Below are 55,289 nucleotides of genomic sequence, written 5' to 3'. Positions count from 1 at the left end.
ATCTTCGTTCCTTCGTTTTTTTCAGCCCAACGCTTTGACCTGTCTGCTGATTTCCTAAGCTTATGTATTTCTTTTAGGTATTTTTCGTTTTCGGCTTTTGCATTCATATCAGCACGTTCCTTGTTTTCCCACCAACTGGAAAAATTCCCCGTCTGGACTTCTATACCAACACGCTTAAGCATCAGTACATGATCAATGCATGTGTTATTGCTTTCATTCTTGTAAATTACCATTCCTAATTCCTCCCATCGTTCGATCTTGTTCCATAAAACTGCTCGTAAAAATACTTCCGGTCAACTTTTCCTGCGATTGTCTGACATCCCATCGCCTGTAATTCCCTGTTCAGTCTCTTCATCAACTTATAAGCGTAGGATTCCGATACCTCCAGAACTTCCATGGCCTCTTTTACATTCATAAACATTTTACTCATTATAAAATTCCTTCTTTGTTTACGCTATACATTTCTGTATAGTTTACATGATGCTATACTTTTTTGTATGGTTTCTTCTTGTCTGTACTATACATATATGCTATACTCAATTTATCAATAGACAGACAGGAGAACGAATATGGCAATAGGAGAAAGAATTCATCATTTCCGACTTCTGCGTGGATTCACGCAGAAATATTTAGGTCAACAGTTAGGATTCAGCGAATCACAGGCTGATGTCCGTATTGCACAGTATGAAAAAGGTGCCCGCAGTCCGAAAGAAAACTATCTGAATGCGCTGGCTGATATTTTTGAGGTCTCTCCGCATGCACTGGCTGTCCCGGATATCGACAGCTATGTAGGACTTATGCATACCTTATTTACATTAGAAGACCTTTACGGACTTCATATTGATGAGATTGACGGAGAACTCTGCCTTCGGCTGGACAAATCCAAAGGAACCACCTACCTTTCTATGTTTGATATGTTCCATGCATGGCAGGAACAAGCTGAAAAATTGAAATCCGGAGAAATCACTCAGGAAGAATATGACCAGTGGCGGTATAATTATCCAAAAAACGACAAATAAAAAACCAACGAAAAAGGCCTTACCAAATTGATTTCACTCAATTCAGTAAGACCTTTTTGTTGGTTTCATACATATTACCTGATAACCACAAAATTCCGGATAAATAATGCCAAAATCTCTCGTGTTATCATTTTGTTATCAAATAGAACTTTATCTGCCCTGAAATGCCCTGTTTATAAGGGATTCCAGAAAATTTTTATTATTCAAACTCAATCGTTCCAGGCGGCTTACTTGTAAGATCATAGAATACGCGGTTTACGCCCTTAACTTCATTAATAATACGGTTCATCACCTTATTAAGTACTGCATAAGGAATCTCAGCAGACTCAGCAGTCATGAAGTCAATAGTCTTAACGGCGCGGAGCGCCACTGCATAATCGTATGTTCTAAAGTCTCCCATTACACCTACGCTTCGCATATTTGTAAGGGCTGCAAAGTACTGGTTCGGCATCCAGGACGGATCTTCTCCGTGTTCTTTTTTGTAGTCGGCGGCTGCATTGTCGACTTCTTCACGGTAGATGTAGTCTGCATCCTGTACGATGCGTACTTTTTCCTCGGTGACTTCACCGATGATACGGATTCCAAGTCCCGGGCCCGGGAATGGCTGACGGAATACCAGTCTTTCCGGAATTCCAAGTTCAAGGCCAGCTTTACGGACCTCATCTTTGAACAGATCACGAAGCGGCTCAATGATTTCTTTGAAATCAACGAAATCCGGAAGGCCTCCTACATTGTGGTGGGATTTGATCACTGCGGATTCTCCGCCGAGACCGCTCTCTACAACGTCCGGATAAATGGTTCCCTGTGCAAGGAAATCTACAGCACCGATCTTCTTGGCTTCTTCCTCGAAGATACGGATAAATTCCTCACCGATGATCTTACGCTTCGCTTCAGGCTCTGTAACACCGGCAAGCTTGTCGTAATATCTCTGCTGTGCGTTCACGCGGATAAAGTTCAGGTCAAACTGACCATTCGGTCCGAATACACCTTCAACCTCATCACCTTCATCCTTACGAAGAAGGCCATGATCTACAAATACACAGGTAAGCTGCTTGCCGATCGCTCTGGAAAGAAGTCCTGCTGCCACGGAGGAATCTACACCACCTGACAGGGCAAGGAGAACTTTTCCATCACCGACTTTCTCGCGGATCTCTTTGATCGTGTGTTCAACAAAGGCATCCATCTTCCAGTCTCCGGCACATTCGCAGACACCAAGTACGAAGTTGGACAGCATTGTCTTTCCTTCTACTGTGTGCAGTACTTCCGGATGGAACTGGATCGCATACAGTTTCTTCTCTTCATTCTGTGCAGTTGCTACCGGACAGTCTGCAGTATGTGCAGCGATCTCAAATCCCGGTGCAGTCTGGGAAATATAGTCTGTATGGCTCATCCAGCAGATTGTTTTGTCGGATACATTTTTGAAGATCCTGGAATCTTTCTTATCGATGAGAAGCTCTGTCTTACCGTATTCGCTGACATCTGCCTTCTCAACTTTTCCACCAAGGACATGCATCATAAGCTGTGCTCCATAGCAAAGTCCAAGTACCGGAATACCAAGCTCAAATAATTCCTTCTGGTAAGTCGGTGAATCTGCCTCATAGCAGCTGTTTGGTCCGCCGGTAAGGATGATTCCCTTAGGATTCATCGCTTTAATCTTCTCAAGATCTGTCTTGTAAGAATAAATTTCGCAATATACATTGCATTCTCTGACACGTCTTGCAACCAGCTGATTGTACTGACCGCCAAAATCAATGACAATAACTAATTCTCTTTTCAAGGCTTTCCTCCTGTTATTTATAACATCTTTAGAATCTGTTACTCATTATAAATGAGTACATGCACTTTTACAATGCTAATTTTATCTCCCGCCGGAATTTTTATTTTCCGGAAAAATTTTTCACTGCTTTTTTGCCTGCTCATCCCAGTAAGCGCAGTCATTTCTTCCAATTACCTCCGATGTAAACGGAGTACCGTCATTCTTCTTATAATGTCTGGTCGCCCGGAAAACATATTTCGCACCGACATAAACGATCGGTACGTTGAAAAATACGATCAGAATATTTCCAAGATCAGAAAATGCCCAGAGATTTCCAAGCTCCAGTCCTGCGATATTACAGAGGATACCAAATGCGGCAACAAAAAGACCGATACAGCGTACAAAATTAATACAGATCTTATCCTTGCGGATACGGTTTGCTGCGATTTCCGAAAAGCTGATCATTCCAAGCAGACAGGTAAATGCAAACAGGCAGAAACATAAGGTTACAAGAAATGTAACGATCCCGTTCATTGCAGTTCCCGGAGTCAGCACAGCAATGGACTCCGTATATTTTGGAAGTTTATCAAGAGCCTGCCAGCTTTCCGCATCTGCTCCCGTCCAGCAATGTGCCATAACTACCACAAATCCGGTAAGTGTACAGATCACAATGGTATCAAGAAAAACTCCCAGAGAAGCGATCACGCCCTGCTCACATGGATGCTTTGCGTCAGCTGCTGCCGCTGACATGGTGATCGTTCCCTGACCAGCCTCATTGGACATCAGGCCTCGTTTTACGCCCTGTGCAAGAACCGTTCCAAAAACACCTCCAAAAAATGCATCCGGCTTAAAGGCTCCTGCAAACACGCTTCCGAAGAAATACGGAATACGGGTAAAATTCAATATGATAAGAAGTAACACTACTACCATATAGAGCACCGCCATCACCGGCACCATCATATCTGTCCATCTGGATACTTTTTTGATTCCGCCAAATGCAATAGCTGCTGTGAGGATTACGATCAGCGTACCTACTATATAATAGAAGGCTGATCCGCTTGGAATGGTTTTTCCGGTTACGATCTCTGCCATGCGTCCTACTGATGAAACAACGTTAAAGCCCTGTGCCGGCAGACAGCAAAGCGCATACAGAATATACAATACCGAAAGAAAAACACCGATCCATACCTTATTTCCAAGAAGCTTTCTCCCATAAAAAGGAAGACCTCCTACAAACTCATCGTCCTTCTTCTCCTTGAAAATCTGAGCAAGGACACCCTCCATGTATGCAACTGCCATCCCGAAAAACGCAGATATCCACATCCAGAACAGGGCCCCCGGTCCACCCACTGCAATAGCACCTGTTACGCCCAGGATATTTCCCGGTCCTACACGCATAGCTGAACTCAGGAAAAACGATGCAAGCGGCGAAATTCCTGTTTCCACAACACGTTTCTCCGTCATGGTTCGGATTCCTTTTTTAAAGTAAGTCACCTGCATAAAACCGATCCTGAAACTGAAAAAAATCCCGGACCCAAGAAGTAGTATGATCGCAAAGGATATATTTCCCAGAATCGGGATACTGCTGTACCAGTCAAAATTCGTGGGGAACTCCCACAGAAAATCAGACAGTGGACCGATAAAGCTGAACACTCCATTGATCGCCTCAAACACTTTCTCCATAGCCATCTCCTCCCTTTTCATCTGAATACCTCAGAATTGAACCATCTTTCCGGATATCACATTTTCCGCTGGACATAAAATATAGATATATTCATTTATACCCCTCAGAAAAATTTCCGCACCTGTTCATATAACATGTGTACCACATCCATACTCGTTCATTTCCCCTCCGGATTTTTATGCTATGGTTTATTATACCGTATCGGCTTAAAAAAGTCTTATTTATTTTCACTATTTTTGTACAAATTTCAGAATTTTCTATTCTTACAAGCCCCACCGACTGCTATTGCTTTTCGCCCCCCGCAGGGGACTTACTTGATTCGAGTCAAGCGGATATTCGCAATCCGCTTCGCTATGCGGCTCTACACCAAATAACTGCTTCACAGTTTATCAGACTTTATAAGATATTTAGACTTTCCTCACAAATTTTTAAAACGCTTCTCACAGTTCCATCACATTTTGACGGTATATTAGTAAACAAATAAAGCACAAAGCTTTTTCATCTTATAGATCATTACTTATTTTTCTTTTCATACTCTGCCGGGTCCCTTCCAAGACCCGGCCCTCCTTTTTATCTTCTTACAAACTAGTATACCATCCTTTCTTTATTCAAAAGGATCTATACCTATAATCATGGTGTCTATATTAGACATTCTGATTCTATCTGATGATCGACATTTTCATCTCGGTCCATTTACTCCGCATCACTTCACGCCCAGATATCCTTATCCCCCCTGAAACCCGAATAAACACGACAAAAAAACACCGTCCCCGCAGCTCTATATCTGCAAAAACAGTGCCTTTAGTGCGTCTTCAGGGGTTCGAACCCTGGACACCCTGATTAAGAGTCAGGTGCTCTACCAACTGAGCTAAAGACGCTTATTTAATTATTTGTCTTTCGTTTTTTGTTTCGTTCGTTCCTCAAGACATGTTGTATTATACGTTATGATTTGAAGAAAGTCAACACCTTTTTTTAATTTTTTTTATTTTTTTCTTTTTTATTTTTTATATCTTCATTTGATGCAATTTTGTTCAGTGATTTTTCTATTTCTGACAGCGAATTTCTGATCTGAAATGCCTGGCTTTTGACGCCGCGTTTTACACTGTTGAGATTTCGCCGGAATGAGTTAGATTTTCTTTTTTTCAAACCTTATCTTCCCCTCTTTCTTTATACAGATCAGGCAGCTTCTCCTGCAGATTCATATATTCCTGCCTGACGCTCCCTCTTATTTATTATATGAAAACAGGCCGATCTGTTTACAGATCAGCCCGATAAAACAACCTTCTATATTAATGCAGCATATCCTAATACAGCATATCTATGCGCCAGATAAGCTTTGGTACCAGATACCTTCTGAAAACCACCTAACCTTACCTCTTCTATTTTTGTCTGATCACCATCTTACAGATCGGATTGCCCATGGAAGAAAACTTCTCCTCATACTCCGTCATCACATTTCCCTTCACCAGCTCCTCATCATGATGAAGATCAAACGTACAAACCTCCAGGTTCCAGTCAGACTCCTTCACCTCTTCCAGGGAAAATTCAAACAATCCACGGTTATCTGTTTTAAATTCCACAGTACCCTCTTTTTTCAGGACCTGCTCATACCTCTTTAAAAACTCTCTGGAAGTCAGTCTTCTCTTGGCATGACGGGCCTTCGGCCACGGATCGGAAAAATTCAGATAAATCCCGTCAACCTCATCCTTCTCAAAAATCTCCGGCAAAAGCCTTGCATCCACACGGATGAACACCAGATTTGAAAACTTCTCCCCGGCCTCCTCAAGCTCCTCCCTCTTCTGAAGTGCCCGAAGCAGCACACTGTCATACATCTCGATCCCAACATAATTCCTCTCAGGATGCAGCCTCGCCATATCCATCAGAAAACGCCCTTTTCCCATACCAACCTCAAGAAAAAGCGGTCTCTTCTCCCCAAAAACACTCGCCCATTCCCCTTTAAACTTCTCCGGTTCATCAATCACCCAGTCACACTCCAAAATCGCATCCTTCGCCCCGGGAATATTACGTAATCTCATAAATAACCTCCAAATTAATCTTCCTATAATATACAAATCAAATAACTACCTCTCGCAGCCAGCAAAAGCAGTATATAACAATTCCCCAAACCAATGAAACCACTATAATACATCCGCCACCAGCCACACAAACCAGAATACCTGCACAAATCCCAAAAATCATCATTCCTCTTCCAGAATATCCGATAAAACACCCTGTACAATGCATCCCAATATTCAACTATACATGTAACCCCCACCCCGCCGCAAGCAAAAAATAAAAAAAATCCTCAACCAGGCGACAGCAACGCGCTTCGCCATCCACATCCATATACACATCCCCTCAACCAGGCGACAACAACGCGCCTCGCCGTCCACCCACAACACCATCCGCATCCATATACACATCCTCTCAACCAGGCGACAGCAACGCGCCTCGCCGTCCGCATCCACACACATCGGCTCAACCTCACACATCCAACACCGCAGCATACATACACAAGTCAACAACCTTACACCACCACAACCAAGAACTCCTAAAAAAAGCCCGAGGGGTGTGCAGAGGGGCCATGGCTTTATGGCCCCTTTGCGGTTTTCCTCTTTTTCCACAAAAACCCCAAAAAATATCTTTTTACCCACATTTCCCTCAAAAGTTTGCATAAAAATTAACAAAATTTTAGTTGTTTTTACCATAAAAAAGGTGTATCATATAAAAATCAATTATAAACAATAAACAAAACAAGGAGGGCGCTATGGAACAAATCCTAAATAAGCTTTCGGAAATCGAAGCTACAGCCAATGCCATCATGCAGGACGCTGCGCGACAGAAACAGGCTCTCTCGGAAGAAGCAGAAAAACAGACGAAGGAATTCGACGCTTCACTTGAAAAAGAAACCAGCGACGAGATCCGGAAGATCCGTGAAGATCTGGCCCGCGAGAAAGACGCCCGGATCAATGAGCTTCGTGCAGAAACCGAAGACCAGCTATCCAGGCTGGATGCCTATTACGAAGCCCATCACGAAAGTCTTTGCAGTGAGCTGTTTCAGAAAATAACAGGCATCACCGAAACCTGAAGGGAAAGGAAGTGATTCAATGGGCTCTGTCCTCTCATACAGCGGACTCTCCACCAAGATCCGCGCCATGCAGAGCAGGCTTGTGACAGATGAGCAGCTGGAGGAAATCGTTCAGCTTCCCAATGTCCCCCAGGTAACAGCCTACCTGAAACGGACTCCCGAATATCAGAATATCTGGTCCGGTCTCGATGAAAATGATCTTCACCGCGGACAGATAGAAAAACTCCTGAAGAAATCCATCTTCCTGAATTTTTCAAGGCTTTACCACTTTGCAAATCAGGAACAGCGAACGTTCCTGTCGCTTTACTCGAAGCGTTATGAGATCCGCGTCCTGAAAGAGATCATGACGAATCTCTTTGATCACCGGGACACCGATCCCGTGGATATTTCTCCCTACCGCGATTTTTTCAGACATCATTCCAAGCTGGACATTGACAGGCTTGCCGCCTGCACCAATATGGATGAATTCATTGCGGCACTGAGGGGAAATGATTTTTTTATTCCGCTGTCTCAGGTCAACGAACGTGGAAATGCCACGCTTTTTGACTTCGGCATGGCACTTGACCTTTCGTATTTTTCACAGATCTGGAATGTGCGGAAGAAGCTTTTCAAAGGTAACGATCTGAAACAGATCACCAAGGCTTACGGTGAAAAATTCGATATGCTGAACCTGCAGTTCATCCAGCGCTCCAAACGCTGCTTTCAGATGGAACCGGCTGCTATTTACGCATTGCTGGTCCCCATGAACTACAAGCTCCGCAAAGAGGAGATCACCACCCTTGTGGAAGCCCCTACACCAGAAGAGTTCCGTCGTATCTTCAATGGAACTTATTATGGTAAGAAATACGAACAGCTGACCGTCGCCAGTCTGGAAGAATTTTATAACTATATTCTTCGCAGCATACTGGAACAGGAAGCACGCAAGGATCCCTATTCCGTAGCAGTCATCTATTCCTATTTATATCACAAAGAACATGAAGTCAACCGTCTGACCATTGCCCTTGAATGCGTGCGCTATGGCGTGGACCCAGAACAATCCCTGCGTTATATACGCAACGGTTAATAACCAGGAGGTAGCAACGTGATTGAAAAAATGAATTTTCTGAGCATCACCGGTCCCAAGGCAGATATCGACCGGGTTGTAAACACCTACCTGTGCAAGTACGAGATCCATCTGGAAAACGCTCTCTCAGAGCTGACCACAGTAGAAAGTCTGACGCCTTTCCTGGATGTCAACCCCTACAGAGATGCCTTAAATTCCATCAATACCATTTATGAGGAGCTGAAAACTCCTCCGTCCACTTCCAACAGAAGCCCGGGTATTGAAACAGCACTTTCCACAGTAAAGGAGATCCGCTCCCAGGCGGATCAGCTCCAGAAGGAACAGTCCGAACTGGAAGAAAAATGTTCCTCTCTGGAAGAATCACTGCGGATCATACGTCCCTTCCGAAATATTGATTATGATATTTCATCCATACTTCATCTGAAGTATATCCATTTTCATTTCGGACGTATCGAGAAACAGTATTATGAGAAATTCAAGAAATATATTTACGACAATCTGAACACGATCTTCCTTAAATGCGATGAAGATGACCAATACGTCTGGGGCGTTTACTTCGTACCGAAGCATGAAGCGCACAAAATTGATGCCGCCTACTCTTCTATGCACTTTGAGAAGATCTTTGTGCCGGATAATTATACCGGAACTGCCCAGCAGGCATTTTCAAGCGTAAGCAAACAATACGAGGATGCTCTGAAGCATCTGGAAGCACAGAAACAGAAATACCAGAGATTTCTTGCGGATCAGGCAGAAACCATCGTTACCGCCAGAAACACACTTCTTCAGTTTTCCAGAAATTTCGATGTCCGGAAAGCGGCAGCCTGCACCGGAAAGCATGAAAATTTCTATATTCTCTGCGGATGGATGACAGAAGCCGACACCAGAGCTTTTCAAGCCGAAATCTCATCCGACGAAAAAATCTTCTGCCTGGTAGACGGAGAAGATACCAATACGCCGGAACACGACCAGAACCATCAGCCGCCGACCAAGCTGAAAAATCCGAAGCTTTTCAAGCCCTTTGAAATGTATGTAAAAATGTACGGACTTCCCGCCTATGGCGAGATGGACCCTACCTGGTTTGTTGCCATCACCTACTCCTTTATTTTCGGAGCCATGTTCGGTGATGCAGGACAGGGACTCCTGCTCTTTATCGGAGGATTGCTCCTGTACAAGCTGAAGCATATCGATCTTGCCGGAATCATCAGCTGCGCCGGAGTCTTTTCCACATTTTTCGGTCTGATGTTCGGAAGTATCTTTGGATTTGAGGATGTCATACCTGCTCTGTGGCTGCGGCCTGTGGACAGTATGACGACCATACCTTTTATCGGAAAACTGAATACCGTATTTATCGTTGCCATCGGCTTCGGCATGGGAATCATCCTCTTGTGTATGGTTTTCAACATCATCAATTCCTTTAAAACGCATGATGTTGAAAAAACCTGGTTTGACACCAACGCTGTGGCAGGACTTGTATTTTATGGCTCCGCAGTTCTCTGCATCGGACTCTTTGTATCCGGGCATGCAGTTCCGGGTGGTGCAGTCCTTGCCATTATGTTTGGTTTACCGCTGCTTCTTATTTTCTTCAAGGAGCCTCTTACAAACCTGGTAGAAAAAAAGGCCGAGGTTATGCCAAAAGAAAAAGGCATGTTTATCGTACAGGGTATTTTTGAACTGTTCGAGGTTATCCTGAGCTACTTTTCCAATACACTCTCCTTCGTGCGTATCGGTGCTTTTGCAGTCAGCCACGCAGCTATGATGGAGGTTGTACTTATGCTTGCAGGCGCAGAAAACGGCAGTCCGAACTGGATCGTCATCATTCTCGGAAACCTGTTCGTATGTGCTATGGAGGGCCTGATCGTAGGTATCCAGGTACTCCGTCTGGAATATTACGAAATGTTCAGCCGTTTTTACAAGGGCAGCGGACGGAAATTCGAGCCGTTCTGCTCAAAAAACAAATAAAATGCCAGAGTCGGAACGCATTCTGATCCGGGCATTCAATTAAACGAATATTAAGGAGGTCATCATCATGACAGTCATTACACAGATCACAATCGCAGTTGCACTTGTACTCAGCATCATTCTTCCATTTGGTTATTATCTTCTCGGCGAAAAAAGCCGCGGCCGCTACAAAACAGCTCTTGGTGTCAACGCCTTTTTCTTCTTCGGGATCATGCTTGTTGCCATTGCAGTAACATTTGCAGGCGGAGCTTCCGTACAGGCTGCTACAGGCGCTGACGCAGGCCTTGCAACAGGTATGGGTTACATCGCAGCAGCACTTGTTACCGGACTTTCCTGTATCGGTGGTGGTATTGCCGTTGCCAGTGCGGCAAGCGCAGCACTTGGAGCGATCAGTGAGGATCAGAGCATCCTTGGTAAATCTCTTATTTTCGTAGGTCTTGCCGAAGGTGTTGCTCTTTATGGACTGATCATCTCCTTCATGATCCTGGGTAAACTTTGATATGAAAATGTATCTGATCAGTGACAATATTGATACTCTGACAGGAATGAGACTGGCCGGTGTAGAGGGTGTGATCGTTCATGAGCACGACGAGCTGAAGGAAGCTCTGGAGCGCACCATCGCAGACAAAGAGATCGGAATCATACTCCTGACCGAAAAATTCGGCCGGGAGTTTCCTGAGATCATTGATGATGTCAAGCTTCATCACAAAACACCTCTCATCATTGAAATTCCTGACAGACATGGTACCGGCCGCAGACCTGATTTCATTACATCTTATGTAAATGAGGCCATCGGATTAAAATTATAGGCAGGTGATATTATGACAATTGAAGAGAAGCTTAAACACTTCTATGACACCTCCGTGGACGAAGCACGCCGTCAGGCGGAAAAAGATGTCCGGGAACACAAGGAAGCCCTGGATGCCGCACTGGAGGAACATAAAAAAATGTCTCTGGGAAATGCTGCCAGTTCCCGCAAAGCCGAGATCGCAAACGCAAAGCGTGAGATCAACAAGGCACTTTCCGCAGAGCAGCTTCACATCCGGCGAAACTGGACTGCCAGACAGAGCCGCTTAAAAGAAAAACTTTTTGCAGATGTCCGGGTACAGATCCTGAAATTCATGGAATCTCCCCGCTATGAAGAATATCTTTGTACAAAGATCGAGGAAGCTGTCTGCTTCGCGGAACACGATGAGATCCAGATCTATCTTTCAAAAGAAGATGAACCCCGTCTGAAGTCTCTCACTGTAAAGACCGGTTTCCCGCTGAAGGTTTCCGATGAATCCTTTATCGGCGGGATCAAGGCGATAATCCCTGAAAAAAATATCCTCATCGACAATTCCTTTGAGGAAGGCTATCAGGCAGCTTACAGAGAATTCAAATTTGACGGAGGTCCAGCACATGAGTAAAACAGGTATTATCTACGGTGTTAACGGTCCTGTTATCTACCTCAAGGGCGACACCGGCTTCAAGATCTCCGAGATGGTCTATGTAGGCCCCGAAAAACTGGTTGGAGAAGTCATCGGTCTTAAGAAACATATGACGACCATACAGGTTTTTGAGGAAACTACAGGGCTGAAACCCGGAGAAACTGTTATCGGAACAGGAGACGCTATTTCCGTTCTCCTTGGTCCGGGAATCATCCACAATATTTTTGATGGTATCCAGAGACCTCTGGCAGAGATTGCCCAGGCCTCTGGAAAATATATTTCCCGTGGTGTCAGCGTTGACTCTCTTGACACAGAAAAAAAATGGGAAACCCACATTACCGTAAAGGAAGGTGACGTCATCGGTGCAGGCACGGTTATTGCCGAGACACAGGAAACCGCCTCCATCCTTCACAAATCCATGGTTCCGCCCACCATCACACACGGAACCGTTATCCATGCAGCTCCTGACGGTGCCTATACCGTTCTGGAGCCCATTGTTACCATCCGCCTTGATGACGGAACTGAAAAAGAACTGGCACTTGCCCAGAAATGGCCGATCCGTGTTCCACGGCCGACCTACAAGCGTTTCCCGGCCAGCGTTCCGCTCCTTACCGGTCAGCGAATCCTGGATACCCTTTTCCCTATTGCCAAGGGAGGCACTGCCGCAGTTCCCGGCGGATTCGGAACAGGAAAAACCATGACACAGCACCAGATCGCCAAGTGGTCTGACGCGGATATCATCATCTATATCGGCTGTGGTGAGCGTGGAAACGAGATGACACAGGTTCTTGAGGACTTCAGCAAGCTGATCGACCCGAAATCCGGAAACCTGATGATGGACCGTACCACACTGATCGCCAACACCTCCAACATGCCGGTTGCAGCCCGTGAGGCTTCCATCTACACAGGTGTTACACTTGCGGAATATTACCGTGATATGGGTTATGATGTAGCGATCATGGCAGACTCCACATCCCGATGGGCCGAGGCTCTCCGTGAGCTTTCCGGACGTCTGGAGGAGATGCCTGCAGAGGAAGGCTTCCCTGCATATCTGGCAAGTAAGCTTTCCGCCTTCTATGAGCGCGCGGGAATGATGCAGAACCTGAACGGAACAGAGGGTTCCGTATCCATTATCGGTGCAGTTTCCCCTCAGGGTGGTGATTTCTCCGAGCCGGTCACACAGAATACCAAACGTTTTGTCCGCTGTTTCTGGGGACTGGACAAGGCTCTTGCCTATGCCCGTCACTTCCCTGCCATCCAGTGGCTGACCAGCTACAGCGAATATCTGGAGGACCTGACTCCCTGGTACAGAGAGCATGTCTCCCCGAAATTCGTTTATGACAGAAACCAGATCATGGCTATCCTCAACCAGGAAAGCTCTCTTATGGAGATCGTCAAGCTGATCGGAAGCGATGTTCTTCCGGATGATCAGAAGCTGACGCTGGAGATCGCCAGGGTTATCCGTCTGGGCTTCCTGCAGCAGAACGCTTTTCACCAGGAGGACACCAGTGTTCCTATGGAAAAGCAGTTCCTGATGATGGAAACCATCCTCTATCTCTACGAAAAGTGCCGTGCCCTTGTAAACCGTGGCATGCCGGTTTCCGTGCTGAAGGAGGATAAGATCTTTGAACGTATCATCGCCATCAAATACGAGGTTCCAAATAAAGAGCCGGAGCGTTTTGATGAATATCATAAAGATATCGACCGCTTCTACGACAATGTACTGGAAAGAAACGGTTAAAGGAGGGATCAGTTTATGGCAATCGAATATCTTGGCCTGAGTGAAATAAACGGCCCTCTTGTTGTCCTTGAGGGTGTAAAAAACGCATCTTACGAGGAGATCGTGGAATTCCACATGGAAGACGGCACTCAAAAGATCGGCCGTATCGTGGAAATCTATGAGGACAAGGCCGTTATCCAGGTTTTTGAGGGAACTGACAATATGTCCCTCGGCAATACACACACACGTCTTACCGGACATCCTATGGAGATCGGGCTTTCTCCTGAGATCCTGGGACGTACCTTTAACGGTATCGGCCAGCCCATTGACGGGCTTGGCGAGATCACACCGGAGGTCAGCCTGAACATTAACGGGCTTCCGCTGAATCCGGTAACACGTGAATATCCACGAAACTATATCAACACCGGTATCTCCGCTATTGACGGACTGACCACACTGATCCGCGGCCAGAAGCTGCCGATCTTTTCCGGTAACGGTCTTCCACATGATAAGCTGGCTGCACAGATCGTTCAGCAGGCTTCCCTGGGAGCAGACTCCGATGAGAAATTCGCCATTGTTTTTGCAGCAATGGGTGTGAAATACGACGTAGCGGAATTCTTCCGCAGGACCTTCGAAGAAAGCGGTGCGTCCGACCACGTTGTGATGTTTTTGAACCTTGCAAACGATCCGGTTGTAGAGCGTCTTCTGACACCGAAGATCGCCCTCACTGCCGCTGAGTATCTTGCTTTTGAAAAAGGCATGCATATCCTGGTAATCCTGACTGATATCACCTCCTTCTGTGAGGCCATGCGAGAGGTTTCCTCCTCCAAGGGTGAGATTCCTTCCCGAAAGGGTTATCCCGGATATCTGTACAGTGAGCTTGCAACCCTTTACGAGCGTGCGGGAATCGTCCGTGGCGGCACCGGGTCTGTAACCCAGATTCCAATCCTGACCATGCCAAACGACGACATCACACACCCGATCCCCGACCTTACCGGATATATCACAGAAGGCCAGATCGTACTGGACCGCCAGCTTCACGGTCAGGCGATCTATCCGCCGATCAATGTTCTGCCATCCCTGTCCCGTCTGATGAAGGACGGTATCGGTGAAGGCTTCACACGTGCCGATCATCAGGATGTTGCCAACCAGCTCTTCTCCTGCTACGCAAAGGTAGGCGATGCAAGAGCTCTGGCATCCGTTATCGGTGAGGATGAGCTTTCTCCGCTGGATAAGCAGTACCTTGTATTCGGAAAAGCCTTCGAGGCAGAGTTTGTAGGACAGTCAGAAACAGAGAATCGAAGCATCATCGAAACTCTGGATAAGGGCTGGGAGCTTCTTGGCCTTCTTCCAAGAGAAGAGCTCGACCGTATCGATACCAAAGTTCTGGATCAGTATTACAGAGAAACCGTCCGTTAGTGAGGTGATTTTATGGATCCGAATACCTTTCCCACCAAGGGAAATCTCATACTTGCAAAAAACTCTCTGGCTCTTTCCAAACAGGGCTATGAGCTTATGGACAAAAAGCGTAATATCCTGATCCGTGAAATGATGGAGCTGATCGATCAGGCAAAGGATATCCAGTCACAGATCGATGAGACCTTCCGTACCGCTTATGCGGCTCTTCAGAAGGCAAATATGGAAATTGGAATCGCTTTCGTAGACCAGATCTCTCATACCGTTCCTGTGGAAGATTCCATCCGGATCAAAACCAGGAGTGTCATGGGAACCGAGATCCCTCTTGTGGAATATGACAAAAAAGCAGGCAACACGCCGACCTACGCCTACTACAGCACCAAGCTGTCCCTGGACGAGGCCAAGGCAGCCTTCGAGCGTGTAAAGGAGCTGTCCATCCAACTCTCCATGATCGAAAACGCCGCCATCCGTCTTGCCACCAACATCAAAAAAACCCAGAAGCGTGCCAATGCGCTGAAAAACATCACCATCCCCAGATACGAAACTCTCACCCGAGATATCACCAATGCTCTGGAAGAAAAAGAGCGTGAAGAGTTTACACGTCTGAAGGTGATCAAACGTATGAAACAAAATAGTTAAAAAAATCCTCCGCAGATCTTTCCGGTTCTGCGGAGGATTTTTTGGTTATCCACATTTATCCACACCTGAAAATGACTTTTCAACACCTTGCAGTGATCGTTTTAACTGGGCACTGTTCTTTTTTATCCTCATTTCCATACATCCGATAGTCCCCTTTTTAAATAGATTAGTTTTTCAAGAATTCATTTACTATTATCTGATTATTTGTTTTTATTCTTTTATATTATGTCTTTTTTGCAATAAATTTTATGATATTTAGAATTTAAAAATGTCAATAGTTTTAAAAACTTTTTTCCCATTTTTTACAATTTTATCATTTTACACAAAACATATGTTTAAATTTATTTATGTAAATCAGGTCATCCACATGGTTATCCTTGTGGATAATGTGGATAAATTTGTGCATAACTTGATTATTGGCGGATTTGCGGATTTTTGTCATGTGGAAAACTTTTTGGAAAGTTTTTCACTTATCCACCATGGTTCGACAAGTTTTGTGCATATTGCCAGAACGACCTTTTCAGGGCTGATATCGCCCGTATCCGCACGCACCTGTCTAATGTTGCCAATCCTCTCCGATTTTATATCAAGCCTTTCTTTTTGCAGCTTTTTATGGTGTTTCTCCTGCGTGCGGTCTTGACATCAGCACTGTTTTTTGTTAATGTGAAAACACTAAAACAACGTGTGGATTTTTCAGTTTTGAACTTTTTTCGCCACACAATCTGTCCGATTCGAGAAGACAGATTGTGTGGCTTTTATTATGCACAAAAAACACGCTCTGTTTTCCGCACCTGATATTCTTACGATTCTGATATAAAGGGGGATTTTTCATGAACAGCACATTTATGAAGGAAAAGCCTGTCGGCCCGCTGCTGGCATCCATGGCGCTGCCTATGGTCTTTTCCATGCTTGTAAACTCACTATACAACATTGTGGACAGCTTCTTCGTGGCACAGATCAGCGAGCAGGCCATGACCGCCCTGTCCCTTGTCTATCCGGTCCAGAACATGATCAACGCCGTTGCCATTGGCTTCGGAATCGGAATCAACGCCAGAGTTTCCTATCACCTTGGCGCAGGCGACAAAAAAATGGCAGACACTGCCGCAACCCACGGATTTTTTCTGTCTGTGATCCACGGGATCCTGATGACTGTGATCAGCATCGCTGTTATGCCCGTATTCCTTCAGATGTACACCCAGGATGAAACCGTGATCCGGATGGGGCTGGAATATTCTACCATCGTTTTCCTGTTTTCCACAGTAATTGCCATCAGCCTTTTCTTCGAAAAACTTTTCCAGGCTGTAGGACGGATGAAAGTATCCATGCTCGCCCTGCTTGTGGGATGTATCAGCAACATCATCCTGGACCCGTTCCTGATCTGGGGAATCGGCTTTTTCCCGAAGCTGGGTATCCGGGGCGCAGCTCTGGCTACTGGCATCGGCCAGGTGCTCACCATTGCGGTCTATATGGTCTTTTATATCCTGAAGCCTATTCCTGTACGTGTAACGCCCAAAGCCCTGAAAACAAGCAAAGTAACGGATCTGAGCCTGTATGCCATCGGTGTTCCCGCGATCCTGAACCTTGCACTGCCATCGTTTCTGATCTCTTTTCTGAACTCCGTGCTGGCCGCTTACTCGGACAGCTATGTGGTGATCCTTGGCATTTATTACAAACTGCAGACCTTCCTGTATCTCCCGGCCAACGGAATCATCCAGGGAATGCGCCCGCTGATCGGTTATAACTTCGGTGCCCGTGAGATGAAGCGTGTGAAAAAAATCTTCCGGCTCACCCTGGAATCCAGCTGTGTGATCATGCTCAGTCGGTCATTTTTTGCGGACAGTTCAATACATGCCCTTCGGTTCCTCTCCCTACTCCTGCGTTTGCTCTCGTTTGATTTCTCCCTCTGTATCCTCTTAGCACAAGCGGGACAATACTTTGATATTCCAGAGCTGGGGACGTATTCAACACCGCACACCGTACAATTTTTAGGCTTTAACGCCGTCCACCGCTTTGTGGGTGTGATATGTAATTCACCGACAAAGCCGATGAATTTATAGTAAATCTTGATTTCCTGCCTTACTGTCCCGTCCGCAAGTTTCTCACGTTCCGAAACAAGTATCTTGTCTATGAGTGCGTTTATGATGGTTGCGTCCAACTCTTTCAGCCCCTGATAGTTGCGGATTAGGGATAGAAAGTCCCTCACGCCCTGCGATTTCTCATAGCTGTCATTGAGCGTTTCCGTTACCTCTTTCAGCCGTGCTTCAATTTCAAGCTGCTCTTTCTGGTATTTCCCCGACATCATCTCAAAATTCCGCTCCGTGATACGCTCCATTACCTTGTCCTCATAGAGAGAGGAAAACAGCCTGTCAAGCTCCGCAAGGCGTTTGTTCAGCTTCTTCTTTTCTTTCTCTAATGATTTCGCCCTGCTCTGGTCTGTTTCCGTGAGCCGCCTTTCTATGGCTCTGACCGCCTTTTCATCATTGACCGCCATATCCGCAAAGCGGTTGATGTCGGCAAGGACGGCATTGAATAAGTCCCTCGCTTCAATGCTGTGTGCGGTACACATAACATTGCCATATCTGCCATAATTATTGCAGGTGTATTGTACGCAGTCGATGATGTCGGGGCGTTTCCTCCTGTTGGCACTCGCCGCCCGCATCGCATAGCCGCAGTCCGCACACTTGATAACGCCCGAAAAGATATTCTCAAATCCCCCTGCGTTCTGCTCCCGCCTGCGGCTCGTCATAAGCTGCTGTACGGTGTCAAATTCCTCCTGCGTGACTATCCCCTCATGGGTGTCTGGTATCACTTCCCATTCTTCGGGCAGCTTAGAGGGGCGTTTCTTGCTTTTCATGTTGGCTGCAATCCGCTTGTAGCCTGCAAGGTTGCCCGCATATATCGGGCTTCTTAAAATGCCCCTCACGCTGTTCTCGCTCCAAATATAACGGTTTTCCTCGTTATCCTCAAAGTACCGCTCATAGCCTGTTGCCCCTTGCTCCACCGCATAAGCGGCAGGGCGTAGGATATGCTGTTTGTTGATGTGCTTGCGGATTTTGGCGATGCCGTTGCCCGCTAACGCAAGGTCGAATATCTCCCTTACCACATGGGCAACTTTGTCATCTATCAGCAGATGGTTGTGGTCGGCAGGGTCTTTGACATAGCCATAAGGGGCTGTTGTTCCCATGAATTTCCCCTGCTGAAACCTCGCACGGTACGCCGATTTTATCTTGACTGACACATCGGCAGAATACATTTCGTTTAGGATGTTGCGGAAAGGCGTGATGTCCATAGCGGATTTGTTTAAGGTGTCCACGCCGTCATTGACCGCTATATACCTCACGTTATGCTCTGGGAAAAAGACTTCCAGATATAACCCACAATCAAGATAGTTCCTCCCCAGACGGGATAAATCTTTTGTAATCACGCAGTTTATCAGCCCGTTTTCAATGTCCTTAATCATATTCTGGAAACTTGGTCTTTGGAAATTTGTTCCAGAGTAGCCATCGTCAACATACGTTTTTGCTAAATGCCATCCCTGCCTTTTCACATAATCCGTGAGGATGGATTTTTGTGTCGCAATGCTCGCACTCTCGTTATCCGTGCCATCGTCCTTTGATAAGCGGCAGTAAATGCCGACTTCATAAATCTTGTTCTCCGTTCTTATTCCTGCCATACTGTAAAACCTCCATATCTGTCCTAACGTTTTCATGTTCCATTGCGTACATTCTAAGCGGACAGCCCCTCATTGTCGAAGGTGTCGCCCTCGGCAATCTTCTTCCGAATATCCTCGGAGATAATCGGGACAAACGCTTCTGCAACGGTCTGTGTGCCGATATATTCTCGACTGATAATCATTTGTACTTGCCCTTTTGGCACAATACGCTTTCTTCTTCCAGTTGTTTTCCTATCCTCGCCCATACTTAAATCTTCCTTTCCAGACAGGGCAGGAGAACGTCTGGAAACGCCCCGCCCTGTCAATCAGATACCATCAATCCCCGCTGTTTACTTCTTTCTGTAATGCTTCAAGGAGTGCCGCTGCTTCATCAGCGTTCAACGTGATACCCTTTCCGCACTTCTCACGGTTCGGGGAAAAGCTGCGGATGTCATATTTCGGCTCTCTCCCGTTCCATGAAATAAGATTGATTTCCTTTGTGTAGCCGCTGTCACTCGCAGACAATACGGCGATTTCCTTTACAATCTCATACTGGATTTCTTTCATTCCTTACCTCATTCTCCTTAAAATTCTGTCTTTCTTCTGTTCCAAATTCCTGCATTTACTTCCCGAAAAAAGAAGGTTAGCGGCTGTCCCTGCTCCGTTTTCTCTGCAACTCACGTTCCAGAAGTCGGATGATGGTTTCCTCCATCTGCTTCGGCGTTGTGTCCTTCGGAAAGTATTTTTTCAGTTTGCTTGTGTTGATTTTCAAGGTTTCTTTCTGGTTTCCCTTTTCCTCCGTCATAATGGAAAATATCATATCCATGTCAAGCTGCCCGCTCTGGCTCATGCTTTTCATCCGCTGTGCCTGTGAGAGTGAGGGCGTTGCTTCTTCGCTCTCCATCGTGGCAAAGAGATTTTCCTGCTCGTCTTTCTTCAAAAAGGACAGTTCCACCGCAGGTGTGAGGGCGATTTTCCCCTCGTCCACCATCTGCAAAATCGGCGGTATCAGTTCCGTCAGGCGGATAAAACGCTGGACGGTCATCCTGCCCACGCCGAAGCCCTGTGCCACTTTGTCGTCCGTCCGCAACTTCGTCACAACTTGTGACGAGGTTAAGTCTGTGCGGAAACCCTGCCGCTTCATGGCTTCGGATTTCATCCTGTAGGCAAACGCCCGCTCCGATGGCAGGATATTTTCACGCTGTAAATTACTGTCTACAAGGGTGATGATGGCTCGGTCACGGTCTAAGGGCAGGACAAATGCAGGCACGGTATTTATACCTGCAAGTTCGGACGCACGGACACGCCGCTGCCCCGCAATCACTTCATAACCGTTCCCGTCCTCTTTCGGGCGTGTGATTATCGGCGTGACAATGCCAAATTCCTTGATGCTTTCCGCTAACTCTGACAGCGTTTCATCCTCCACAACATGAAACGGATTGTCGGGAAACGGGTATAAATCTTTGGTCTTTAACACCTTAAAATCCTGTTTCTTCATTCACTTTTTACCTTTCTCTTGATTTGTTTCTGCCTGTTCTCTGTAATTCTTCCAACACTTCTGGCGGTATCTTTGAGAGCAGCCGCCCCATCTGCTCGTTGGTTCTCTGCAATTCAAATATCCTCTGGTTGGCTTTCTGCACCTTTAATTCCTGCTCGTACTTTTCATCACGCATACGCCCTGCATAGTCGGCTTCCTGCCCGATTTGCTCCTTTAAGCTGTCGATATACGCCTGCTGTCTGCCGATTTCCTTAGAGAATTTCTCCACTTCGGGCAGCCATGCGGCAACCAGTTCCAGAGCCTTGTCACGCTTTTTCCCTGCGTTAAAGGCGTTGATGTCGGACAGGGCAGACACGATTTCCCCATACTGCTTATCAAGCCTGCCGCCCAACTTATAGAGCCATGTGGGGACGTGTTTCCGCTTGGTTTCCATCGAAGATTGACCTCTCTCAAGCTGATTCCAACGTGAGGACATCCGCTCATGGTAGGCGGTCTGCCACTCCGACAGGCTCTTTTGATTGCCTAAAATTGTTTTGGCGGACAGCTTATTGTCTGGTGTAATCGGCACAAAGCAGAGGTGCATATGGGGCGTTCTCTCGTCCATGTGGACGACTGCGGAGAGGATATTCTGCTCCCCGACACGCTCCGAAATGAAATCCAGAGCCATCGTAAAATACGCTTTCTGTTCTTCGGGCGGTAACTGGTTCATAAATTCTGGTGAAGCCGTGATGAGCGTTTCCACCATCATCACGCTGTCTTTCCTTGTCCTGCACCCTGCTTCGGCTACCTTTCGGTTAATCTCTTTCTTATAGGTGTACTTTGGCGGTGCGACAAGATGATAGTTATTTTTAGAGCGTTCCATGTCGATATCTGGGTTGCTTTTGTAGGCTTCTTTCTTCCGCTCGTTGTGGCGTTCGCAAGCCGCAACGCCGCCCGCTTTGCGTTTCTGGAAACGCAGGATTGCATAGGGCATAATCCATCATCTTCCTTTCTTCGGCGGGTAACTGCCCTTTGGGTGACAGCGGTGACGGTGGTGACGGCAGTTTTGGGATGCCCCCTGCCGATTGCCGTAACTGTCACCCTTATCCCCTGCATGACGGTCATGACGATGGTGACGGTGTTTTTGGGATACTCCCTCGCAAGAGCTGTAACCGTCATGCCGCCGTTCTTTTATCCGAAGCCGCAAGGCGTAGGATAGCAGGGCGTAAGACCTGCCATAAGGGAGTCCAGAGGGAACGTCTGGCACACGGCTCTTTGCAGGGCAAAGTGTAGTGTGTTACACCCTGTAAACGCAGTCGGAAAAATCGGAGAGATTTTTCTGACCGCAGGGGTGATTTTACACGCCCGAAAAGGGCGGGTGAATCCCACGCCTGCATTTTGCGTTTGCGGGGTGTTCTCCCGTAGGGATGACAGCGGCAGGGTATCCTAAAATCACTGTCACTGCCGTCACCGCTGTCACCCGCAGGGCAGAGCCGCCAACTTTACATGGCTTTAAGCGTCAATGACAGTAACAGGGGGTATCCCAATATCGCTGTCACCGCCGTCACCGCTGTCACCCGCCCTCCTTGCAAGGGCAATCTGCCTGCCGTCTTTCCTGCGGCTGTACTGGTAGCAGATACGGTTCTCGCTTAAAAATGTGGTGTGATATTCATTCAGCCATTTCGTAATCACCGTGGGTATGGTTTCCGTTTCCCCCATAGCGGCTAACAGCTCCGTTGCCGTGCCTGCCCATTCTTCCTTATCCCTCATAAAATCCACCAACCGAAAAAGGACATCTGGTATCGTTTCTTTCGCAAGCTGCTCCTGCGTTTTCCTCTCCACAAGTTCCCAACTGCAATCACGGAAACGGAGCGTGTATTCCTGATAGGGCGTGTCCCTGCCCGTTACATACAGCTTGGCGGTGTCAGATGCCCGTTTCTCCTTTTCCAGAACAAAGGTAGCGTCCGCACTCCCCGTTAAGCCTGTCGTCCCAGACACCTTGTTGAACACATCGCTGTCATTCTGCTTTCGGATGTGGTGTACGACAATGACCGCCAGAGAGTGCCTGTCGGCAAAATCTTTGATTAGGGAGATGTCCCCATAGTCGCTTGCATAGGCGTTGTCTTTTGAAGCTGTACGGACTTTCTGCAAGGTATCAATGACAATGAGCCTGCTGTCTGGATAGTCTTTCAGATAATCCTCAAGCTGCACGATAAGACCGTCTGACAGCTTGCAGCTTGCCACGGCAAAATGAAGCCGCCCGCTCGCTTCGTCCGTCAAACGGAACAGCCTGTCCTGTATGCGGCAGAACGTGTCCTCAAGGCAGAGGTAAAGCACATCGCCCTCCATTGTCGTCATGTCCCATAAGGGGATTCCCTGCGACACGCATAAGCACAGCTTCAGCATGAGCCAGCTCTTGCCTATCTTCTGTGAGCCGCAGAACAGCGACAAGCCTGTGGGGATAAGGCTGTCCACCACAAAGGACGGCTTCTCAAGCGGCTCATAAAGGAGCGTTTCGGCGTTGACTGTCTGTAACTTCTGCATGGGTTTCCTCCTTTCGGGCAGTTATCTTGTTTTTGTTGCACATAGGCGTTGACCTCCTTAAAAATAGATTTACTCCCACGAAAAAAGTGAGAGTATGTAATACCGCCAATCCCACACAAATAAAAAACAGATTTCTTTTTCGGGCGGTGTCGGTCATGGTTGGAGATATTTCCTCATTTCCGCTTTTACTTTCTTCTTTGCAACAGCAACGGATTTCTGTATTGCAGAAGCGGTGCAATGCTCCATAGCGGCGATTTGGTAAAAATTGAACTCATACTCGTAGTAGAGCAGGAAACGTCGCCTTTGTATCTCTGGCAGTCTGTCAACCGCCTTACAGAGCAGTTCCGCCCGTTCTGCTTCAATCATTTGTTCCTCAATGCTCTTAGGCAGCTTTAACGCCCGCCTGTTCAGCGTTTCGTCCCATACTTCCGAAAACTCCCTGTGCCGCTCGTCCCATTGGAGAAGATTCCTGTTCCTGCGTTCCATCTGCCGAAATTCAAAGAATAACTGCTCGGATACTTCCAGTTCGTGGTGTTCCCCCTGCCCGTCCTTAAAACTGATAAAATACCTTATACCGCTTTCCGTGGATTCCTCCCGAAGCGTGTACGCCTTAGCTTTATATGCCATCCCGTTTTCCTCCTGCCAAAAATAAGCGGGGAGATTCCACTCCCCACCCAGTAGCCCGCAGAATAATGGGATGTATTAGACGCTTACAAAATTTTCCGAAGCTTCTTCCGCAGATGGTCTAACCTCGCATAGATGGCACCAGTCGTCAAATGCACAAGTGGGGCAATCTCCTTTGTGGAATACCCCTGCATTTTCAGCAGGACGATTTTCAAGGTACGCCCGTCCACCGTGACTAATACTTGATAGAGATTTTCGCTCTCAATCTCGTCCAGTAACTCCGCAACTGTATTCACCTCCGCTTGCCGCTCCCTGTCTGCCATGTCCTCAAGGTATTCCGCAACGTCATTCGTCCATCGGTAAAACCGCCTGTTGGAATTGAAGTCTGCCCTGTCCGCTATGCGTATCTGCTCAATGGTCACTTCATCAACGCCGCACTCACGCAGCAGCTTTTCCTCCGCTTCTTTCCAGATACGCCATTTCCTGTCCTCCCGTCCGTGGTTGTATGCCATTCTTTCTTCCTCCAATCAGAATTGATTGAGAGGGCAGAGAAAAGCCCCCTCATTTTCCCAAAGGAAAAAACAAGGGGGCTGAACGCCTTAAATTTTAATTTTCTATTATCTTTCTTAGTTTTCTTAGGATTCTGGCTTTGCGTTTGTTCACAACGCTCTGGGTTATGCCTAACCTCGCCCCGACTTCACGCTCGGAAAGTCCGTCAAAAAAGATTGCCTGTATCAACTCCTGCTCACTATCCGACAACAAAGGCAGGGCGGCTTTCAGCCTGTCCACCATAACAGCATTGACAACGGTTTCCGCAATGTCCGCCGCTTCATCAGCGATAAAGTCCAGAGGATTCCCCTCGCTGTCCGTAAATCCGTCCAGAGATAGCAGGCTGTTCCTCGCATCTAATTTTTGCAGGTAACGCCACCGCTCCCTGTCACGGTAGAAGTCCGCATATTGCTCCCTTACGACTTCAAGCAGACAACCTTGGACGGGGATAAACAGCTTGTCCATATATCCCTTGTCGGCTTGCCTGCGGCGGCAGAAATCCGTATAGGACAGTTCCACATAGCCGCCGCTTTCTTTGATATATACTTTTCTTGGTGCGTATTTCACCGCTAATACCTCCAATCTGAATTTTTGAAATGTAAAAATCCAGATGGAGAGGCGGGGAGCGGCAACGCACACCAGAAACAGCCCTGCGGCACTTTCCAACAAAAAACGACAAAAGAAAAACCGCAAAGGCTCTGTGACCTTCACGGTTATGGGAAATACAAATTCTGTTGTATGGAGATTGTACTTCCACTTTCAAGGTGAGAAGTACCGCTGCACTGGCAGAAATTTTTTTAACTGGTTTCCTGCCATTCTCTGATATGCTATGTATTGATAAATTTTACTTCGTATGAGCAGATGAATAACCGCCCGAAAAAAGAACATAAAAAAATCCCTCCAAATTTAAAAACAAATTCAGAGGGTAATTTAGGGTATAACAAAATAACCCACCCGAATATCGTTTTTTTTATTTGGTGAGTTTGTTCTTTCAAATACGAAACAAAAAGAGCCGATGATTCGTGAATTGTTCCACAATTTCATCGGCTCTGCGTCTTAAGCGTCTGGCTCTTTGATGACAGTTATCTTCAAGTTGTCAACTTTAATCAAGCTTTCTTGTCTGCATTTTGGACAATAAAGGGGATAATTCTCCAAAACAGTGTCCTTCCTAATTTTATTACGGGTTTTGCTCCCACAAACAGGACACAATATCCATTCGCATTTCATCATAATTAGTCTCTAATCCTTTCAAATCTCATTTTATATGACTTTTGCAAGCTGTTAAGCTAACTTGTGGAACATATGCCGAACCTTATCTATACGGCTATTCGGGCGGCGGGGTTGGCAAATAAATTTACCAATAGCTGGCTGGTATCCTTTTAACTCTGTCAAGCAGACTCCCTGCCCATTTGTGAAATAAGTTAAATCGTTCCTGTATTCTTGAATACATCTGGCAGGGATTTCTCCTTTCAGAATGACCTCGTCATTCTTTACCTGAGTACTTACAATATCTGCACAATACCTTGGGGCATCATGATACGCCCGTGAGAGATATTCCTGCGGTGCATAAATTTCAAAGTGGAGATATGGCTCTAATAGTTCTGTCCCTGCTTTTTTTAAAGCCTGCTCCAATACGATAGGGGAAAGCAGCCGAAAGTCTGCGGGGGTACTTACAGGACTATAATACAATCCATATTCAAAACAGATTTTACAGTCTGTCACTTTCCATCCATACAGCCCCTGCTCGCAGCCATAAAGAACCCCCTCCATAACCGCATTTTGGAACGATTGGTTTAAATATCCAAGTGAAACTCTGCTTTCATACTGCACTCCGCTTCCAATAGGGAGCGGCTCTATGGACAACCCGACAGAAGCCCAGAAAGGATTTGGCGGGACTTCTATGTGGATGGTATATTCTGCTTTTCTAAGCGGTCTTTCCATATATATAACAGTAGGCTCTTTTATTTCTGCCTCCACATGGTATTTTTCCTCAAGGATGGCACAAATGACTTCCATCTGCACATTCCCCAAAAAAGAAAGTATAATCTCATGCGTTGTAGTATCCACATAATATTTTAAAAGAGGGTCGCCATCTGAAATTTCTGTAAGTGCCCCAAGCAATATTTCCCGCTGTTCAGATTTCTTTACTGCAATCGTTGTTTGGAGCATAGGGAGAGGATTTTCAATAAATTTTCTCTGCGGCAACAGCATTTCGTTCCCCAAAATACTGTTTAGCTGCAAAACATCATTTGGTAAAATTACAATATCACCAGAGCAGGCTGTATCGGATGAATATAATTCACCGTTTGTCGGAACACACATCTCTGTGATTTTTATTTTCTCTTTTTCAGATATTTTAATAACATCCCTCAAATGCAATGTTCCGCTATATATACGCACATAAACAAAACGCCGCCTTTTCTCTGAATATTCAATCTTAAAAACCTGCCCGCATAGTTCAGATTGACCTTCAGGCGTTGATGAATAAAACTTACTGGCAATCACTTCTATAAGCTGCCGAATCCCCAGATTGTTTTTAGCACTTCCGTGATAAACGGGAAATAACGTTCCGTTTTGGAATCTCCTGTTTTCTTCCTGTTCCAGTTCTGACATTTTAAACGGTTTCCCTGACATATATTTCTCTAATAGTTCATCGTTTCCCATAATTACCGCATCCCACTGTTCCATATCGTCATTGTCCGTTACATTTATATGGGGATGCTGCCCAACCTTTTGCTTCACTATAATTTCCGAAGAAAGCTTTGCTTTCATTTCTTGATATACCATTGGCAAATCAATCCCCTCTTGGTCAATTTTATTGATGAAAAAAATTGTCGGAATCTTCATTGTCTGTAGTGCATGAAACAGTATACGGGTCTGTGCCTGTATGCCATCCTTTGCAGAAACTAATAATACTGCTCCGTCTAATACGGATAAAGAACGGTATACTTCCGCCAAAAAATCCATATGGCCTGGCGTATCTATAATGTTGACTTTTACATCCTCCCACTGAAAAGATGTCACTGCTGTCTGGATAGTGATTCCCCTTTGACGCTCCAAATTCATTGTATCTGTCCTTGTTGTGCCTTTATCTACGCTCCCTGGTTCTGCAATTGCACCACTGGTATACAATAAACTCTCCGTTAATGTTGTCTTTCCTGCGTCAACGTGAGCCAGAATGCCTAAGTTAATTATTTTCATGTGATTTTCCTCCTATCAACACCCAAAAAAGGGCATAAAAATACCCAGTGATAAATACTCCTATCACTGGGTAAATAACTCCAATAGCCCCAAAACACTTATATGTTTTCGGGCATATAAAATTACATGATAAAAGTATTCTTAAACTGGGTACAAAAAACTAAGCCCCATATTAAAAGTGAAACGGGACTGCTACTTTTTGTTCCCACTATCAAATTGACAGTTTATTTAAGAATACCTTGCCGCATATTTATTAACTCCTTGTATAATACTGAATCTAATTATATTCCTTAACCCTTTATTTGTCAAGCTGACAAACTAAAGCAGAAAAAGCGGCAGGATTTCCCCCTGCCACTAATCATCTGTTTATGCAAAAATAATTTCCTTTTCCACAATCTCCCTCGCACAAGCCCTTATGTTATTGAGGCATCCTGTCCATTCTAAGGCGTTTTCTGCCTTTAGCTGTTCCGTTATGCCCTGTGCCTGTTTCATACCCTCTATGAGCCTTTCAAAGCGTTCCTGTGCCTGTCTGTCAATGTCGGCAAGGTAAGCGTTAAGTCTGCCGCTTGTAAGAAGATTGGTGTATGTAACTTTGCAGTGATGCTTCAGATAATCCAAATGCCGCTGTCCCCAGATGCCTATCGGCTGTTCTTCTTCGGCGGGTACAGTTAAGCACGGTATTAAATAATCGCCTTGCCTTTCGTATTTGCCGCCCATTTCCTCAAAAATTGTCTTTGCCATTGTCTGTTACCTCCACATTCTTTTTTATTTTGAATGTCCGCAAAATCCGTCCTACATCTTTGGAACCGTTGTCTGCCTCCTGGCATCCGGACAGCTTATGGGACTTTTCACAACTACCCCGGAAACCATTGCCGCTGGCTCCAGAGCACTGAAGATCATTAGCGCCGGCTTTCTTGTTTCTGCTGTATCCGTTACCACTTCCGGTGCCATGGAAGGCCTTGGAAAAGGCACGCAGTCCCTTGTAATTTCCCTTTTCCGCTATGTGGTCGTTATCATGCCCACCGCATATCTTCTGTCCCATTTTATGGGTCCTGATGGCGTGTGGAACGCATTCTGGATCACAGAGGTGTTTACAGCCATCGTTTCTGTCATGATTTATCACAAAACGTTGAAAAAAGCCTGAGACTGCAAATGTCCGGCCCACCGGCCTGTTTGCAGCCACCTGCAGGTTTACGTCCCGAAAGCACAAAAAGCTTCGATCCACTCTCTGAGCACATCGCTCATCGATGAGAGTTAGATCGAAGCTTTCTTTATTAACCAAATCAGGAAAATCCCATGAGTGATTGCTGATATCCTCTTGACTCAAACGGATATCCGTGATCTGCGTTCATTTAATTCGCGGAAATTTCCTCTGTATCTCTTACAGCAGTCCCTTCTCACGGATCAGCTTTAAAGCGCCTTCATCGGCCACTACCGTCACATCCGGGTGAAGCTGCAGGATAGATGCCGGCACGTTGGGCGTGATCGGTCCGTAGAGAGATTTGTAAAGGGCATCTGCCTTTGCCTCTCCGGTAGCGACCAGAAGGATTTTCTTTGCAGTCATGATGTTTTTGATACCCATGGTATATGCCTGCTTCGGCACATCATCCATAGTCTCAAAGAATCTTGCATTTGCCTTGATGGTGCTCTCCGTAAGGTCTACGCAGTGAGTCTCCTTCTCAAATGCTGCACCCGGCTCGTTGAAGCCGATGTGACCGTTTCCGCCGATTCCAAGCAGCTGCATATCGATACCACCCACACTGCGGATGATCTCATTGTAATCCGCGCAGGCTTTCTCACTGTCCTCTTCCAGTCCGTTTGGCACATAGGTTCTTGCCTTATCGATATTTACATGGTCAAACAGATTTGTGTTCATAAAATAACGATAGCTCTGATCGTTATCTCCGGAAAGTCCTTTGTATTCATCAAGATTTACGGATGTGATCTGCGAAAAGTCCAGATCTCCTTTTTTGTACCACTCGATCAGCTGCTTGTACATTCCCACCGGTGTGGAGCCTGTAGCAAGTCCGAGAACAGCATTTGGCTTCATGATAATCTGTGCAGACATGATGTTTGCCGCTTTTCTGCTTACGTCATAGTAATCTTTTCCTGTATAAATGATCATAATCTTTTTCCTTCTCCTTGTTTCGTATAGCTGATTTTCTTGTTATGTAAAACGTTTCGTTTTTTGTTAAGACTATCTTACCGCATCCGAAGCAGCTTTTCAAGTAAAATCATAGGGTAAAAATCATTTTTCCTATTTTTTACAATTATTCCGTCTTGTTTTTGTGTACTTTTTCGTATTAGGTTTTGTTAAACGTTTCATTTTTATCAATTTTCTGTACAATACGCTCGTTTTTTCTGATACTTTATGTGTAAAAAATGCCATGTGTATTGAGGCATTTTCTTTTTCATGATATAATATGAAAATACTATATTATCTGTAAATGCATCAGAACCGGAGGCTTTACATGAACGTTACGATCAATGATATCGCCCGTGCGACAGGCCTGTCCACCGCAACGATCTCCAAATATATAAACCACAAAAAAATACGGGAAGAAAATCGTATCCTTATAGAAAAGGCAATTCAGGAGCTTGGATATACCCCAAACCGGAATGCCCAGCTTCTTCGTGCCAAAAACACACATACCATCGGTATCCTGATCTCAGATCTTGGTAATTATTTCTGGGGCGAGCTTGTCAACTCCATTATCAAGCATTTCACGGATCATGGCTATACAGTTATTGTCTGTTCTTTCTTTTTTGAACATCAGAAGGAGATCGATACGATACAGGATATTATCTCCCAGCACTTTGACGGAGTTATCATGCTCCCATCCTGCTGGCATGATGACCTGTACCAGCTTTTACAGAATGCCGGCATACCGGTTGTAATGCTCGATCAGATTCCTGCTTCCATGAGACATTTTCCTGTAGACTGTGTTATTTCTGATAATTACAGAGGCGGTGCACTGCTGGCAGAGCACCTTTTGGAAAAAGGCCACACAAAGGTCTGGATCATGGAACAGTATCTGGCCTCCTACACCATCGAGCAGCGGATCCAGGGCTTTGTGGATGTATATCAGAAAAATGGCATTGACCTTCTGAAACAGCAAGATTCTTTTCCCCCTGTTTCTTTTGGTTCCACTGCAGAAACGATCATCCAGAGCAACCTGCATTTCCAGAAGCTTATTGATTCTTCCGATCCCCCTACTGCTGTCTTTTTTGACTGCTATCTCTCCGCAATGGGTGGTTTAAGCGCTGCCAGCCAGGCACGGATTTCCGTTCCTCAGGATATTTCCTTTGTGTGCTTTGATGATGATCCGCTTTTCAAGACCATGAGCGCGACCATGACCTGCGTCTCACAGGATCTGACAAGTATGGGGAAACATGCTGTGGAATTACTTTTAAAAAGGATCCATGGAGACTATACGGATTTTCCCAAAATAGACATGCTGGATGTTGTATTCCACCCGCGGCGCTCCGTAAAAGACCTGTCCGAACACAACAGTACAGCATCCGGAAAGGATTGATTTATGAGTGCAACCATCAAGGACATTGCCAGAGAAACCGGTCTGGCACTGGCCACCATTTCAAAATATATCAACGGCGGAACTGTACGGCCGCAAAACAAAAAGCAGATCGACGAAGCGATCCGGAAACTGAATTACGTTCCACGAAACACGGCCCGGGGACTTCGTTCCTCCAAGACTTACCGTATCGGTCTGGTATCCGGTCCTCCCAATAATCCGCATAATGCTTTTCTTCTGAGCAAAATAGAAAACACCATGCGCGCTCACGGTTATTCTCTCACATTTATGAGCGACGACAAATATAAGGATCATGTCAATAAATTCGTCCCTCACATGCTTCGCTCCGGAATCGACGGTCTTATCATTTCTTCGTTCTGTCTGAGCAAGGACATCTGTTCCGCCGTAGAGCATACCAAGATCCCTGTTGTGGAACTGGAAGAGCACAGTCATTTCCACCGTACAGACTGTATACAGACCAGCTGTACCTCCGGAGCCTATGAGATCGTGGAGCATCTGATAAAAATGGGGCATCAGAAGATCGCCCTTGTCAACGGTTCCCCTGCATCCTATACTGCATGTGAACGAAAAAAAGGCTATCTCCGGGCACTGGAAGACTACGATATTCCTGTTAATCCCGATTATATCATCGCTGAAAATTACACAAACGACTTTGGATATCAGGCAATGCAGAAATTATGGAATCTTCCGGAACGTCCGACTGCCGTATTTTCTGCGAACTATACACTATGCCTCGGTATTTATGAAGCGATCTACAGCCTTGGCATCCGGATCCCGGAAGACCTGTCTGTTGTCTCCTTTGATGATTTTGAACTGTCCATGCTGCTTTCTCCTCAGCTGACCGCTGTCCGTCAGCCGCTGACCGGTCTGGCAGAGCAGGCCTGTGATCTGCTGCTTCGCAGAATGAACGGAGACTACAGTGATTTTCCAAGGACGATACGCCTGAAGCCAGAATGTATCTACCGGGATTCCGTGCGTGATCTCTTTTCTGATGCTAAGTAATGCAAAGCAACTTTTATTACGGCAATTTCGGGAAGCACAACAGGCATTTTCATTCCGATCTGCCCGCATATTCTGAGCATCTGAACCACTGCAATAATTTCACAGCTTTTACAAAGGGCACAGACCGTCACCGACACAGTCGATGATACGGCCTGTGTTCCTTCTGTATATATCCGTTATATCTGTCACATCAGTCTCAACAGCATATCTCCGGTTCCCACATTGTATCCGCTGGTTGCATAAATCCCATTCAGGCTTTTGTTTGTCACAATGATCAGCGGGAGCTTATCCGGATCTACGTACATTCTTCTTCCCAGTATATTGATGATCTCTGAAAAATCATCATATAAGATCTGAACATTTCCAAGCTTGCCCAGTGCTCTTGAAAGGGTAGGTGTCTCCAGCGCTTTTTTGCTTTTTACTACAAAAATGATTCTCTTCGCATATCGGGAAAAAGCTTCTTCCTGCTCCATCATCTCATTTAAGATATGCTCCGTCGGTTCTTTCTCCTCTTCCAGAAACGCCAGGATATGCTTCCCATCTGCCGTCAGTTCTGACGCCTTCACGGTGCTCCCATCCTCTTTTCTGAGAGTAAATTCCGGTATGGAAATATTCTCCAGCATGTCTTCCAGGTTTGCATTTCGAAATGCCAGCTCCACCCTCTTCATTTCTCCGATCTGAACCTCAAAATAATACTCCGCTGCAAATATATTTCCATTTGGCAATCTGTTTGAGGTAAGGATCCTGTAATTTCCCGCTTCCAGCGGCAGCTTCATCACCTGATCTCTGAAATTTTCGGCTTCCAGCTTCCGTGTGATATATTTTCCGGCTTCCAGTTTTGCGATGCTCCAGTTCTGGAAATATTTCCACTGTGTATCCGCACTTGCCTTCAGAAGGATCGATGCCTTTTTCTCCGTTTCCACAGATACCGGGATGAATTTTCCGTTTTTCATATATTCCATGGAACGGTCATGAGGGTTCAGGCGTGCCGGAATCCCCAGTGTTCTCGCCATTGCCACAAAAAGGATCTTCTTTGACAGAAGACTTCCTGTTCCCGTTTTCAGACATCCGGACGGCGTGGTGATCACACTGCTGCGTTCTTTCTCCGGGCTGGAAACGATCTTATCCTCAATCCACTTCCAGATCTTCACCGGTTCCTTTTGCAGCATATTTTTTTCTTCTTCCGACAGCTGCTCAAGGATCGCTTTTCTGTATTTCTGCAAAACTTCATCGTCAACTCTCGGGTTCAGTACATATGGTACAAAAATATCTGCATCCATGTTTTTTTCATACGGTAATGCAAATTTCAGGTGCTCCTCCAGAACCTGGCTGATACAGTCTGTTCTGTCTTTCTCTGTGAGGACTTCAAGGAGTTTTTTTCTCATTGAAGAATCTCCAGTTTCTTTTTCCAGGAATTTCCGACACTCCGGATTGCTCAGGTTTCTTACCTTCTGTTCCCTGTAAGCGTTTGCCTCTGCCAGACGTTTGCTGCCCCTTTCCTTCTGCTCCGGTGTTGGCATATCTTTATTTACAGGTGCATCATGAGGTGCGATCATATCGATCTCCGTCCACTCCTCATAAAAAATACCCTTTTCCTTTCCTACGGGCATCAGACAGATCTCACAACAATCCTCTGTTTTTGTATCCATGCTGTTTTCTGCATGCAGCCATTCTCCATCTGCATACATCCTTGCAGAAATATGGATACTTCCAAGCCCTGTTGTCAGGCTGACTTTTCCCAGACTGTCGGTTTTCAGTTCTGCGATCGGGGCATATTCCGAATAATTCAGCACCTCAAAAGAAACTTCTGCACCTTCTGCCGGTTTTCCATGTGAATCCTTTACGGACACAGTGATCTCTTTTGTCAGTGCATATCGTTTCAGCTCGTTGAGCATAGTCACCATACCATCTTTGCCGATCACTTCTCCCTCCGGGATCATGGTATCAAAAACTCTTGAATGGACCATCATGGCCCTTGAGGAAGCGTTGGTAAACCATCCCTTATTCAGGATCTCCTCCGGCTCACAGGCTCCCAGAAAATACCAGCTTCCATCGCACCAGATTTCCACCCAGGCATGATTGTCATCACAATGAGACCACTTTGGTGCATATACCTGACGGGCAGGTACACCAACACTTCTCAGTGCATTAACGGTAAATACAGATTCCTCTCCGCATCTTCCGTTTCCTCTGCGGTATACGGCAAGTGCAGACAGGGTACGATCATCTGTACAATGATAGGTAGCCTCCTGTGCACACCAGTAGTTCACCTCCAGGGCAGCTTCCCGGAAGCTCATTCCCTCAGTTCTCTCTCCGATCTCCCTGCGGAAAAATGTACGGCAGGGTGCGATCTCCTCCTCATTTACTCTATGAAACAGCACATAATTCAAAAAGATTTCCTCCGGCAGCTCTGCCACCCCGGAGTTTTCCTTCCATAAATATACGCCATTCTCCGCATGATCCAGAAATACTTCAAACGCATAATTTCCGATATCACTGTATGGCATGAACGCATATAAATATTTGCACGCCAGAGCCACTTCGTCTGTGCATTCCGCAAGCTTTTTATCAATCTCCGCAAAAGCCTGCGGTAACCCCATCACCTGCTCCCGATATTTTTTTTCGATCCGATCACGGTTTTCTTTCAGAAAAATCTTCCCCTCAGCCATTATAATTCCTCCAGAACTTTCTTTGCAGCACGAACATTTTCAATATCTGTACGCCATATCTCATATTCACTGAATGTCGGAAGTCCCATATTGACACCTTCCTTGCGAAACTGCATCGCACTGTCCGTTACAACCTTGCCGCTCATATGATAAGCCTTGATCCCGGTAAGGGGATAAAGCTGGCGGATCACTTCCGCACCGACGCCACTCCCCGCCTGGATGGTGATACGTCCCTGACTCCTGGTTTCCAGTTTCTTCAGAAGTTCCGCACTCTGAAGGCAGGTATTCTTCTGTCCGGAGGTAAGGATCGTATCGATTCCCAGCGAGATTGCCTGTTCCATAGCCTCGATCGGATCTGCGCACACATCAAAAGCCCTGTGCAGCGTAACAGACATATCTCCCGCAGCATCCATCAGTTCTTTCATCTGTTCCATATTCAAGGTGCCATCCGGTTTCAGGATACCTATTACGACACCCTCCGCTCCCATTTTGCTGAAATCCTTTACGGCATTCCTTATCATAGAAAATTCCGCATCTGTATAACAGAAATCTCCAAACCTCGGACGGATCAGCGCATGGATCCGGATATCTGAACGCTTCCTTATTTCCTCAAAAAGCCATGGGCCGGGAGTTGTTCCCCCGATGATCAGATTGCTGCAAAGCTCCAATCTGTCCGCACCACCCTCGGCTGCTGCCATGGCGGATTCCACAGAATCCACACAGGTTTCCAGAATATAGTCTTTCATGTAAAAATCCCCCTTTATTACTGTCTGCTCAGAGTAATTTCACTCCGGTATTCCTCAGTATGTTCACAATGGTATCATCCGGAAATTCATCGGTAATGATCCCGCTGATATCATCAAAATGTGTATATTTATAAGATTCGTTAAAATAAAACTTCTCTCTCTCCATAACCACATATTTATGTCTGCTGCTCTGCACTGCCGCCTTCTTGGTCAATCCATCCTCCACTCCGGATGTAGTAACTGCAAAATCTGTCATATCCACGCCACAGCTTCCCAAAAATGCCCGGTCAAAGCTGTACTGCTTGATCACCTCAATGGCCGCAGCTCCCATAAATCCATTCACCGAACGGTACATAGTTCCCCCTGTGCCTATGGCCGTGATGGACGGATTCGCAGCAAGGATCTGCAGGATATCGATCATATTGCTGACAACCACAACATGCATACCCGACGAAGCGATAAGCCTTGCCAGCTCTATATTTGTAGTGGAAACATCCAGAAAGATCGTTTCGTTATTTTTGATCAGCTTGAAGGCTTTCGCAGCGATCACTTTCTTCTTATCAAGATTGTACATACGCCTGTCTACTACGTTTCTCTCCAGAGGATACTCCTGTGACAGGATCGCTCCGCCGTAAGTCCTCTTTAATCTGCCTGCATTTTCAAGGATCTTGAGATCCTTGCGGATACAGTCCTCCGTAACCTGAAACATCTCGCTTAATTCTTTGACCCTGACTTTTCCTTTTTCGCGGAGACATTTCTCTATTGCATTCTGTCGTTCTTCTATAAACATGGTCCTATCTCCTCATTCCTGATTTTTCTGTGATAAAAGTTCCAGAAATCAACGCTCCGCAAAACAATATCCGGCGCATTGATCCCTGGAAAGCCTGTGATTTCAGTATAACAGTTCGATATCTTACTATCAATTATTTTGTATTGTTTTTTATTGTTTTATCGTATTTCGATCAAATCAAGTAATTCCACTGGTTCAATTGCGAACCTCCGCTTGCCCCCTGTTCCGGGAATCCCTTACAAAGCTGCAAATATCCCCCTGACTCAAAGCCACATGTTCCCTTGCGGAATTATAAAGGTCAATAACCATTGAAAATATTGAATAACTTATGAGGACTTGTCTGTACTCTTCCCGAAACAGACAAGTCCCCACAGTTCCATAACAAATATCCAGTTATGAGCAGATAAAATCAGATTTTTACTATCTGCACATATATTCAGCCAGCTCTCCGATAAATTTCTCCGGCATCTTTCTCTCAAACGGGAAAACCTCTGCATTCCCAAGCGCATCCGCAATACATCCCAGAAGGATCGCACTTCTCTCCAGCGACCAGGCAGACAGCAGATCAATGGTATCATAACGGGTATGCATGCCAAAACCATCCCGGTTCAGAGTCATGGCCGGAATTCCCTTCCATGCAAAAGAATTGGAATCACTTCCCCAGATCTGATTCTTCACAGACGCTCCGATCCCTGCTCCGTCAGCGATCTCAAGAAGCTTATCACAAACAGAAACCTCTCCCGTCACTCCCAGAACATTTCCTCCGATCAGCTGCCCGGCCAGATCTACATTCATATTAAAACGATGCGCTCCAAGCTCACTCTCATGAACTATGATATAATCCCGGCTGCCCAGCAAACCCTTCTCCTCAGCACCAAACCACACAAATTCCATAGTCCTGCGCGGTCTATACTGCTGAAAATATCTGCAAAGCTCCATGATGATCGCTGCCCCAGCCATATTATCATAGGCCCCCGGTCCCTCCGGCACCGAATCATAATGCGCCGTAATCGTCAAGATCTCATCTTTCTTATCCGTACCTTCGATCCTCGCCACTACATTACGGGATCTGCACGCCGTCACATCCTGTTCCACAACCAGGTACACCTCAGACGCACCCTCCGTCACCAGCTCCACTGCATCCTTATAATGAAGATTCGCCCCCGGAATCCTGCCACTATATTTTTCCTGCATCTCGTGAATATCCTCTGCAGACTCCGACAATCCTTCTATCACTTCTGCTGCATCCCCCGGAAAGATCATCGGCAGGCTGCGCTGACAGGGAACCCTGTCCACTCCTTCATCCAGCGGAGAACCCTCCACACTGATAAAACCAACAGCTCCGGCGCTCACCAGTCTCTGATACACATCACCACTCACCCGGCCATTCACCATAACGATCTTGCCCTTCGCCCGGGAAAGACTGACAGCATCCCCATTCTCCACATACAAAAAATCCGCTTTCAGACCTTCTGCCCCAGTATTTCCACATCTTCCATACCCGGTCACCACATACTCCTTCTGATAAGGCTCCACAACCTTAAGCACCGCCCTGTTGATCCGAAAACCCCAAAAAGAAAACTCCTCCATCCAATTCTTCACTCCGAAGCTGTCCAAAGTATCCCGGATCATCTTCGCCGCCTTCACTTCCCCAGCAGTACCCGCTTCTCTGACAAAATCAAACCCGGCCAGAAACTCCATCTGCCGCTTACCACTGATTTCCTTTGTATTCATAACCCCACAACCTTTCTGAATTTTATCTAAGTCCCCACCCACTGCTTATTGCTTTTCGCAACCCCGCAGGAGACTTACTTGATTCGGTTAAATTATACACTATTTTTCTTCAAAAAAACTGCCCGCAGCTATTTTTCAGCCAACCCAACCAAAAAATCTCCGCAGACAGTTTATATTTCATATCAGTAAATCATTTATATCTATATCCTAAGCCACAAACGAACCAACCGCAGCCGGAGCCCGGTAATCATAGTCAGAAGCCTTGATCCCTGTAGCCGCTGTACTGGCGTGAACGATCTTGCCATCACCAATATAAAGAGCCACATGATCAATACCACCCTCACCATAAAAAACCAGATCACCAGCCTCAATATCCGCAACACTCTTCTTCTCAGAAGCCGAACACTGAGCTGCAGCAACACGAGGAAGCTCATACCCAAACTCCGCAAACACAGACATCACAAACCCCGAACAATCCGCCCCGTTAGTCAGACTCGTACCACCATAAACATAAGGATTCCCCACAAACTGCAGCGCAAAATCCACAATCCCCTGCCGCATCTCCAGACGCGCAGCCTCAGCAGCCTTACGCTCCTCTTCCGCCTTACGCGCAGCCTCAGCAGCCGCTTCAGCCTCAAGCCTCTCCTGTGCGATCACCTCAGCCTCAGCCTTCGCCTCCTGATACCCCTGAACCTCAGAAACCGTTTTATCCGCCAGAGCACTGGCAAAAGCAGAAATAGAATCCGCACCATCCGAAAAATCATCCTCAATAGAAAGCTCCTCCACATCTCCATCAGACACAGCACTGACACCATCCACATCCGCAAAAACAACAGAAGGAACCACACCCACAAGAACAGCACTCAGAACAACAGCAGCAAATTTCTTATAAAACATAAACAATAAAACTCCTCTCAGAAAACCACGCAGCAGCACCCACCCATTCAGGCAGACATTCACAATCCACTTCGCCACGCTCCTCATTCGCCATTTTGTTACATTTTTATTAAATTTGTTACGCAAGTGTGTATCCTACCATAAAAACCCCCACCTGTCAAACCCCTTTCACAAAACCTTCACACACCAATCAGCCATCCAGCACAGCGACGATGGCTTCCACAAGAAACTCAGCCCTTCCTCCCAGCCATCCAGCGCAGCGACGATGGCGCATCCCTCACCTTCAGACCACAGGAAACTCAGCCTTTCCTCCCAGCCATCCAGCGCAGCGCTGATGGCTCATCCAATTCCCGGGAATCCACTCAATCCTCCAGCCCTCATCAATCCCCACTTCCGCCAGTCGCCCCACACCCCCACCACTACCTCCCGCCCGGAACTGAACAGCCGGGGAGACGGGTGCCGGTTGGCTACGACTCTGCAGGAGGGGAGCTGATTCTTGGCTGGCGGAAATCTGCGTTGTTTTTAAAAAGTCCGCTGTCTGAGCGGCAGCAAGCCGCGAGTTCGGACTTTTTAAAAACGGTTTTAGCAGAATTCCGGCAGCCTAGAAGCCAGCCCCCGACGAAGCCCGGAGCAAACCGGCACCCGTCTCCCCGGCGTCCGCCATCCGCCATCCACCATCCACCACAAAAAAGAGCGCCCCGCAGCCCATCCAGCCCGCAAAGAACGCTCTCCTAATTTCCATCAGCTTACAATCATACACAATCACCTACGATCAGCATACACCCCCATACGATCGCATCAAATATAACTCATAAACCCCTTTCCAACAACCTCACTACTCTTAGTAACCATCAAAAACGCCTGCGGATCCACCTCATCAATAAACCTCTGCAGAAGCACCGCCTGTCTCACATCAACAACCGTCAGAATAATCTTCTTATCCTTATGTGAATAAACCCCCTCCCCATGATAAACCGTAGCACTCCGATCCAGCCCATTCATAATAAACTCACAGATCTCATCCGGCTTACTGGAAATAATCGTAAAATACTTATTCAGCTTCATCCTCTCAATAGACTTATCGATCAGCAACGTCTTAGCCATAAGCCCCAGTACAGAACAAAGCCCCGTAGTAAGATCAAACACCATAAACGAAACAACAACGATCACACAATCCACCGCAAACAATGCACCTGAAATATTCATCGTAGAATACTTCTTAATGATCATCGCCACAATATCCGTGCCACCACCCGAAGCATTCTCAAAAAACAGCAGCGCCGCAGCCAGCGCCGGCAAAATGATCGCAAAGCAAAGCTCCAGCATAATATTCCCCGTCAGCGCCCTGTCCATAGGAAAAACCTTCTCAAACACATTCAGAAGCAAAGAAGAAACAACCGTAACATAAGCCGTCTTCACTCCAAAATCCCGGCCAAGAACAATAAACCCGATCACCAGCAAAATCAGATTGATCACCAGGTTGATCTGCGCAGACGTCATCGGAATAAAATGCGAAAACACAACCGCCATACCCGAAACACCACCAAAGGAAAAATTATTCGGAAACTTAAATACATAAATCCCCACATCCATCAGAACAACAGCAAATGTGATAATGATATACTCCATCACACGCTTTGGTATCAGATTTTTCATTAAAAAATATCCTCCTGATCTCCTCAAATAATTTTCACCGGTAACTACCGGTCAAAACCAGCAATCCCCGCATCCTCTTCGTTTATCATACCTTATATCACCAAAAATGCAAATAAAAAAGACAGAGAAAAATACATTTCCCTGTCCCTTATATCAACGATCACGATCAACCACAGCTTACAGCCCGAAAAACCTCTCCAGAAATTCCGCCACACCATCATGATCGTTATCTCCGGTCACCTCATTCGCTGCATCCTTTACATACTGTTTGGAATTGCCCATAGCAACACCGATACCTGCACCCTCCAGCATTTCCAGATCATTCTCATTATCTCCGAAAGCGATCACATGCATCCGGTCAATACCAAGCTTTGTGCGAAGCATGGCAAGACCCACACCCTTGTCCACGCCTGCTGCATTAAACTCCGCATTGCCGCTGATGGAAGTAGTCACTGCCACATCATCCAGATCCTTCCATTTCTCACGAAGCGCCCTGCTGGTCTCCATATCATCAAAATAAATATTGATCTTCTCTGCCTGATCCAGAATATCTTCCTGATGATAAAAATCCTTAACATATACATGTCTGCTGAGGAAATAATCTACAAAAGTTTTTTCCAGCAGAGCTTTATCCGCTACAGATGCCACATAATCTCTGGCATCCGCATCAGAATAGGCGATTCCATTTGCATAAGCCTCTGCGATCCAGCCTTTTGCGTCGCTGTTTTCCACATCCTTCAGGATTTTGCTTACCATTCCTTTGGGCATGGTTTTTCGCCAGATCATCTCATTTTTATCGTAATCCCAGACAACACAGCCGTTTTCCACGATTCCCCATTTCACACCCCGGAGCACAGAAAACTCCTGAGGGATCAGCTCTCTGGTCCTTCCGGTTGCCGGCACCACATAATGTCCGTCATCGATCAGACGCTGCAGAACATTTCTGTTCCTTTCAGAAATCTTATTCTCGCTGTTCAGAAGAGTTCCGTCCATATCCACTGCAATGATATATTTTTTCATAATTTCCTCCTGTTTGTCTTTTCCCACAGGCAAAAAGCGTATCTGCACTGCACCCGGATATCCTTTGGCAGTACAGATACGCACAAATACTCATACCTGCTCTCTGTAAAGCGGAGACTTTTCTTCCACTTTACTACTACATATACAACAGCTCAGGAATTACCGGATCCTCATCATAAACGCCTCGTACGGTCTTAAGTCCGCTTTGATTCCTGTTCTGTCCTTATAGTTTGCAATCTTAATATCCTCTTTATCGGACACATATTTCGCAAGACCTTCTGTACTTACCGTATCCTCAGAAAGGTTTGCCACCACGATCCACTGCTCTTTGTCGGAAGTTCTTAAATATGCAAAGATCTTCTCGTCTTCCGGAAGAAGGAGCTGATAGTCACCTTCTGTGAGAAGCTCTTCCTCATGACGAAGACAGATCAGATCCTTATAATAATAAAACACGGAATCATTTTTTTCCAGAGCTTTTTTTACATTGATCTCCTGGTAACGATCAGAAAGGCGGAACCATGGCTTACCGGTCGTAAATCCTGCATTTTCGCTGTCATCCCACTGCATAGGAACCCTGGCATTGTCACGACTCTTGTTCCATACTGCCTTGCGGAAATCATCCTCAGAAATGGTTTTGTTCTTAACGACAAGATCCTGATATGCATTACGAACCTCGATATCCTCGTACTCCTCCAGCGGGAACTGCACGTTTGTCATACCGATCTCCTCTCCCTGATATACATAAGGAGTTCCCTGCATACCATGGAGAACGGTAGCATAAGCCTTTGCACATTCCTCGCGGTAAGTAGTGTCATTTCCCCATCTGGAGATCACACGTGGCTGGTCATGATTTTCAAAATACAGAGCATTCCAGCCCTTGTTATAAAGCTTGTTCTGCCACTCACTCATAACACGTTTCAGATCACGGAGATCAAAAGGCTTCAATTCCCACTTGCGGTTTACAGAGCCCGGAATACGGTCGATGTTCATATGCTCAAATGTGAAGATCATATTCAGTTCCTCACGCTCCGGATCTGTAAACAGTCTTGCAACCTCCGGTGTGGAGCCCGGCGCCTCACCTACCGTCATACAGTCATATTTTGAAAGCACCTCCCGGTTCATCTCATGGATAAACTCATGAAGTCTTGGTCCGTTGCTGTGATATTTTCCTGTATAATACTTGCGGCCATCCGTTTTCGGGTAATCCGGGAAGGACTGATCCTTGGAGATAGATGCGATCACATCCATGCGCCATCCGTCAGCACCTTTGTCCATCCAGAATTTCATCAGATCATAGATTTCCTTACGGACGGTTTCATTTTCCCAATTGAGATCCGGCTGTTTTCTGCTGTAAAAATGAAGGTAATACTGGCCGCGCTCTTCATCATATTCCCAGGCACTTCCACAGAAGCTAGAGCCCCAGTTGTTTGGCTCACTACCGTCTGCTTTCGGATCCTTCCAGATATAATAATCACTGTATTTGCTGTCTTTTGATTTCCGGCTTTCCACAAACCATGCATGCTCATCGGAAGTATGGTTGACAACAAGATCCAGAATGATCTTGATACCATGCTCATGAGCTTTTCCGATCAGCTCATCCATGTCCTCGTTACTTCCGAAGCCCGCGTAGATCTTCCGGTAATCACTGATATCGTAACCGTTGTCGTCCTGTGGGGAGTCAAAAACAGGGCTGAGCCAGATCACATCGATCCCAAGATTCTGAAGGTAAGGGAGCTTTTCAATAATACCCTTGAGATCGCCGAAGCCGTCCCCGTTGGAGTCCTTAAAGCTTCTTGGATAAATCTGATATACAACGGAATTCTTCCACCAATCTTTCATTTCTTATGTCTCCTTTATTTTGCATTGAGCAGATATTTATAATCCGTATTTGCCGCTTATTTATATCCCGTCAGATACTCTTCAACTGCCCTTTTTGCGGTCAGTTATTTCAATATAACTTTTTTATAGGTTTTTTATAGGCGAACCACCTGGGGTCCGCCTTTTCATAGTTCTGATCTTTATCCTTAAGGTTTATGCAATTCCAAGAAGAGAGAGAAGGATGCTCAGGATAATAACACCGATGATCAGAACTGTGATGCTGATATTTTTCTTTTTCAGCAGATAGTAGCACAGAAGAGTCAGTCCAAGAGGAACGATACCGATAAGAATCTGGTCCAGCATGTTCTGGAGGTTCAGAACAGATTCACCCTTCATGGTGAGCTCATAAGTGGAATTAAAGGTTACCATGCTGGCAGTCATGCCGCCGACCATGATCAGACCTACAATGCTGGCAGCTTTTGTCAGGATGTTCATAAGACCACTTGCATAAACCTTCTGAATATATTCGGAACCAAGCTTGTAGCCCAGGAATGTTCCATAATATTTCACAAGAATAGACGGAATATTGAAAAGAAGCAGGAACACGATCGGTGCCAGAACATTTCCGGATGCACCAAGACCTACTGCGATCCCGGCTGCGATCACACGGAGAACGCCCCAGAAAATGGAATCACCGATACCGGCCAGAGGTCCCATCAGAGAGGATTTAACTGCATTGATAGAGCTCGCGTCAAAATCCTTCTGCTCACTGTTTTTCTTCTCCATGGAAGCTACAAGACCCATGATGAAAGTGGAACAGGTGATGGTTGTATTGAAGTAGGACATACTTCTTGTGAGGGCAGCTTTTTTGCCTTTCTCATCGTTTTTGTAAAATTTGTTGATAAATGGCATCAGGGAATAGCAGAAACCGGAAGCTCCCTGTTTTGCCGGGCTTACTGCCGCATACAGAGTGAAGGAACGCCAGAATGCTTTTCTCAGCATTTTTCTTTCATCTGCAGGAATGGATTTCGTTAAATTACTCATGAGAAAAATTCCTCCTCTTCTTCATCAAGATATTCGTCAGAACCACCGGCCGGTGAAGCTGTCACTCTCTGCGACGCAAGCTGGTTCAGCTTGTAATCATTCATACCAATGGAAATGGCAATGATCACACCGATCACGGCAAGAGCGATCAGTGGAAGCTTTAAGTATGCTGCAAGTACAAAGCCCAGGAAATAAAACATACAGATCTTGTTATCCCAGAGCATCTTCATCAACATTGCCATACCTACTGCCGGAAGAAGTCCGCCGCAAACTGTCAGACCATTCATAACAACATCCGGGATGGCATTCAGAAGTGCACTGACTGCATCAGATCCGAACAGGATCCCGAAAAATGCGAACAAGGAATATAAAAACCAGTTTACAGCCCAGAGCCCATAGTGAAGAGCAACGATCTGTTTTTCTTTTCCTTCTGCCGCCAGACGGTCGAAGGTTTTTGCAAACATACCTACAATAAAAATATAGAGAACGGTCTTGATCTGAAGACCAAGGATACCGATTGGAAGTGCAAGTGTCAGGGCAACCTCAGAGCTTTTGCCAAGCATGATGGCAAAGGCAGTTCCTACAGCTGTGGCAATTCCGGGTTCTGCTGCAGAAGCTCCGCCGATATTTACAACTCCCATGAATACAGCTTCCAATGAAGCTCCGATGATAACTCCTGTGTGAAGATCTCCAAGGAACAGACCTACCAGTGGCCCGATGACGATTGGACGGTTCAGCATAGTAAATCCGACCAGCTCTGCACCGCCGACACAGATAAATACGGCAAGTGCTACAAGAAATGCGTTTAACATTTTTTCTTTCCTCCCTTTTTTGTGCTACGTTTTATTTATTCAGTGGATGTCAGTCAAGCTTGTCCAGTATATCCTTCACAAGCTTCTGCTCATCATTGGGTACCTGCTGCATACAGGTCTTCGGATCAAGAGCCACCAGCTCTTTCAGTGCCTGCTGTTCTGCTTTTGTCAGCATGATAGTCGGGGTCAGGACAAGCTTCTCGGAAACATCGATTCCATCAAAACGTCCCGTATTTCCTACATTGAGGAATCCGATCTCACCAACACTTTGTCTTATCTTCAGAGCATCCTTTACCGTTCTTGTCAGAACCAGAATACGCATCCTGGATGCCTTCGGATTGTTTAAGATACGAATGGCTTCATCCACCGGTTTGATCAGCGATTTGATTCCGCCCGGTACGGCCATTTTCAATGCCATCTTCTGGGTGTTATCGTTAGCTGCCTCGTCGTTAGCTACCACGATTCCCTGTACAGCCAGCTGTTTGGTCCAGGTCATGGCAACCTGTCCGTGGATCAGACGGTCATCTACACGAAGTGCGGTGATCTTTGCTGTGGAATTGTCATAGGACTGGGGAGCCAGAGCTTTTTTCGGTGCGGATTTTTTTGCATGCGATGCAACACCTTCTGAAATCTGCGCAGTATTTTCGATACCCTGTGCAGTATCTTCTTCAGCATTTTTTTCAGATGTGGATTTCTTTCCACCGCCAAAGTCCACTACCTGAAGCTCTTCTCTGGCATCATCGATAAACTCTTGGATCTCATCCTCTGTCACATCGTCATCTGCCATCATGACCTGCATCAGGACCGGAAGGTTGGTTCCTGTGATCAGCGTAACATTTTCTTTCTGGCTGTATCTCAGAAGCTTCTGATTTACGCTTCCTCCCATCAGATCTGTGAAAACGAAAATCCTGTCGTTTTCATGCTGTGCGAAATATTCTTCAAACTTTTTCTCCACATTGTCTTCCGGTGTCACATATGCGTCGATGGTTGTGATCTCATCCATTTTTCCAACGATCAGCTCTGCTGTATAACGAATGCCGGAGGCCATTTTTCCATGTGTGGCGATCAGAATCTGTTTCATCTGGTATTCACTCCTTCTGTACTCTTTCCCTTTGGTTATGTACCTAACCTTTATGTTCACACTATAGCATCAAAGTTAGACTGTGTAAATAGGTTATGTACATAACCTATCATTGTAACAAGTTCAAAATCATGGTTTTGTGCAGGTTTCACATAGAACAGCAAATGCTTATTATCCACATCTTCAGCACGAACCTACACAGGATAACTCTTTTACGATTTCAGGTAAATTTACAAAAAGCCGAAAATACTCTGACTGTCAGACACTGACAGTTCCCGTATATTTCGGCTTTTGATATCTTTATATCTTAGATTCTCTATACTCTTACTATATTGAAAGTCCCGATTTTCTATTTTTCACAGTTCTGCAGTGACTTCTCGTATCTCTCCCCTTGATCAGATCAGGTACATTCTCTGCAGACTTACTTTTCCTCATGCTGCGGCTGTACAGATCTCCTGGGGATCAGCGTGACCGGAAGCATGATCTCATTTTCACGCTCTTTTTCCACTCCATTGATCCGTTCCATCAGAATTTCCACTGCAAGAGATGCCTTCTGCTCCACATTCTGGCTGATAGTAGTCAGACGAGGCACGGAAAATTCCGCATAGCTGATGTTATCGTATCCTGCAATTCCGATCTCCTTCGGAATCTTTACTCCACGACTGCTGAAAAAGCTGATAGCCTCCAATGCATAGAGGTCCGACAGGAAAAACAGTGCGGCCTTTGGTTTTTTCCGCTGGAGCAGCCACGCATAGCTTTCTTTTCGTTTGGCGTAGTTCATTCCAAGAGCAGTAAACTGCACCTTCTGCTTTTTCTTTGCAAAATCCTTCGCCGCCCGCTGAGCGCCCATGTAACGAAGATGATCCACACCATTATCACGGCCTGCACAAACCTGGATATGCTCATAGCCGCATTCCAGAAGATATTTTGTCATAAGATAGCCGCCACTTTCGTCGTCCAGTCCGATATTCAGGACATGGTTTTCCTGGCCTGCATCAAGCTCACCATATGCATCAATAGAAACGATCGGTTTGTTGATCAGCTGATAGATTTTTTCGCAGTTGCTTTTGCTGAAGGAAATGGCAATAACACCATCTACATCCCAACCCATGACCATCTGGAATATCTTATCTGTATCCTTTGCGGAATACAGCATCAGATAATATCCCAGTTCCTGCACGTATTTCTCGATAAAACCGATGATCTTTCCATAAAAAGGATCTCCGATGATAGAATCCTTGAAGTCTTTATGATAATTGATCACAACTGCGATCAGCTGGGATTTTTCTTTATTCAGAACTCTCAGTCCCATTTTCTGGACATACCCCATCTCCCGGATAAGATTCTCGATCTTCTGAATATTGGCAGGAGATACTTTTTTTGTTTTTCCATGTATGACGTTGGAAACAGTTGTTGTACTCACGCCTGCTCTTTGCGCGATTTCCTTAATCGTTGCCATTATCTTTCCTCCAGAGATATTTCTGTACGGAAGCCACTGCATTGGCTCCGTCTGAAACAGCAGTTACTATCTGGCGAAGTGCCTTGGTACGAATATCCCCCGCTGCAAAAACCCCAGGTGCGCTGGTAACACCCTCTTCTCCGGCACAGATATATCCATTTTCATCCAGCTTGAGCTGGTCCTTTACAAGTGTCGTATTAGGAACGATCCCCACAGCAATGAAAACACCTTCTGCGGTCAATTCCCTCTCTTCATTTGTTTTTATATTACGGATTTTAAGACCGGTCACTTCATCCTGTCCCAGGATCTCAAGGGGAACACTGTCCCACACCATTTCTATATTCTCACAGGCAAAGACTTTCTCCTGAAGTGCCTGATCTGCTCGAAGCGCATCACGGCGATGAACAAGATATACCCTTTCACAGAGGCCGGAAAGAAAAACTGCATCCTCTGCTGCCACGTTTCCTCCCCCCACTACCACTGCGGTCCGATCCTTATAAAAAGCTCCGTCACAGGTAGCGCAGTAGGAAACACCAAGGCCGCTCAGATCATCCTCTCCCGGGATATCCAGCTTCCGGTGCTCTGCCCCAAATGCAAGGATCAGGGCTTTCGCCTGATATTCATGCTTTTTTGTACGAATCGTCTTGATCTCTCCGGAAATATTTTCCAGGAAAAGAATCTTCTCTCGCTGCGGTTCCAATCCCAGCTTCCGGGCATGCGCCCCAAAGGCTTCTCCGAGATCCATGCCCGATATCCCCGGCATTCCCGGATAATTATCCACCGCATAGGTAGCTGTGACCTGGCCGCCCGGTGCAAAGTTTTTATCGATCCATATGGTATTTAACCTGGCCCTGGACGCATAGATCGCTGCCGTGATCCCTGCCGGACCTCCGCCTAAAATTGCAAGATCATAAATATCACTCATGTTATTTCTCCATTTTTGTATATTTCCGCTCACATAATATCATAGATTCCGTAATTTTCCAATATGATAGAACAAAGCGCCACTCTGAAAGGACGTTACTGTTTGCTTCGAGACCATCAGCACTCTCCACATGGTATATGTCTGTAAACAGTAATGAAAGACTGTCTTATGTCTCTTAAAATCAGGAAAAATAAATTTTCTATTTTCATCACTCTGCTTCTTATCCTGGCACTTCTCACCGGCCTTACTGCCGGTTATTTTTCCACTCACGGGATCACAGAAAACGGAAAATTCGAAGCCTTTTCCGGAAAAGTTTTTCAAAATGAAGTTTCCGGCAGCACCCTTACCCTCCATTATACCCTGGCACATCCGGAAAAACAGGGTATCCGGCGAAAAAAAGCTTCTCTTGGCACTGTCCCCACAGATATGAAAAGTACATACCAGATCTGCAGCCAGTACGAAAAAAAGCTGAAATCCTTCCGCTACAGCCGCCTTTCCACGGAAAATCAGCTGACGCTGGACTCCATGCTCCTCTATTACCACACGGAAAAATCACTGGGCGACAATTATCTGCTTCAGGAGCCTCTTGGCCCAAGTCTTGGTATTCAGGCTCAGCTTCCGGTTCTTCTGGCGGAATATGCCTTTTATGAAGATCGTGATATCACCGACTATCTCACTCTTCTCACCACCATCCGCCCATACTTTCGGAGCATCCTGGAATTTGAAAAAAAGAAATCCGAAGCTGGTTTCTTTATGAGCGATACTACCCTGGACCGGGTCCTTGCACAATGCAGTGCTTTTATCCAGAATCCCGATAACAATTATATGCTGGAAATTTTCCAGAAAAAGCTATCCGAATATGGAAAACTTCCTTCCTCAGAGCAGAACGCTCTGGTCCTGACCCACCAAAATCTTATGAAAACAGAAGTCATCCCAGCCTATCAGGAACTTATGACCGGTCTGGAAGCTTTGCGTGGCACAGGAAAAAACACTCGTGGCCTGACTTATTTCAAGGGAGGAAAAGCCTACTATCTCTATCTTCTTCAGAGTCAGACCGGCTCTTACGTTCCTGTAAAGCAAATGGAAAAACGACTCTCCGGACAGCTTTCCGACGAGATCGGCATCGCAGGAACCATACTTCGACAAAACCCGGAGCTTCTGACTACTCTCAGCCGGGGAATCACTTTCAGAGAAATAAAGCCTGCCCAGATGCTGAATGCCTTGCAGCAAAAGATCCAAACAGACTTCCCACCTCTCACAGATATCACCTTTGAGCTCCGCACAGTCCACGATTCCATGAAAGAATATCTAAGCCCCGCCTTTTATCTCACCCCACCTATGGATACCGGAACCCCCAATGTGATCTACATAAATCCGGCTGCCAACTACCAGGGTCTGGAGCTTTTTACCACACTGGCACATGAAGGATTTCCGGGGCATCTTTACCAGACTGTCACCTTCCAACGCCAAAAATCCTCCAACATCCGAAATCTTCTCTGCACCTCCGGCTTTGCAGAAGGATGGGCCACCTACATCGAACCCTATGCCTACCAGTACGCCGCCGATTATATTCAGGATCCTTCTGCCACAGAGCTTGCTAGGATCTCCTGGCTGAACCGAAGCATCAATTTATGCATGTACTCCCTTCTGGACATTGAGATCCATTACAACGGCTGGACTCAGGCCGAAGCCGCCAGCTTTCTAAAAGCCTTTGGTATCGAAGACAGCGCCGTTGTCTCCGAGATCTACCAGTATATCCTGGAAACCCCGGGAAATTATCTGAAATACTACTGGGGCTACTTAAGTCTTCTGGACTTATGCACTTCCGAACAGAACCGCCTTGGCCAGGACTTTGATCTGAAAGCTTTCCACAGCCAGGTACTGAAGATTGGTGGTGTACAGTTCCCGGTGCTGGAGAAGTATATTGATGCGGAATTTTGAAACTATTTTTTCACTCCAACCCAGCAAAAAACAGTTCATAAAAATCATCCTCACCCTCAAGCATCGGAGAATTCTCTCCGCCGCCATTGGTACTCCTCTTCATCGCTGCATAAAATTCCTCACCAGCTGCGATCAGATCCATCTCATAAACCGGAACCCCAAGCTCCCGGCACTTCTTACAGAAAGCAGCCAGCGGCGCTTTCTCCCTGCGGGTAGCAAGCAACATCTCCCGAAGCGCCGGGTCCCTGCGGGCCTTTTCCTTCAGATTATCAAGCATCTCCACAACTTCCATCAGACTCAATCCCCCTTCACACAGCTTCTGAACAGCACATCCAGTTCCGGAATCTCTTTTTTCAGAGAAACCAGCTCCCCATTCCTGGTAAAACAATGCTTCGAGGAAGCCTCTGTACAAACCTCTCTTCTGGTCACATTAAAAAACTCATAAGCCAGCTCCAGAACCACACCACTGTACTTCTTCACCGAAACCGAAATCCCAACTACATCATCAAAAAGCACCGGCTTCTTATAAGAAACTGAAACCCCTGCAACCGGAGAAACAATCCCCCGCTTCTCCACCTCACCATAACCAAAGCCCAACTCCTTCATGAAATCGATCCGGGCCTCTTCCATCCATTTCACATAATTGGAATGATGGATGATCCCCATCTGATCCGTCTCATGATACTGTGCCTTACGCCTGTAAACACCCATGTTTATATCCTCTCTTCTGTAAAAATCTGACATTTGTCACCAGTAACAAAATATCCTCTTTATTTCTCACAAACCATACTCTTTATACAACTCCCTGCACGCCTCCGCACTGTCTATTATTCTCCCGATCTCATCCATCCGGCCATCTGCGATCAGACGATTGATCAGCATTCTCACTCGTGCTTCTCCAATGGCCTCACCTTCTGCCTTTCCTTCCGCTTTTCCTTCCGCTTTTCCAATAATTTTCCCACGTGCTTCTCCCAGCTCAAGCAAACGTTCCGATTCCAGCTGTAAAACCTTTCCACCCATAATTTCATCTACTCCTTTGATTTTTTCTTCTTTTCGGAAAATGTAATCTGATATCCTTACAATTAATCTAGTGGATCTCACACGACTAAAGTCACATGCTCCTCAGTCGCTTTAAGCGACAAGGCTAAATATCGGCGGATACGCCTGTAGCTTAGGATATGCACAGTCATGCGCTTTTTCCATGCCAGATATGGCAGGTTCCCACACTGCAGGTAATCCGCTGTATATCTGCCTGTGTTTATGCTGCTCTTAAGAGTTCCATTTCTGAAAATAGTTCTCTTAAGTCCGCATATACACATGAGATCCTACGCTTTACTGAAGGGACTTTTGCCTCCAGCAAAGACCTTTCCGTTGCCGGAAGGGGTTTTAAGAGTTCCCGGATAAAATATCTTGCTCCAATATTATAGGACGCCGAAAGATCACAGTTATATCTTTTTCCATTCTGGAATGTACATAAACTGTGATTGCCTGGATCACGGACAACTGTTCCCGACCCATCACAGGCAAGCCTGCTGGTATTCCATGCACAGATCCTGGATATCCGCATCCCTCTGCGATGCGCCTGATGTTCACATCTTATCTGGATATCCCTTTTTCTCCACAAATGCAGCTTCTGTTTCTTTCTTCCGGATATCTTTCCTTTTGTTTCCAGATACTCAAACACGATCACATCCGCGTGGTTTTCTTCCGCATATCCTGCAACTGCTCCTGCGATCTTTCTTCCAAGTTCTGTGTTAAGACGCTTCGCATAAGCCCATCTGCTTTTCACCTGTACAGGACCATGTTCCCGCTGGAACCTGCGTATCCGTCCCAGCACACGGTACATCCGGTCTTTTTCACTGGGAAAATCAATAAATTTTCTTCCCAGGACAGTTCCATCTGACCGCATAATAGTGCAGACTGCATCCGTATTGATCCCTAAATCCACACTGCAGATGATCTGTTCTTTTACAGGTGCCTTTGTAAGCTGCACCTCTTCTGTATAAGAAAAACGCAGGAAATATTTACGATGCCTTTTTTCCAGCACGGGAGCTGCTGTTCTTTTTCCCGCCCAGTATTTCCTCAGATATTCCATATCTGTATGGCTGAGACTGACCCGGAACCATTTCCAGTCATGGCCGTCATAAAGTTTCAAGTACGCTCCATCTTTTTCCTCCGTATCTTCACGGTACATCACATCACGGTAAAATACCGGCATAGCATGATTACCACACACCAGCTTCGGCGTGCCGCCTTTCTTATCCATTTTTTTCCACAGTTCCAGCCTCGTCTTATATGAGGATACGCTTCCCAAGGCATGCTGGATAGCTGCCCTTCTGAGATAAGAAGGCATCTTTGGAAATCGCAGGTCAAAATCAAACCTTGCCTGATTCTTTTTTGTGGTATGCACCAGATGTTCTGCAGTATTGAAACGTTTTTTAGGTTCCGTGATCACTGCCAGTTCATCCCATGCCTGGGCATAGATCTCAATCAGGCAGCTGACCGCAGAACGATAAATATCCAGTGTCTGGCGGATCGGGATATTCTGTTTTCGCAGTTCTACGCCATAACTGGATACTGTCCTCATCTTTTCTCCTCTTTCTTACAAATATAAAAAACGAGTTCTTTCAGATTACTGTTTTTCTTTTTGCCCTTCGATATAAGAACATACCTGTTCCCTGCTCCTGTCACTCACAGTTACTGCACAATAAGATGGATTCCACAGATGCCCTCCCCAAAGTTCCTTCTTCAGTTCCGAATGCGCAAGAAACATCTGCCTGGCAATGTTCCCCTTCATGATCTTGATCATATCCGAGATATAAAACTGTGGTCTGCAGTCTACAAGAAGATGGATATGATCCGGCATAACCTCCATTGCCAGGATCTGAAATTTATATTCTTCTGCAAGGTCACAGAGCATTTCTTTGCATTCTGCATCAATACCATCTTTTAAAACTTTTTTCCGATATTTTGTACACCATACCAGATGGTACTGCAGGGAATACACATATCCTCTACCATATGAAAGTCCATTATTATTGATATTAAATATATTTTTCTCCATGTTTTTATTATACCATACGCAAGAAGAGTTTACAAACATTTGTTCTGTTCATTTTCAAAAATAGTGCGTCTAACTCATCACTACTGAAGTAACGAGAATGCGACGCACAGTTATTCAATAATCTTCGTAGTTTCTCAGAATCCTCACCTATTATATGCGCCGACTCCTCGTATCTCATTACATAAAACGGAAGTAACATCAGTAAATTCTTCTCAAAAATGCTATCCTTTGTATAACGCTCCACCTTCACCGTCGGAACACGATATACACACACCTGCCCATCCGGAAGCAGCAGCTCCACTTCCTCAACATCCGGCGTATTCTTCGTAGATCTTAAATAAATTACACATGATCTCGGAAACTCCACATAAAACTTCCGTCCTACTCTCCGCCTACTCTCCAAAGCAATCGCAAAATCATACTCAAACATTCGGATCGCCATCGTAATATCATCCGTACTCTGACACTCAATATGATACACCTTATCCCCGATCAAAAGCTGGGCATCCGTGATCAGTTCCCCGTCCTCCAGCTGATGCTCATTCCGAAGATGCACGATCTTCACATCCTTCGGATATGAGGTATGAAACACCTCGTTGATAAGCGGAACGAGCAGGTAAGTCATCTTCTCCACCATTGTCCGGAAAACATCGTCAAATATAGTATTGTTATTCATTAACACTCCTACTGATATATAAATTATACCATACAAAGAAAACATAAAAACCCCATAAAACGGATTTTCAGAACCTTCACAGTAACAAAAAAATGGAAAACGCTTCAGAACCCGAAGCTCCAAGAATGTCCATACAGACAAAAGATCTTATAAGATATACCAACCATACCATACACCAGAGAAAAAATCACGCAAAACCCATCCAAAAATTCCACCACAATTCGACACACTCCCAGCCGACAACGAAGCACCTCGACACACTCCCAGCCGACAGCGAAGCACCTCGACACACTCCCAGCCGACAACGAAGCGCCTCGACACACTCCCAGTCGACAGCGAAGCGCCTCGTCCCACCCCCTTCCCATCAAACCACAAGGAAACTCAGCCTTTCCTCCACGCCGTCCAGCGCAGCGCTGACGGCTCATCCAACTCCCGCCCAGCCACCCTAGCCCTACCGCCTTGAACCTCACAGCCCGAGCCGGGGATGCTGTCTGGTCTGCCTCTGCAGGAGGGGAGCTGATTCTTGGCTGGCGGAAATCTGCGTTGTTTTTCAAAAGTCCGCTGTCTGAGCGGCTGCAAG

50 protein-coding genes, 1 tRNA gene and 2 pseudogenes are annotated in these 55,289 nt (G+C 46.0%); 15 read left to right on the top strand and 38 right to left on the bottom strand.

The annotated features are described in order from the left end of the window. Window positions 1-233 (bottom strand): annotated as a pseudogene (locus GPK58_RS04000) (Lsa family ABC-F type ribosomal protection protein); the annotation flags it as partial. A 2-nt stretch (window positions 234-235) separates the two neighbouring features. After that, complete coding sequence (locus GPK58_RS03995; RefSeq protein ID WP_215638244.1) at window positions 236-430, bottom strand: DNA-binding protein; 195 nt, start codon at window positions 428-430, stop codon at window positions 236-238. Window positions 431-569: 139 nt separating this feature from the next. Here GPK58_RS03995 and GPK58_RS03990 point away from each other — a divergent pair, with 139 nt between their 5' ends. Then, on the top strand, window positions 570-1,019 hold the full coding sequence (locus tag GPK58_RS03990) for a helix-turn-helix domain-containing protein (protein ID WP_215638243.1): 450 nt from the start codon (window positions 570-572) through the stop codon (window positions 1,017-1,019). A 199-nt stretch (window positions 1,020-1,218) separates the two neighbouring features. Here the strand turns inward: GPK58_RS03990 and guaA are convergent, their stop codons facing one another. The 4 genes from guaA to trmB form a co-directional block, all read right to left on the bottom strand. Further along, window positions 1,219-2,796: a glutamine-hydrolyzing GMP synthase gene (gene guaA / locus GPK58_RS03985; RefSeq protein ID WP_021652384.1), complete on the bottom strand. Its 1,578-nt coding sequence runs from the start codon at window positions 2,794-2,796 to the stop codon at window positions 1,219-1,221. 120 nt (window positions 2,797-2,916) lie between these two features. Beyond that, entirely contained in the window at window positions 2,917-4,458 is a 1,542-nt protein-coding gene (locus GPK58_RS03980) for an alanine/glycine:cation symporter family protein (protein ID WP_114001909.1), read from the bottom strand. Between the two features lie 806 nt (window positions 4,459-5,264). Next, window positions 5,265-5,337, bottom strand: a tRNA-Lys gene (locus tag GPK58_RS03975). A 501-nt stretch (window positions 5,338-5,838) separates the two neighbouring features. After that, window positions 5,839-6,495: a tRNA (guanosine(46)-N7)-methyltransferase TrmB gene (gene trmB, locus GPK58_RS03970; RefSeq protein WP_092072632.1), complete on the bottom strand. Its 657-nt coding sequence runs from the start codon at window positions 6,493-6,495 to the stop codon at window positions 5,839-5,841. A 731-nt stretch (window positions 6,496-7,226) separates the two neighbouring features. On the opposite strand from trmB, the gene GPK58_RS03965 reads away from it, so the two are divergent. The 10 genes and pseudogenes from GPK58_RS03965 to GPK58_RS03920 form a co-directional block, all read left to right on the top strand. After that, window positions 7,227-7,547 carry a hypothetical protein gene (locus GPK58_RS03965; protein ID WP_021653134.1) on the top strand — a complete coding sequence of 107 codons (321 nt, stop codon included), beginning with the start codon at window positions 7,227-7,229 and terminating at the stop codon, window positions 7,545-7,547. Window positions 7,548-7,566: 19 nt separating this feature from the next. Continuing rightward, complete coding sequence (locus GPK58_RS03960; RefSeq protein WP_215638242.1) at window positions 7,567-8,610, top strand: V0D/AC39 family V-type ATPase subunit; 1,044 nt, start codon at window positions 7,567-7,569, stop codon at window positions 8,608-8,610. Between the two features lie 18 nt (window positions 8,611-8,628). Then, window positions 8,629-10,569 (top strand): V-type ATP synthase subunit I, encoded by a 1,941-nt coding sequence (locus GPK58_RS03955; RefSeq protein ID WP_215638241.1) that lies wholly within the window; start codon window positions 8,629-8,631, stop codon window positions 10,567-10,569. A 67-nt stretch (window positions 10,570-10,636) separates the two neighbouring features. Further along, the gene (locus GPK58_RS03950; protein WP_015525392.1) at window positions 10,637-11,068 is read left to right on the top strand and encodes an ATP synthase subunit C; all 432 of its coding nucleotides are present in this window, start codon (window positions 10,637-10,639) and stop codon (window positions 11,066-11,068) included. Window position 11,069: 1 nt separating this feature from the next. Continuing rightward, a complete protein-coding gene (locus GPK58_RS03945; RefSeq protein WP_021653137.1) occupies window positions 11,070-11,378 on the top strand; it encodes a V-type ATP synthase subunit F in 309 nt (102 codons plus the stop codon). Between the two features lie 12 nt (window positions 11,379-11,390). After that, a complete protein-coding gene (locus GPK58_RS03940; RefSeq protein ID WP_092072620.1) occupies window positions 11,391-11,978 on the top strand; it encodes a V-type ATP synthase subunit E in 588 nt (195 codons plus the stop codon). Next, complete coding sequence (locus tag GPK58_RS03935) at window positions 11,971-13,740, top strand: V-type ATP synthase subunit A (protein ID WP_015525389.1); 1,770 nt, start codon at window positions 11,971-11,973, stop codon at window positions 13,738-13,740. Before GPK58_RS03940 ends, GPK58_RS03935 begins: the two co-directional genes overlap by 8 nt. Window positions 13,741-13,755: 15 nt before the next feature. After that, the gene (locus GPK58_RS03930) at window positions 13,756-15,138 is read left to right on the top strand and encodes a V-type ATP synthase subunit B (protein ID WP_015525388.1); all 1,383 of its coding nucleotides are present in this window, start codon (window positions 13,756-13,758) and stop codon (window positions 15,136-15,138) included. A gap of 12 nt (window positions 15,139-15,150) precedes the next feature. Further along, on the top strand, window positions 15,151-15,774 hold the full coding sequence (locus GPK58_RS03925; protein WP_059086266.1) for a V-type ATP synthase subunit D: 624 nt from the start codon (window positions 15,151-15,153) through the stop codon (window positions 15,772-15,774). An 830-nt stretch (window positions 15,775-16,604) separates the two neighbouring features. After that, window positions 16,605-17,591: pseudogene (locus GPK58_RS03920) on the top strand (MATE family efflux transporter); the annotation flags it as partial. Here the strand turns inward: GPK58_RS03920 and GPK58_RS03915 are convergent. From GPK58_RS03915 to GPK58_RS03860, 12 genes are all read right to left on the bottom strand, one after another. Continuing rightward, window positions 17,510-19,447, bottom strand: coding sequence for a recombinase family protein (locus tag GPK58_RS03915; RefSeq protein ID WP_215638240.1), 1,938 nt, complete (start codon window positions 19,445-19,447; stop codon window positions 17,510-17,512). The pseudogene GPK58_RS03920 and the gene GPK58_RS03915 overlap by 82 nt on opposite strands. A gap of 53 nt (window positions 19,448-19,500) precedes the next feature. Continuing rightward, entirely contained in the window at window positions 19,501-19,692 is a 192-nt protein-coding gene (locus GPK58_RS03910) for a hypothetical protein (protein ID WP_000503424.1), read from the bottom strand. A gap of 70 nt (window positions 19,693-19,762) precedes the next feature. Further along, window positions 19,763-19,993: a YdbC family protein gene (locus GPK58_RS03905; RefSeq protein ID WP_000659121.1), complete on the bottom strand. Its 231-nt coding sequence runs from the start codon at window positions 19,991-19,993 to the stop codon at window positions 19,763-19,765. A gap of 76 nt (window positions 19,994-20,069) precedes the next feature. After that, window positions 20,070-20,924, bottom strand: coding sequence for a ParB/RepB/Spo0J family partition protein (locus GPK58_RS03900; protein WP_000743701.1), 855 nt, complete (start codon window positions 20,922-20,924; stop codon window positions 20,070-20,072). Between the two features lie 7 nt (window positions 20,925-20,931). Next, window positions 20,932-21,897 carry a MobV family relaxase gene (gene mobV, locus GPK58_RS03895; RefSeq protein WP_001145977.1) on the bottom strand — a complete coding sequence of 322 codons (966 nt, stop codon included), beginning with the start codon at window positions 21,895-21,897 and terminating at the stop codon, window positions 20,932-20,934. A 518-nt stretch (window positions 21,898-22,415) separates the two neighbouring features. Beyond that, window positions 22,416-23,447 carry an AAA family ATPase gene (locus GPK58_RS03890; RefSeq protein ID WP_001170965.1) on the bottom strand — a complete coding sequence of 344 codons (1,032 nt, stop codon included), beginning with the start codon at window positions 23,445-23,447 and terminating at the stop codon, window positions 22,416-22,418. A 153-nt stretch (window positions 23,448-23,600) separates the two neighbouring features. Beyond that, window positions 23,601-24,074, bottom strand: a complete 474-nt coding sequence (locus tag GPK58_RS03885; RefSeq protein WP_000323521.1) for a sigma factor-like helix-turn-helix DNA-binding protein — start codon at window positions 24,072-24,074, stop codon at window positions 23,601-23,603. 83 nt (window positions 24,075-24,157) lie between these two features. After that, window positions 24,158-24,583 carry a sigma-70 family RNA polymerase sigma factor gene (locus GPK58_RS03880; protein ID WP_000323896.1) on the bottom strand — a complete coding sequence of 142 codons (426 nt, stop codon included), beginning with the start codon at window positions 24,581-24,583 and terminating at the stop codon, window positions 24,158-24,160. Between the two features lie 94 nt (window positions 24,584-24,677). Beyond that, entirely contained in the window at window positions 24,678-25,187 is a 510-nt protein-coding gene (locus tag GPK58_RS03875; RefSeq protein ID WP_000872511.1) for a sigma-70 family RNA polymerase sigma factor, read from the bottom strand. A 489-nt stretch (window positions 25,188-25,676) separates the two neighbouring features. Then, window positions 25,677-25,847 carry a cysteine-rich KTR domain-containing protein gene (locus GPK58_RS03870; protein WP_223213393.1) on the bottom strand — a complete coding sequence of 57 codons (171 nt, stop codon included), beginning with the start codon at window positions 25,845-25,847 and terminating at the stop codon, window positions 25,677-25,679. A 54-nt stretch (window positions 25,848-25,901) separates the two neighbouring features. Continuing rightward, the gene (gene tet(O), locus GPK58_RS03865) at window positions 25,902-27,821 is read right to left on the bottom strand and encodes a tetracycline resistance ribosomal protection protein Tet(O) (RefSeq protein WP_000691759.1); all 1,920 of its coding nucleotides are present in this window, start codon (window positions 27,819-27,821) and stop codon (window positions 25,902-25,904) included. 366 nt (window positions 27,822-28,187) lie between these two features. Next, complete coding sequence (locus GPK58_RS03860; RefSeq protein WP_001140406.1) at window positions 28,188-28,562, bottom strand: TnpV protein; 375 nt, start codon at window positions 28,560-28,562, stop codon at window positions 28,188-28,190. 97 nt (window positions 28,563-28,659) lie between these two features. Here GPK58_RS03860 and GPK58_RS03855 point away from each other — a divergent pair, with 97 nt between their 5' ends. Next, window positions 28,660-28,965 (top strand): MATE family efflux transporter, encoded by a 306-nt coding sequence (locus GPK58_RS03855; RefSeq protein ID WP_330627192.1) that lies wholly within the window; start codon window positions 28,660-28,662, stop codon window positions 28,963-28,965. Window positions 28,966-29,202: 237 nt separating this feature from the next. Here the strand turns inward: GPK58_RS03855 and nagB are convergent, their stop codons facing one another. Then, a complete protein-coding gene (gene nagB / locus GPK58_RS03850; protein ID WP_015525385.1) occupies window positions 29,203-29,946 on the bottom strand; it encodes a glucosamine-6-phosphate deaminase in 744 nt (247 codons plus the stop codon). A gap of 346 nt (window positions 29,947-30,292) precedes the next feature. Between nagB and GPK58_RS03845 the strand changes: the two genes are divergently transcribed. Next, window positions 30,293-31,357, top strand: coding sequence for a LacI family DNA-binding transcriptional regulator (locus GPK58_RS03845; RefSeq protein ID WP_173740343.1), 1,065 nt, complete (start codon window positions 30,293-30,295; stop codon window positions 31,355-31,357). Between the two features lie 3 nt (window positions 31,358-31,360). Continuing rightward, window positions 31,361-32,377 carry a LacI family DNA-binding transcriptional regulator gene (locus tag GPK58_RS03840; protein ID WP_215638239.1) on the top strand — a complete coding sequence of 339 codons (1,017 nt, stop codon included), beginning with the start codon at window positions 31,361-31,363 and terminating at the stop codon, window positions 32,375-32,377. A 185-nt stretch (window positions 32,378-32,562) separates the two neighbouring features. Here the strand turns inward: GPK58_RS03840 and GPK58_RS03835 are convergent, their stop codons facing one another. The 13 genes from GPK58_RS03835 to trxB form a co-directional block, all read right to left on the bottom strand. Continuing rightward, window positions 32,563-35,046 carry a transglutaminase domain-containing protein gene (locus tag GPK58_RS03835; RefSeq protein WP_215638238.1) on the bottom strand — a complete coding sequence of 828 codons (2,484 nt, stop codon included), beginning with the start codon at window positions 35,044-35,046 and terminating at the stop codon, window positions 32,563-32,565. Next, window positions 35,046-35,792, bottom strand: a complete 747-nt coding sequence (locus tag GPK58_RS03830; protein WP_215638237.1) for a copper homeostasis protein CutC — start codon at window positions 35,790-35,792, stop codon at window positions 35,046-35,048. Before GPK58_RS03830 ends, GPK58_RS03835 begins: the two co-directional genes overlap by 1 nt. 28 nt (window positions 35,793-35,820) lie before the next feature. Further along, window positions 35,821-36,582, bottom strand: coding sequence for a DeoR/GlpR family DNA-binding transcription regulator (locus GPK58_RS03825; protein ID WP_215638236.1), 762 nt, complete (start codon window positions 36,580-36,582; stop codon window positions 35,821-35,823). Between the two features lie 420 nt (window positions 36,583-37,002). After that, a complete protein-coding gene (locus tag GPK58_RS03820; protein WP_215638235.1) occupies window positions 37,003-38,316 on the bottom strand; it encodes a M28 family metallopeptidase in 1,314 nt (437 codons plus the stop codon). A gap of 207 nt (window positions 38,317-38,523) precedes the next feature. Then, the gene (locus GPK58_RS03815) at window positions 38,524-39,213 is read right to left on the bottom strand and encodes a C40 family peptidase (RefSeq protein ID WP_215638234.1); all 690 of its coding nucleotides are present in this window, start codon (window positions 39,211-39,213) and stop codon (window positions 38,524-38,526) included. A gap of 798 nt (window positions 39,214-40,011) precedes the next feature. After that, window positions 40,012-40,869 (bottom strand): YitT family protein, encoded by an 858-nt coding sequence (locus tag GPK58_RS03810; RefSeq protein WP_022426920.1) that lies wholly within the window; start codon window positions 40,867-40,869, stop codon window positions 40,012-40,014. Between the two features lie 177 nt (window positions 40,870-41,046). Next, the gene (locus tag GPK58_RS03805; protein ID WP_215638233.1) at window positions 41,047-41,889 is read right to left on the bottom strand and encodes a Cof-type HAD-IIB family hydrolase; all 843 of its coding nucleotides are present in this window, start codon (window positions 41,887-41,889) and stop codon (window positions 41,047-41,049) included. A gap of 159 nt (window positions 41,890-42,048) precedes the next feature. Further along, complete coding sequence (locus GPK58_RS03800) at window positions 42,049-43,728, bottom strand: glycoside hydrolase family 13 protein (protein ID WP_059086276.1); 1,680 nt, start codon at window positions 43,726-43,728, stop codon at window positions 42,049-42,051. Window positions 43,729-43,920: 192 nt separating this feature from the next. Then, window positions 43,921-44,751, bottom strand: a complete 831-nt coding sequence (locus tag GPK58_RS03795) for a PTS system mannose/fructose/sorbose family transporter subunit IID (protein ID WP_215638232.1) — start codon at window positions 44,749-44,751, stop codon at window positions 43,921-43,923. Beyond that, window positions 44,748-45,563, bottom strand: coding sequence for a PTS mannose/fructose/sorbose/N-acetylgalactosamine transporter subunit IIC (locus GPK58_RS03790; protein WP_215638231.1), 816 nt, complete (start codon window positions 45,561-45,563; stop codon window positions 44,748-44,750). The genes GPK58_RS03795 and GPK58_RS03790 overlap by 4 nt, the downstream gene beginning before the upstream one ends. 49 nt (window positions 45,564-45,612) lie before the next feature. Next, window positions 45,613-46,644, bottom strand: a complete 1,032-nt coding sequence (locus tag GPK58_RS03785) for a PTS mannose/fructose/sorbose transporter subunit IIAB (protein WP_215638230.1) — start codon at window positions 46,642-46,644, stop codon at window positions 45,613-45,615. A 421-nt stretch (window positions 46,645-47,065) separates the two neighbouring features. Next, window positions 47,066-48,103: a LacI family DNA-binding transcriptional regulator gene (locus GPK58_RS03780; RefSeq protein WP_252195760.1), complete on the bottom strand. Its 1,038-nt coding sequence runs from the start codon at window positions 48,101-48,103 to the stop codon at window positions 47,066-47,068. Continuing rightward, window positions 48,090-49,028 carry a thioredoxin-disulfide reductase gene (gene trxB / locus GPK58_RS03775; protein WP_215638228.1) on the bottom strand — a complete coding sequence of 313 codons (939 nt, stop codon included), beginning with the start codon at window positions 49,026-49,028 and terminating at the stop codon, window positions 48,090-48,092. Before trxB ends, GPK58_RS03780 begins: the two co-directional genes overlap by 14 nt. A 168-nt stretch (window positions 49,029-49,196) precedes the next feature. Between trxB and GPK58_RS03770 the strand changes: the two genes are divergently transcribed. Continuing rightward, complete coding sequence (locus tag GPK58_RS03770) at window positions 49,197-50,969, top strand: DUF885 domain-containing protein (RefSeq protein ID WP_252195759.1); 1,773 nt, start codon at window positions 49,197-49,199, stop codon at window positions 50,967-50,969. A 10-nt stretch (window positions 50,970-50,979) separates the two neighbouring features. Here GPK58_RS03770 and GPK58_RS03765 read toward each other — a convergent pair whose 3' ends face one another. The 6 genes from GPK58_RS03765 to GPK58_RS03740 form a co-directional block, all read right to left on the bottom strand. Beyond that, a complete protein-coding gene (locus tag GPK58_RS03765; RefSeq protein ID WP_021651190.1) occupies window positions 50,980-51,261 on the bottom strand; it encodes a hypothetical protein in 282 nt (93 codons plus the stop codon). Window positions 51,262-51,266: 5 nt separating this feature from the next. Then, complete coding sequence (locus tag GPK58_RS03760; RefSeq protein ID WP_252195758.1) at window positions 51,267-51,680, bottom strand: acyl-CoA thioesterase; 414 nt, start codon at window positions 51,678-51,680, stop codon at window positions 51,267-51,269. A 66-nt stretch (window positions 51,681-51,746) separates the two neighbouring features. After that, the gene (locus GPK58_RS03755) at window positions 51,747-51,989 is read right to left on the bottom strand and encodes a hypothetical protein (RefSeq protein WP_173739408.1); all 243 of its coding nucleotides are present in this window, start codon (window positions 51,987-51,989) and stop codon (window positions 51,747-51,749) included. A gap of 238 nt (window positions 51,990-52,227) precedes the next feature. Further along, window positions 52,228-53,556, bottom strand: coding sequence for a transposase (locus GPK58_RS03750; protein ID WP_215638226.1), 1,329 nt, complete (start codon window positions 53,554-53,556; stop codon window positions 52,228-52,230). 45 nt (window positions 53,557-53,601) lie between these two features. After that, entirely contained in the window at window positions 53,602-54,033 is a 432-nt protein-coding gene (gene tnpA, locus GPK58_RS03745) for an IS200/IS605 family transposase (RefSeq protein WP_215638225.1), read from the bottom strand. A gap of 7 nt (window positions 54,034-54,040) precedes the next feature. Further along, window positions 54,041-54,709 (bottom strand): hypothetical protein, encoded by a 669-nt coding sequence (locus tag GPK58_RS03740; protein ID WP_161209284.1) that lies wholly within the window; start codon window positions 54,707-54,709, stop codon window positions 54,041-54,043. Window positions 54,710-55,289 lie beyond the last annotated feature (580 nt).

The sequence above is a fragment of the Blautia sp. MCC270 genome, assembly GCF_018785605.1.
Taxonomy (GTDB): domain Bacteria; phylum Bacillota; class Clostridia; order Lachnospirales; family Lachnospiraceae; genus Blautia_A; species Blautia_A fusiformis.
The sequence above is the reverse complement of the archived record's forward strand: the minus strand, read 5'-3'. Positions and strand labels throughout refer to the sequence as shown.

Excerpts from the sequence above, each read along its gene's own strand:
- GPK58_RS03995 (WP_215638244.1), bottom strand. The coding sequence starts at position 430 with ATGAGTAAAATGTTTATGAATGTAAAAGAGGCCATGGAAGTTCTGGAG.
- GPK58_RS03990 (WP_215638243.1), top strand. The coding sequence starts at position 570 with ATGGCAATAGGAGAAAGAATTCATCATTTCCGACTTCTGCGTGGATTC.
- GPK58_RS03980 (WP_114001909.1), bottom strand. The coding sequence starts at position 4,458 with ATGGAGAAAGTGTTTGAGGCGATCAATGGAGTGTTCAGCTTTATCGGT.
- trmB (WP_092072632.1), bottom strand. The coding sequence starts at position 6,495 with ATGAGATTACGTAATATTCCCGGGGCGAAGGATGCGATTTTGGAGTGT.
- GPK58_RS03965 (WP_021653134.1), top strand. The coding sequence starts at position 7,227 with ATGGAACAAATCCTAAATAAGCTTTCGGAAATCGAAGCTACAGCCAAT.
- GPK58_RS03960 (WP_215638242.1), top strand. The coding sequence starts at position 7,567 with ATGGGCTCTGTCCTCTCATACAGCGGACTCTCCACCAAGATCCGCGCC.
- GPK58_RS03950 (WP_015525392.1), top strand. The coding sequence starts at position 10,637 with ATGACAGTCATTACACAGATCACAATCGCAGTTGCACTTGTACTCAGC.
- GPK58_RS03945 (WP_021653137.1), top strand. The coding sequence starts at position 11,070 with ATGAAAATGTATCTGATCAGTGACAATATTGATACTCTGACAGGAATG.
- GPK58_RS03940 (WP_092072620.1), top strand. The coding sequence starts at position 11,391 with ATGACAATTGAAGAGAAGCTTAAACACTTCTATGACACCTCCGTGGAC.
- GPK58_RS03935 (WP_015525389.1), top strand. The coding sequence starts at position 11,971 with ATGAGTAAAACAGGTATTATCTACGGTGTTAACGGTCCTGTTATCTAC.
- GPK58_RS03930 (WP_015525388.1), top strand. The coding sequence starts at position 13,756 with ATGGCAATCGAATATCTTGGCCTGAGTGAAATAAACGGCCCTCTTGTT.
- GPK58_RS03925 (WP_059086266.1), top strand. The coding sequence starts at position 15,151 with ATGGATCCGAATACCTTTCCCACCAAGGGAAATCTCATACTTGCAAAA.
- GPK58_RS03915 (WP_215638240.1), bottom strand. The coding sequence starts at position 19,447 with ATGGCAGGAATAAGAACGGAGAACAAGATTTATGAAGTCGGCATTTAC.
- GPK58_RS03910 (WP_000503424.1), bottom strand. The coding sequence starts at position 19,692 with ATGGGCGAGGATAGGAAAACAACTGGAAGAAGAAAGCGTATTGTGCCA.
- GPK58_RS03905 (WP_000659121.1), bottom strand. The coding sequence starts at position 19,993 with ATGAAAGAAATCCAGTATGAGATTGTAAAGGAAATCGCCGTATTGTCT.
- GPK58_RS03900 (WP_000743701.1), bottom strand. The coding sequence starts at position 20,924 with ATGAAGAAACAGGATTTTAAGGTGTTAAAGACCAAAGATTTATACCCG.
- mobV (WP_001145977.1), bottom strand. The coding sequence starts at position 21,897 with ATGCCCTATGCAATCCTGCGTTTCCAGAAACGCAAAGCGGGCGGCGTT.
- GPK58_RS03890 (WP_001170965.1), bottom strand. The coding sequence starts at position 23,447 with ATGCAGAAGTTACAGACAGTCAACGCCGAAACGCTCCTTTATGAGCCG.
- GPK58_RS03885 (WP_000323521.1), bottom strand. The coding sequence starts at position 24,074 with ATGGCATATAAAGCTAAGGCGTACACGCTTCGGGAGGAATCCACGGAA.
- GPK58_RS03880 (WP_000323896.1), bottom strand. The coding sequence starts at position 24,583 with ATGGCATACAACCACGGACGGGAGGACAGGAAATGGCGTATCTGGAAA.
- GPK58_RS03870 (WP_223213393.1), bottom strand. The coding sequence starts at position 25,847 with ATGAAATGCGAATGGATATTGTGTCCTGTTTGTGGGAGCAAAACCCGT.
- GPK58_RS03860 (WP_001140406.1), bottom strand. The coding sequence starts at position 28,562 with ATGGCAAAGACAATTTTTGAGGAAATGGGCGGCAAATACGAAAGGCAA.
- GPK58_RS03855 (WP_330627192.1), top strand. The coding sequence starts at position 28,660 with ATGGGACTTTTCACAACTACCCCGGAAACCATTGCCGCTGGCTCCAGA.
- nagB (WP_015525385.1), bottom strand. The coding sequence starts at position 29,946 with ATGATCATTTATACAGGAAAAGATTACTATGACGTAAGCAGAAAAGCG.
- GPK58_RS03845 (WP_173740343.1), top strand. The coding sequence starts at position 30,293 with ATGAACGTTACGATCAATGATATCGCCCGTGCGACAGGCCTGTCCACC.
- GPK58_RS03840 (WP_215638239.1), top strand. The coding sequence starts at position 31,361 with ATGAGTGCAACCATCAAGGACATTGCCAGAGAAACCGGTCTGGCACTG.
- GPK58_RS03835 (WP_215638238.1), bottom strand. The coding sequence starts at position 35,046 with ATGGCTGAGGGGAAGATTTTTCTGAAAGAAAACCGTGATCGGATCGAA.
- GPK58_RS03830 (WP_215638237.1), bottom strand. The coding sequence starts at position 35,792 with ATGAAAGACTATATTCTGGAAACCTGTGTGGATTCTGTGGAATCCGCC.
- GPK58_RS03825 (WP_215638236.1), bottom strand. The coding sequence starts at position 36,582 with ATGTTTATAGAAGAACGACAGAATGCAATAGAGAAATGTCTCCGCGAA.
- GPK58_RS03820 (WP_215638235.1), bottom strand. The coding sequence starts at position 38,316 with ATGAATACAAAGGAAATCAGTGGTAAGCGGCAGATGGAGTTTCTGGCC.
- GPK58_RS03815 (WP_215638234.1), bottom strand. The coding sequence starts at position 39,213 with ATGTTTTATAAGAAATTTGCTGCTGTTGTTCTGAGTGCTGTTCTTGTG.
- GPK58_RS03810 (WP_022426920.1), bottom strand. The coding sequence starts at position 40,869 with ATGAAAAATCTGATACCAAAGCGTGTGATGGAGTATATCATTATCACA.
- GPK58_RS03805 (WP_215638233.1), bottom strand. The coding sequence starts at position 41,889 with ATGAAAAAATATATCATTGCAGTGGATATGGACGGAACTCTTCTGAAC.
- GPK58_RS03800 (WP_059086276.1), bottom strand. The coding sequence starts at position 43,728 with ATGAAAGATTGGTGGAAGAATTCCGTTGTATATCAGATTTATCCAAGA.
- GPK58_RS03795 (WP_215638232.1), bottom strand. The coding sequence starts at position 44,751 with ATGAGTAATTTAACGAAATCCATTCCTGCAGATGAAAGAAAAATGCTG.
- GPK58_RS03790 (WP_215638231.1), bottom strand. The coding sequence starts at position 45,563 with ATGTTAAACGCATTTCTTGTAGCACTTGCCGTATTTATCTGTGTCGGC.
- GPK58_RS03785 (WP_215638230.1), bottom strand. The coding sequence starts at position 46,644 with ATGAAACAGATTCTGATCGCCACACATGGAAAAATGGCCTCCGGCATT.
- GPK58_RS03780 (WP_252195760.1), bottom strand. The coding sequence starts at position 48,103 with ATGGCAACGATTAAGGAAATCGCGCAAAGAGCAGGCGTGAGTACAACA.
- trxB (WP_215638228.1), bottom strand. The coding sequence starts at position 49,028 with ATGAGTGATATTTATGATCTTGCAATTTTAGGCGGAGGTCCGGCAGGG.
- GPK58_RS03770 (WP_252195759.1), top strand. The coding sequence starts at position 49,197 with ATGTCTCTTAAAATCAGGAAAAATAAATTTTCTATTTTCATCACTCTG.
- GPK58_RS03765 (WP_021651190.1), bottom strand. The coding sequence starts at position 51,261 with ATGGAAGTTGTGGAGATGCTTGATAATCTGAAGGAAAAGGCCCGCAGG.
- GPK58_RS03760 (WP_252195758.1), bottom strand. The coding sequence starts at position 51,680 with ATGGGTGTTTACAGGCGTAAGGCACAGTATCATGAGACGGATCAGATG.
- GPK58_RS03755 (WP_173739408.1), bottom strand. The coding sequence starts at position 51,989 with ATGGGTGGAAAGGTTTTACAGCTGGAATCGGAACGTTTGCTTGAGCTG.
- GPK58_RS03750 (WP_215638226.1), bottom strand. The coding sequence starts at position 53,556 with ATGAGGACAGTATCCAGTTATGGCGTAGAACTGCGAAAACAGAATATC.
- tnpA (WP_215638225.1), bottom strand. The coding sequence starts at position 54,033 with ATGGAGAAAAATATATTTAATATCAATAATAATGGACTTTCATATGGT.
- GPK58_RS03740 (WP_161209284.1), bottom strand. The coding sequence starts at position 54,709 with ATGAATAACAATACTATATTTGACGATGTTTTCCGGACAATGGTGGAG.